Origin of the sequence: Streptomyces sp. SM10 (genome assembly GCF_002910915.1) — a bacterium.
In the GTDB taxonomy this organism is placed as follows: Bacteria; Actinomycetota; Actinomycetes; order Streptomycetales; family Streptomycetaceae; genus Streptomyces.
Map to the genome: position 1 here is coordinate 1 of NZ_NEUF01000057.1, position 55,732 is coordinate 55,732.

51 protein-coding genes, 2 tRNA genes and 1 pseudogene are annotated in these 55,732 nt (G+C 71.4%); 15 read left to right on the forward strand and 39 right to left on the reverse strand.

Features of this window, described 5'->3' with window-relative positions; translation table 11 throughout:
- The 15 genes and pseudogenes from B9S57_RS34860 to pgsA all read right to left on the reverse strand — a co-directional run.
- A pseudogene (locus tag B9S57_RS34860) lies at positions 1 to 186 on the reverse strand (hypothetical protein); the annotation flags it as partial.
- 168 nt (positions 187 to 354) lie between these two features.
- Positions 355 to 912 carry an adenine phosphoribosyltransferase gene (locus B9S57_RS07410; protein WP_103514728.1) on the reverse strand — a complete coding sequence of 186 codons (558 nt, stop codon included), beginning with the start codon at positions 910 to 912 and terminating at the stop codon, positions 355 to 357.
- Complete coding sequence (gene secF, locus B9S57_RS07415; protein ID WP_103514729.1) at positions 909 to 2,027, reverse strand: protein translocase subunit SecF; 1,119 nt, start codon at positions 2,025 to 2,027, stop codon at positions 909 to 911. Before secF ends, B9S57_RS07410 begins: the two co-directional genes overlap by 4 nt.
- A 1-nt stretch (position 2,028) precedes the next feature.
- Entirely contained in the window at positions 2,029 to 3,783 is a 1,755-nt protein-coding gene (secD, locus tag B9S57_RS07420; protein WP_103514730.1) for a protein translocase subunit SecD, read from the reverse strand.
- 147 nt (positions 3,784 to 3,930) lie between these two features.
- Complete coding sequence (gene yajC / locus B9S57_RS07425) at positions 3,931 to 4,407, reverse strand: preprotein translocase subunit YajC (RefSeq protein ID WP_103514731.1); 477 nt, start codon at positions 4,405 to 4,407, stop codon at positions 3,931 to 3,933.
- A gap of 169 nt (positions 4,408 to 4,576) precedes the next feature.
- On the reverse strand, positions 4,577 to 5,662 hold the full coding sequence (gene ruvB / locus B9S57_RS07430) for a Holliday junction branch migration DNA helicase RuvB (RefSeq protein WP_103514732.1): 1,086 nt from the start codon (positions 5,660 to 5,662) through the stop codon (positions 4,577 to 4,579).
- 80 nt (positions 5,663 to 5,742) lie between these two features.
- Entirely contained in the window at positions 5,743 to 6,369 is a 627-nt protein-coding gene (ruvA, locus tag B9S57_RS07435) for a Holliday junction branch migration protein RuvA (RefSeq protein ID WP_103514733.1), read from the reverse strand.
- The gene (gene ruvC, locus B9S57_RS07440; RefSeq protein WP_103514734.1) at positions 6,366 to 6,899 is read right to left on the reverse strand and encodes a crossover junction endodeoxyribonuclease RuvC; all 534 of its coding nucleotides are present in this window, start codon (positions 6,897 to 6,899) and stop codon (positions 6,366 to 6,368) included. Before ruvC ends, ruvA begins: the two co-directional genes overlap by 4 nt.
- Positions 6,900 to 7,018: 119 nt before the next feature.
- Positions 7,019 to 7,771: a YebC/PmpR family DNA-binding transcriptional regulator gene (locus tag B9S57_RS07445; protein ID WP_031097698.1), complete on the reverse strand. Its 753-nt coding sequence runs from the start codon at positions 7,769 to 7,771 to the stop codon at positions 7,019 to 7,021.
- 61 nt (positions 7,772 to 7,832) lie between these two features.
- Positions 7,833 to 8,426: a pyridoxal 5'-phosphate synthase glutaminase subunit PdxT gene (pdxT, locus tag B9S57_RS07450; protein WP_103514735.1), complete on the reverse strand. Its 594-nt coding sequence runs from the start codon at positions 8,424 to 8,426 to the stop codon at positions 7,833 to 7,835.
- Positions 8,427 to 8,431: 5 nt separating this feature from the next.
- Complete coding sequence (pdxS, locus tag B9S57_RS07455) at positions 8,432 to 9,352, reverse strand: pyridoxal 5'-phosphate synthase lyase subunit PdxS (protein ID WP_103514736.1); 921 nt, start codon at positions 9,350 to 9,352, stop codon at positions 8,432 to 8,434.
- 122 nt (positions 9,353 to 9,474) lie between these two features.
- Positions 9,475 to 10,020 (reverse strand): hypothetical protein, encoded by a 546-nt coding sequence (locus B9S57_RS07460; protein WP_103514737.1) that lies wholly within the window; start codon positions 10,018 to 10,020, stop codon positions 9,475 to 9,477.
- A gap of 77 nt (positions 10,021 to 10,097) precedes the next feature.
- Positions 10,098 to 11,258 carry a glycosyltransferase family 4 protein gene (locus tag B9S57_RS07465; RefSeq protein ID WP_103514738.1) on the reverse strand — a complete coding sequence of 387 codons (1,161 nt, stop codon included), beginning with the start codon at positions 11,256 to 11,258 and terminating at the stop codon, positions 10,098 to 10,100.
- Complete coding sequence (locus tag B9S57_RS07470) at positions 11,255 to 12,178, reverse strand: phosphatidylinositol mannoside acyltransferase (RefSeq protein ID WP_103514739.1); 924 nt, start codon at positions 12,176 to 12,178, stop codon at positions 11,255 to 11,257. The genes B9S57_RS07465 and B9S57_RS07470 overlap by 4 nt, the downstream gene beginning before the upstream one ends.
- Entirely contained in the window at positions 12,175 to 12,858 is a 684-nt protein-coding gene (pgsA, locus tag B9S57_RS07475; protein ID WP_103514770.1) for a phosphatidylinositol phosphate synthase, read from the reverse strand. Before pgsA ends, B9S57_RS07470 begins: the two co-directional genes overlap by 4 nt.
- Before the next feature lie 279 nt (positions 12,859 to 13,137).
- On the opposite strand from pgsA, the gene B9S57_RS07480 reads away from it, so the two are divergent.
- Positions 13,138 to 15,363 carry an elongation factor G-like protein EF-G2 gene (locus tag B9S57_RS07480; protein WP_103514740.1) on the forward strand — a complete coding sequence of 742 codons (2,226 nt, stop codon included), beginning with the start codon at positions 13,138 to 13,140 and terminating at the stop codon, positions 15,361 to 15,363.
- A 157-nt stretch (positions 15,364 to 15,520) separates the two neighbouring features.
- Positions 15,521 to 17,191, forward strand: a complete 1,671-nt coding sequence (locus B9S57_RS07485) for a hypothetical protein (RefSeq protein WP_103514741.1) — start codon at positions 15,521 to 15,523, stop codon at positions 17,189 to 17,191.
- 22 nt (positions 17,192 to 17,213) lie between these two features.
- On the opposite strand, the gene B9S57_RS07490 is transcribed toward B9S57_RS07485, so the two are convergent.
- Positions 17,214 to 18,827, reverse strand: a complete 1,614-nt coding sequence (locus B9S57_RS07490) for an acyl-CoA carboxylase subunit beta (protein WP_374935920.1) — start codon at positions 18,825 to 18,827, stop codon at positions 17,214 to 17,216.
- Positions 18,828 to 18,887: 60 nt separating this feature from the next.
- Positions 18,888 to 19,889, reverse strand: coding sequence for an acyltransferase domain-containing protein (locus B9S57_RS07495; RefSeq protein WP_103514742.1), 1,002 nt, complete (start codon positions 19,887 to 19,889; stop codon positions 18,888 to 18,890).
- Between the two features lie 176 nt (positions 19,890 to 20,065).
- On the opposite strand from B9S57_RS07495, the gene B9S57_RS07500 reads away from it, so the two are divergent.
- The gene (locus B9S57_RS07500; RefSeq protein ID WP_103514743.1) at positions 20,066 to 21,097 is read left to right on the forward strand and encodes a ketoacyl-ACP synthase III family protein; all 1,032 of its coding nucleotides are present in this window, start codon (positions 20,066 to 20,068) and stop codon (positions 21,095 to 21,097) included.
- A 69-nt stretch (positions 21,098 to 21,166) separates the two neighbouring features.
- On the opposite strand, the gene B9S57_RS07505 is transcribed toward B9S57_RS07500, so the two are convergent.
- The 8 genes from B9S57_RS07505 to B9S57_RS07540 form a co-directional block, all read right to left on the reverse strand.
- The gene (locus tag B9S57_RS07505; RefSeq protein ID WP_103514744.1) at positions 21,167 to 22,153 is read right to left on the reverse strand and encodes an aldo/keto reductase; all 987 of its coding nucleotides are present in this window, start codon (positions 22,151 to 22,153) and stop codon (positions 21,167 to 21,169) included.
- Positions 22,154 to 22,325: 172 nt separating this feature from the next.
- Positions 22,326 to 23,099 (reverse strand): cyclase family protein, encoded by a 774-nt coding sequence (locus tag B9S57_RS07510; RefSeq protein ID WP_103514745.1) that lies wholly within the window; start codon positions 23,097 to 23,099, stop codon positions 22,326 to 22,328.
- A complete protein-coding gene (locus B9S57_RS07515) occupies positions 23,096 to 24,349 on the reverse strand; it encodes an FAD-dependent monooxygenase (RefSeq protein WP_103514772.1) in 1,254 nt (417 codons plus the stop codon). The genes B9S57_RS07510 and B9S57_RS07515 overlap by 4 nt, the downstream gene beginning before the upstream one ends.
- Before the next feature lie 10 nt (positions 24,350 to 24,359).
- On the reverse strand, positions 24,360 to 25,139 hold the full coding sequence (locus B9S57_RS07520) for an SDR family oxidoreductase (RefSeq protein WP_103514746.1): 780 nt from the start codon (positions 25,137 to 25,139) through the stop codon (positions 24,360 to 24,362).
- Between the two features lie 23 nt (positions 25,140 to 25,162).
- Complete coding sequence (locus tag B9S57_RS07525; protein ID WP_103514747.1) at positions 25,163 to 25,903, reverse strand: SDR family NAD(P)-dependent oxidoreductase; 741 nt, start codon at positions 25,901 to 25,903, stop codon at positions 25,163 to 25,165.
- Positions 25,893 to 27,761 carry an AMP-binding protein gene (locus B9S57_RS07530; protein ID WP_258036275.1) on the reverse strand — a complete coding sequence of 623 codons (1,869 nt, stop codon included), beginning with the start codon at positions 27,759 to 27,761 and terminating at the stop codon, positions 25,893 to 25,895. The genes B9S57_RS07525 and B9S57_RS07530 overlap by 11 nt, the downstream gene beginning before the upstream one ends.
- Positions 27,754 to 28,797, reverse strand: a complete 1,044-nt coding sequence (locus B9S57_RS07535; protein WP_103514748.1) for an aromatase/cyclase — start codon at positions 28,795 to 28,797, stop codon at positions 27,754 to 27,756. The genes B9S57_RS07530 and B9S57_RS07535 overlap by 8 nt, the downstream gene beginning before the upstream one ends.
- A gap of 35 nt (positions 28,798 to 28,832) precedes the next feature.
- Positions 28,833 to 29,636, reverse strand: coding sequence for an SDR family NAD(P)-dependent oxidoreductase (locus B9S57_RS07540; protein ID WP_103514749.1), 804 nt, complete (start codon positions 29,634 to 29,636; stop codon positions 28,833 to 28,835).
- Between the two features lie 238 nt (positions 29,637 to 29,874).
- Between B9S57_RS07540 and B9S57_RS07545 the strand changes: the two genes are divergently transcribed.
- From B9S57_RS07545 to B9S57_RS07555, 3 genes are all read left to right on the forward strand, one after another.
- The gene (locus tag B9S57_RS07545) at positions 29,875 to 30,549 is read left to right on the forward strand and encodes an O-methyltransferase (RefSeq protein ID WP_103514750.1); all 675 of its coding nucleotides are present in this window, start codon (positions 29,875 to 29,877) and stop codon (positions 30,547 to 30,549) included.
- 145 nt (positions 30,550 to 30,694) lie between these two features.
- Entirely contained in the window at positions 30,695 to 32,251 is a 1,557-nt protein-coding gene (locus B9S57_RS07550; protein WP_103514751.1) for a GMC family oxidoreductase N-terminal domain-containing protein, read from the forward strand.
- A 327-nt stretch (positions 32,252 to 32,578) separates the two neighbouring features.
- Positions 32,579 to 33,331: an AfsR/SARP family transcriptional regulator gene (locus B9S57_RS07555; protein ID WP_258036276.1), complete on the forward strand. Its 753-nt coding sequence runs from the start codon at positions 32,579 to 32,581 to the stop codon at positions 33,329 to 33,331.
- 60 nt (positions 33,332 to 33,391) lie between these two features.
- Here the strand turns inward: B9S57_RS07555 and B9S57_RS07560 are convergent, their stop codons facing one another.
- A complete protein-coding gene (locus tag B9S57_RS07560) occupies positions 33,392 to 33,847 on the reverse strand; it encodes a nuclear transport factor 2 family protein (protein WP_103514753.1) in 456 nt (151 codons plus the stop codon).
- Between the two features lie 82 nt (positions 33,848 to 33,929).
- Entirely contained in the window at positions 33,930 to 34,385 is a 456-nt protein-coding gene (locus tag B9S57_RS07565; protein WP_103514754.1) for a MarR family winged helix-turn-helix transcriptional regulator, read from the reverse strand.
- Positions 34,386 to 34,740: 355 nt separating this feature from the next.
- Between B9S57_RS07565 and B9S57_RS07570 the strand changes: the two genes are divergently transcribed.
- From B9S57_RS07570 to B9S57_RS07590, 5 genes are all read left to right on the forward strand, one after another.
- Complete coding sequence (locus B9S57_RS07570; RefSeq protein WP_103514755.1) at positions 34,741 to 36,012, forward strand: beta-ketoacyl synthase; 1,272 nt, start codon at positions 34,741 to 34,743, stop codon at positions 36,010 to 36,012.
- Positions 36,009 to 37,292: a beta-ketoacyl synthase N-terminal-like domain-containing protein gene (locus tag B9S57_RS07575; RefSeq protein WP_103514756.1), complete on the forward strand. Its 1,284-nt coding sequence runs from the start codon at positions 36,009 to 36,011 to the stop codon at positions 37,290 to 37,292. The genes B9S57_RS07570 and B9S57_RS07575 overlap by 4 nt, the downstream gene beginning before the upstream one ends.
- Positions 37,293 to 37,329: 37 nt before the next feature.
- Positions 37,330 to 37,578 (forward strand): acyl carrier protein, encoded by a 249-nt coding sequence (locus B9S57_RS07580; protein WP_103514757.1) that lies wholly within the window; start codon positions 37,330 to 37,332, stop codon positions 37,576 to 37,578.
- A 72-nt stretch (positions 37,579 to 37,650) separates the two neighbouring features.
- The gene (locus B9S57_RS07585) at positions 37,651 to 38,553 is read left to right on the forward strand and encodes an NmrA/HSCARG family protein (protein ID WP_103514758.1); all 903 of its coding nucleotides are present in this window, start codon (positions 37,651 to 37,653) and stop codon (positions 38,551 to 38,553) included.
- A 37-nt stretch (positions 38,554 to 38,590) separates the two neighbouring features.
- Positions 38,591 to 38,818: a DUF6059 family protein gene (locus B9S57_RS07590; RefSeq protein ID WP_103514759.1), complete on the forward strand. Its 228-nt coding sequence runs from the start codon at positions 38,591 to 38,593 to the stop codon at positions 38,816 to 38,818.
- Between the two features lie 52 nt (positions 38,819 to 38,870).
- On the opposite strand, the gene B9S57_RS07595 is transcribed toward B9S57_RS07590, so the two are convergent.
- Positions 38,871 to 39,443: an HIT domain-containing protein gene (locus tag B9S57_RS07595; protein ID WP_103514760.1), complete on the reverse strand. Its 573-nt coding sequence runs from the start codon at positions 39,441 to 39,443 to the stop codon at positions 38,871 to 38,873.
- A 66-nt stretch (positions 39,444 to 39,509) separates the two neighbouring features.
- On the opposite strand from B9S57_RS07595, the gene B9S57_RS07600 reads away from it, so the two are divergent.
- A complete protein-coding gene (locus tag B9S57_RS07600; RefSeq protein ID WP_103514761.1) occupies positions 39,510 to 40,187 on the forward strand; it encodes a potassium channel family protein in 678 nt (225 codons plus the stop codon).
- A 27-nt stretch (positions 40,188 to 40,214) separates the two neighbouring features.
- On the opposite strand, the gene thrS is transcribed toward B9S57_RS07600, so the two are convergent.
- The 3 genes from thrS to B9S57_RS07615 form a co-directional block, all read right to left on the reverse strand.
- Complete coding sequence (gene thrS / locus B9S57_RS07605; protein ID WP_103514762.1) at positions 40,215 to 42,191, reverse strand: threonine--tRNA ligase; 1,977 nt, start codon at positions 42,189 to 42,191, stop codon at positions 40,215 to 40,217.
- 101 nt (positions 42,192 to 42,292) lie between these two features.
- Positions 42,293 to 43,534: a hypothetical protein gene (locus B9S57_RS07610; protein WP_103514763.1), complete on the reverse strand. Its 1,242-nt coding sequence runs from the start codon at positions 43,532 to 43,534 to the stop codon at positions 42,293 to 42,295.
- Positions 43,534 to 44,133 (reverse strand): DUF4365 domain-containing protein, encoded by a 600-nt coding sequence (locus B9S57_RS07615; protein WP_181011265.1) that lies wholly within the window; start codon positions 44,131 to 44,133, stop codon positions 43,534 to 43,536. The genes B9S57_RS07610 and B9S57_RS07615 overlap by 1 nt, the downstream gene beginning before the upstream one ends.
- A gap of 194 nt (positions 44,134 to 44,327) precedes the next feature.
- Between B9S57_RS07615 and B9S57_RS07620 the strand changes: the two genes are divergently transcribed.
- A complete protein-coding gene (locus tag B9S57_RS07620) occupies positions 44,328 to 45,053 on the forward strand; it encodes a 3'-5' exonuclease (protein WP_103514764.1) in 726 nt (241 codons plus the stop codon).
- A gap of 61 nt (positions 45,054 to 45,114) precedes the next feature.
- On the opposite strand, the gene B9S57_RS07625 is transcribed toward B9S57_RS07620, so the two are convergent.
- Positions 45,115 to 45,186, reverse strand: a tRNA-Val gene (locus tag B9S57_RS07625).
- Positions 45,187 to 45,301: 115 nt separating this feature from the next.
- On the opposite strand from B9S57_RS07625, the gene B9S57_RS07630 reads away from it, so the two are divergent.
- A complete protein-coding gene (locus B9S57_RS07630; protein WP_181011266.1) occupies positions 45,302 to 47,713 on the forward strand; it encodes an SCO7613 C-terminal domain-containing membrane protein in 2,412 nt (803 codons plus the stop codon).
- 41 nt (positions 47,714 to 47,754) lie between these two features.
- Here B9S57_RS07630 and B9S57_RS07635 read toward each other — a convergent pair whose 3' ends face one another.
- From B9S57_RS07635 to B9S57_RS07665, 7 genes are all read right to left on the reverse strand, one after another.
- Complete coding sequence (locus tag B9S57_RS07635) at positions 47,755 to 50,496, reverse strand: Tat pathway signal sequence domain protein (protein WP_103514766.1); 2,742 nt, start codon at positions 50,494 to 50,496, stop codon at positions 47,755 to 47,757.
- A gap of 55 nt (positions 50,497 to 50,551) precedes the next feature.
- Positions 50,552 to 51,100: a hypothetical protein gene (locus B9S57_RS07640; RefSeq protein WP_103514776.1), complete on the reverse strand. Its 549-nt coding sequence runs from the start codon at positions 51,098 to 51,100 to the stop codon at positions 50,552 to 50,554.
- Between the two features lie 48 nt (positions 51,101 to 51,148).
- Complete coding sequence (locus B9S57_RS07645; RefSeq protein WP_103514767.1) at positions 51,149 to 52,009, reverse strand: carbohydrate ABC transporter permease; 861 nt, start codon at positions 52,007 to 52,009, stop codon at positions 51,149 to 51,151.
- Positions 52,006 to 52,998 carry a carbohydrate ABC transporter permease gene (locus tag B9S57_RS07650; protein WP_103514775.1) on the reverse strand — a complete coding sequence of 331 codons (993 nt, stop codon included), beginning with the start codon at positions 52,996 to 52,998 and terminating at the stop codon, positions 52,006 to 52,008. The genes B9S57_RS07645 and B9S57_RS07650 overlap by 4 nt, the downstream gene beginning before the upstream one ends.
- Before the next feature lie 10 nt (positions 52,999 to 53,008).
- Positions 53,009 to 54,295 (reverse strand): ABC transporter substrate-binding protein, encoded by a 1,287-nt coding sequence (locus B9S57_RS07655; RefSeq protein WP_103514768.1) that lies wholly within the window; start codon positions 54,293 to 54,295, stop codon positions 53,009 to 53,011.
- A 235-nt stretch (positions 54,296 to 54,530) separates the two neighbouring features.
- Positions 54,531 to 54,602: transfer RNA gene (locus tag B9S57_RS07660), tRNA-Val, on the reverse strand.
- Between the two features lie 54 nt (positions 54,603 to 54,656).
- Complete coding sequence (locus B9S57_RS07665) at positions 54,657 to 55,112, reverse strand: TIGR02611 family protein (RefSeq protein WP_103514769.1); 456 nt, start codon at positions 55,110 to 55,112, stop codon at positions 54,657 to 54,659.
- 190 nt (positions 55,113 to 55,302) lie between these two features.
- Here B9S57_RS07665 and B9S57_RS07670 point away from each other — a divergent pair, with 190 nt between their 5' ends.
- Positions 55,303 to 55,716, forward strand: a complete 414-nt coding sequence (locus B9S57_RS07670; protein WP_003959770.1) for an SsgA family sporulation/cell division regulator — start codon at positions 55,303 to 55,305, stop codon at positions 55,714 to 55,716.
- The last annotated feature ends 16 nt before the right edge of the window (positions 55,717 to 55,732 follow it).

Below are 55,732 nucleotides of genomic sequence, written 5' to 3' on the forward strand. Positions count from 1 at the left end.
CGGCGGGGCAGGCTTCGCCCGGCTGGCGGGGGCCTGCGGGTCCTGAGCCTGGGCGGGGCCCTGCGTGTGCTCGCCTGCGCCCCCGGGCTCGCCGCCCGTGCCGGGCTGCGCCTTCCCGGGCGTGGCGGAGGCCGCCTCAGGCCTTTCGGGCTGCGGGGCGGCGACTGGCTGGGCCTCGTCTGGCAAGAGCGCTCCTCGTGCGGATCCGGGCTACCGGAAAGCCCATGGTATCGAGCCCTGGGCAGGTCCTCGCCCGGGGACTGCGGAACCCCTCACAACACGGGACGGGCACCCGGATGTTCCCGGGTACCCGTCCTGTACGTCCCTACGCGCGCCAGAGCCGCGCGGTGCAGGTCAGAGGGTGATCAGAGCCTCCAGCGGGGCATCCCGCAGCCCTGTCTCCAGGCGTCCGCGGCCGGCGAGGAAGCCGAGCTCCATGAGGACCGAGACCCCGGCGACCTGGGCACCGGCCCGCCGGATCAGCTCCAGCGAGGCCTCCGCGGTGCCACCGGTGGCGAGGACGTCGTCGATGACCATGACGCGGTCGTCGACGGACAGGTCCTCGGCGTGGATCTCGATCTCCGCGGTGCCGTACTCCAGCTCGTACGCCTGCCCGAGCGTGGCACCGGGCAGCTTCCCGGCCTTGCGCACGGGCACGAACCCGATCCCTGCCCGGACCGAGACCGGCGCGGCCAGGATGAAACCGCGGGCCTCCAGGCCGACGATCTTCGTGGCCCCGTGGCGTACGCACAGCTCCGCGAACCAGTCCGTGAGCGCGGAGAACGCCACCGGGTCGGCGAGCAGCGGGGTGATGTCCTTGAACAGCACCCCGGGCTTCGGATAGTCCGGTACGTCACGGATCCGGCTGAGCAGCAGCCCCCGGGTCGTGTCGTCGATGTCCGTGCTGGTCATCGGCGGTTCCTCGGAGTCCGGCCGTGACCCCCGGGCTGCCGGCGCTGACCGACGACGGCACCGCCGGCACCGGCGGTCTCGCCGTCCTGGTCAAGGTCGTCGGCACGGTCGTCACGCTCGTCCTCGGCGGACTCGCCCTTGGCCGCTGCCGCGGCGCGCTTGGCGAGGATCCGCTTCTTCAGTGCCTTTATCTGCGGCTCGCGTTCCTTGAGGTCGGCGACCAGCGGGGTGGCGATGAAGATCGAGGAGTACGCACCGGCGGCGAGACCGACGAAGAGAGACAGCGAGATGTCGTTCAGCATGCCGGCGCCGAGGACACCGCCACCGATGAACAGCAGACCGGCGACCGGCAGCAGCGCGACGACAGTGGTGTTGATGGAGCGCACCAGCGTGCCGTTGATGGAGCGGTTGGCGATCTCGCTGTAGGTCCAGCGGGTCTGCTTGGTGATCCCCTTCGTGCCCTCCTTGAGGCTGTCGAAGACGACGACCGTGTCGTAGAGGGAGTAACCGAGGATGGTCAGCAGACCGATCACGGTGCCCGGGGTGACCTCGAAGCCCACGAGGGCGTAGACACCGACGGTGATGGTGATGTCGTGGATCAGCGCGACGAGCGCGGCGATGGCCATCCGCCACTCGAAGGCGATGGCCAGGTAGATCACGACGAGGACCATGAAGATGCCGAGGCCCGCCCAGGCCTTGTTGGCGATCTGCTCGCCCCAGCTGGGGCCGACGAGGTCCGCGTTGATCTTCGCCTCGGGGATGCCGAGGTCCTCGGAGAGCTGGGTCTTGATCTGGTCGGCCTTGGCGGTGTCGACCTCGGTGATCTGGATCCGGAGCCCGCCGTTGCCGAGCTCCTGGACGATCGCCTCGTGGCCGGAGGCCTCGACCGCGTCCTCGTGGGCCTGGGAGACGGACACCTTCGCCTTGGTGTCGGTCGTGAAGACGGCACCGCCCTTGAACTCGATGCCCATGTTCAGGCCGCTGACCGCCAGGCCGAGGATGGCCGTGATGGTGATCAGGATCGAGACGCCGTACCAGATCTTGCGCTTGCCGATGAAGTCGTAACCGACCTCGCCACGGTAGAGCCGGGCGCCGAGATTGCCGAGTCGCGACATCTCACGCCTCCTTCGGGTGGTCGGTACGGGCGTTGACGCGGCGGGAGCGGCGCAGTGGAGGCTTGGCGCCGAGCCGCTCCGGGTCCAGGCCGGACCACGGGTGACCGCTGGCGAAGAACTTCGTGCGGGCCATCAGCGTCATGACGGGCTTGGTGAACAGGAAGACCACGACGACGTCGAGCAGGGTGGTGAGACCCAGCGTGAACGCGAAGCCCTGGACCTTGCCGACGGTGACGAGGAAGAGCACGGCCGCGGCGAGGAACGACACGAAGTCCGAGACGAGGATGGTGCGACGGGCCCTGGGCCAGGCGCGCTCGACGGCCGGACGGAGGGTGCGGCCCTCACGGATCTCGTCCCGGATGCGTTCGAAGTAGACGATGAACGAGTCCGCGGTGATACCGATCGCCACGATGGCACCGCAGACGGCCGGGAGGTTCAGCGCGAAGCCGATGGCCGGGCCGAGCAGGGCCATGATCGTGTACGTCAGGATGCCGGAGACCAGCAGGCTGAGGAGCGCGATGAGCGCCAGGCCGCGGTAGTAGGCCACCAGGTAGATGACGACCAGGGCGAGGCCGATGGCGCCGGCGATGAGACCGGCCTCCAGCTGCTCGCCGCCGAGGGCGGCGGTGACGGTGGTGACCGTGTCCTCGCTGAAGGACAGGGGGAGCGCACCGTAGGACAGGACGTTGGCCAGGTCCTCCGCGGACTGCTGGGTGAAGCTGCCGGAGATCTCGGCGCTGCCGCTGAGCGTCTGGTTCACCTGGGGTGCGGAGACGACCTCTCCGTCGAGGGAGATCGCGAACTGGTTCTGCGGCGACTGCTGCGCCGACAGCTTCTTGGTGATCGTCTGGAACTTCTTGGAGCCCTTGTCGGTGAACTCCATGGAGACGAGCCAGATGCCGCGCTGCTGGTCGAACTGGGCCTTCGCGTCGTCGACGTCCGTACCGGAGACCTCGGCCGGGCCGAGGAGGTACTTGGCGTCACCCTCGGAGCTGCACGCCACCGTGGGGTCCTCGGGCTTGACGCCGTCGCCGGCCTTGGCACGGGCGGCCTTGTCGGAACAGTCCAGCGAGGTGAACTTCTTCTCGAGCGCCGCGGTGGCGGGGTCGGGCGTCCCGGTCGCCGCCGGGGTCTTCGACGCGTCCGCGTCGCCCGAGGTGGTGGGCTTCGGCGTGGCGTCCTTCAGGGCGTCGGTGACGGCACGGCCCTGGGTGGTGGCACTCGCCGAAGGCGTCGTCTTCGGGTCCGAGGCGGTCTCCGGGTCGCTCGCCTTCGCACTGGGCGTGGCGCTCGGCTTCCCGGACCCGCTCGCGGACGGACTCGGAGACCCTTCGGGCGTCGGCCCGCCGTCGGTGACGGTGAGCACGGGCCGGAAGTAGAGCTGCGCGGTCGTGCCGACCTGCTCCCGGGCCTGCTTCGAATTCGTCCCCTTGGGGATGTTGACGATGATGTTCGATGCGCCCTGGGTCTGAACCTCGGCCTCGGAGACACCCAGACCATTGACACGGCGTTCGATGATGCTGACCGCGGTGTTCATGTTGGTCTCGTTGATCGCGTCAGGCTTGCCGGGCTGGCTCTTCGCCTTGAGCGTGATCGATGTGCCGCCGGCCAGGTCGATGCCGAGCCGGGGCGTGGTGTGACCGGACAGGAACATCCCGCCGGTCAGGGCGACCATGGCGATCAGGATCAGTGCCAGGGCACGGCCCGGCCTGCCCTGTCCACCGGCTGAGCCCCGGCCTTTCTTCGGTGCTGCCACCTTTTCGTTTCTCCCTGTCCAACCGCCCCGCGCCGGGTACGCGCCCGAGCGGCCACGAAGTGTTGTGGGGACCCGCCCCCGCAGAAGACCGCACGGCCCGTGAGACGCCGGACACCCACGGGTGTCCGGCGTCTCTGGGTCGTGGAACTACTTCGCGTCGCCCTCGCCGTCGGCCTTGGCGTCCTTGGCCTCGGAGGCCTTGACCTCGGAGCCCTCGGTCTCGACGTCGTCCTCGGCCTTCTTGCCCAGGTCGATCTTCGCGCCATCGTCGTCCGCCGAGTCACCCTCGGTGAGCGAGGAGGCGTCGTCGGGCACGACCGTGTCGTCGCCCACGAGCTCCTCGTCGCCGTGGACGATGCGGTTGTACTCCGCGTCGTCCAGGACCGCGCCGATGGAGTTCTTGGCGTAGACGGCGTGGACGCCGGGCGCGACCTCGAGGATGACCGTGTCGTCCTGGATCTCCTTGACGGTGGCGTACATGCCCCCGATCGTCCTGACGCCGGTGCCGGGCTGCATGTCGTTGCGCATCTGCGCAGCCGCCTGCTGCTTCTTCTTGGCGGACCGGGTCATCAGGAACATGGCCCCGATGAGCACGATGAAGGGGAGGAGGGTCACGAGACTCACGGGACGGAACTTCCTTCGCACGACCACGCGGGATTCACGAGGCCTGGTCTACGGGGGTGGGTACACCGACCCTGTAAGGGCGGCATCGGCGGAGTCTAAGCGAGTCCGCATCGTTGGAACAACGTCCAGCATGGCACCGACGTTCCCCTGCTGGCCAACCCGTCCTTCGTCACGCCCCGAAGAGGCCCTGTTGTCCCTTTACGCCGTGCTGCGGAGGCACCAGTCCGAGGTGCGCCCAGGCGGCGGGGGTGGCGACCCTGCCCCGCGGCGTCCTCGCGAGCAGGCCCTCCCGCACGAGGAAGGGCTCGGCGACCTCCTCGACCGTCTCGCGCTCCTCCCCCACGGCGACCGCGAGGGTGGAGAGGCCGACGGGGCCGCCGCCGAAGAGCTTCAGCAGGGCGCCGAGCACCGCGCGGTCCAGCCGGTCGAGCCCGCGGGCGTCGACCTCGTAGACGCGCAGGGCGGCGGCGGCGATGTCCCTGTCGATCCGGCCCTCGGCCTTGACCTGGGCGTAGTCACGGACACGGCGCAGCAGACGGTTGGCGATACGGGGCGTGCCCCGGGAGCGTCCGGCGATCTCGGCCGCCCCGGCTGTGTCTATGGCCACGTCGAGCAGGCCGGCGGAGCGGTGGATGACCCGCTCCAGCTCGGTGGGGGCGTAGAACTCCATGTGCCCGGTGAAGCCGAAGCGGTCGCGCAGCGGGGGCGGCAGCAGCCCGGCCCTGGTGGTGGCTCCGACCAGGGTGAACGGTGGGAGCTCCAGGGGGATGGCCGTGGCGCCGGGGCCCTTGCCGACGATGACGTCGACGCGGAAGTCCTCCATCGCCATGTAGAGCATCTCCTCGGCGGGCCGCGACATGCGGTGGATCTCGTCGAGGAAGAGGACTTCACCCTCCTGGAGGGACGAGAGGATCGCCGCGAGGTCTCCGGCGTGCTGGATCGCGGGGCCCGAGGTGATGCGGATCGGCGCTCCCATCTCCGCCGCGATGATCATGGAGAGGGTCGTCTTGCCGAGGCCGGGGGCGCCGGAGAGCAGGACGTGGTCGGCGGTGGCGCCCCGGGCGCGGGCGGCCTTGAGCACCAGGTCGAGCTGTTCGCGGACCTTCTCCTGGCCGACGAATTCATGCAGGTCCTTCGGGCGCAGGGCGGCCTCGACGGCGGTGTCCTCGCCGTCGGCGCCCGCGTCGACGAGGCGGTCGTCCAGCCGCTCGTCCTCGAGGTCGCCGGTGTCGGTCCCGGTCTCGTCCCAGTTCATCTCGTCAGTCCCGCCTCGGGTGTTTCGGTGCCGGTCCGTGCGGTGTTCCGGACGGCGTACGGGGGCGTGGGGCCCCGGGGTCAGCGTGCGCGGTTGAGTGTCTGCAGGGCCGCGCGCAGGAGCTGCGGCACGGGGGCCTGGCCGCCGTCGGCGATCGCGGCCTCGGCCTGCGGTGCCACGGCGCTCACCGCCTCGTCGGCCTCGCGGGTGGCATAGCCGAGGCCGATCAGGGCGGCCTGCAGCTGGTCCCGCCAGGAGGTGCTGACCGCGGTGCCGATGGCCTGCTGGCCGATGTGCGCGCCGACCGGTTCGCCGAGCCGGTCCTTGAGCTCGAGGAGGAGCTTCTGGGCGCCCTTCTTGCCGATGCCGGACACCGCGGTGAGCGCCTTCTCGTCGCCGGTGGCGACGGCGATGCGCAGGGCGTCCGGGCTGTGGGTGGCCAGCATGGCCTGGGCGAGCCGGGGGCCCACGCCGCTGGCGGTCTGGAGCAGCTCGAAGACCTGCCGCTCGTCGTCGTCGGCGAAGCCGTAGAGGGTGAGCGAGTCCTCACGGACGATCAGGGAGGTGGCGAGTCTGGCCTCCTTGCCGATCCGCAGACCGGCGAGGGTGTCCGGGGTGCACTGGACGGCCATGCCGATGCCGCCGACCTCGATCACGGCCGTGGCCGGGGCGAGGGCGGCCACCGGGCCGGAGACGAAGGCGATCATGCGGTACGGCCTTTCAGCGTGCGGTGGGCGGCGACGGCCTGCTGCAGTCGGTTCTGCGCGGGTGCGCGCCAGATGTGGCAGATGGCGAGGGCGAGGGCGTCTGCGGCGTCGGCGGGTTTCGGCGGCGCGTCGAGCCGCAGCAGCCGGGTCACCATCGCCCCGACCTGGGCCTTGTCCGCGCGCCCGGACCCGGTGACGGCGGCCTTGACCTCGCTGGGGGTGTGGAGGGCGACGGGGATGCCCCGGCGGGAGGCGCAGAGCATGGCGACGGCGCTGGCCTGCGCGGTGCCCATCACCGTGCGTACGTTGTGCTGGGCGAACACCCGCTCCACCGCGACGTATTCGGGCCGGTGCTCGTCGAGCCACCGCTCGATGCCCTGCTCGATGGCGAGGAGCCGGTGGCCGAGCTCCGCGTCGGAAGGGGTCCGCACGACGCCGACGCCGATCATGGTGAGCGGCCGGCCGGCGACTCCCTCGACGACTCCGACACCGCACCGGGTCAGCCCCGGGTCCACGCCCAGCACCCGCATGAGTGAGCCCCCTCCGCCGCTCGGTCATCTGTTCCCGCAGGCTATCGGCTACCGCTGACAATGCGACGGGCCGACGGGGTGTGTCCCGTCGGCCCGTCGGCGTACCGCGTGCCGTCGCCTCAGGCGTCGACCTTCTCCATGACCTCGTCGGAGACGTCGAAGTTGGCGAAGACGTTCTGCACGTCGTCGCTGTCCTCCAGCGCGTCGATCAGCTTGAAGATCTTCCGCGCGCCCTCTTCCTCCAGCTCGACCTGCATGGTCGGGACGAAGTTGGCCTCGGCCGAGTCGTAGTCGATACCGGCGTCCTGCAGCGCGGTGCGGACCGCGACCATGTCGGTGGCCTCGCTGAGCACCTCGAACGTGTCACCGAGGTCGTTGACCTCCTCGGCACCCGCGTCGAGCACCGCACCGAGGACGTCGTCCTCGGACAGCTCACCCTTGGGGACGATCACGACACCCTTGCGGTTGAACAGGTACGAGACCGAGCCCGGGTCCGCCATCGATCCGCCGTTGCGGGTCATGGCGACACGGACGTCGGAGGCGGCACGGTTGCGGTTGTCGGTCAGGCACTCGATGAGCACCGCGACGCCGTTCGGGCCGTAACCCTCGTACATGATCGTCTCGTAGTCGGCGCCACCGGCCTCGAGGCCGGCGCCGCGCTTGACCGCCGAGTCGATGTTCTTGTTCGGGACGGAGCTCTTCTTGGCCTTCTGGATGGCGTCGAAGAGGGTCGGGTTGCCGGACACGTCGGCGCCGCCCGTGCGGGCCGCGACCTCGATGTTCTTGATCATCTTCGCGAAGAGCTTGCCGCGCTTGGCGTCGATCACGGCCTTCTTGTGCTTCGTCGTAGCCCATTTAGAGTGGCCGGACATCTGCCTTCTCCTTCGCGTCACCAAAATCGATCCGAACCCGAGAGATCCTACCGGGATCGGATCAGCCCACGGCGCGCACCATGTCGGTGAAGAGCGCGTGCACCCGGTGGTCCCCGGTCAGCTCTGGGTGGAACGACGTGGCCAAGGCGTTTCCCTGGCGTACGGCCACGATATGGCCGCCGTGCACCGCGACGACCTCCGCGCTCGCGCCGACCGACTCGACCCAGGGGGCCCGGATGAAGACTCCCTCGACGGGTCCGCCGGGTACGCCCTCGACCTCGACGGCCGCCTCGAAGGACTCGTTCTGCCGCCCGAAGGCGTTTCGGCGCACGATCATGTCGATGCCTCCGACCGTCTCCTGGCCGGAGCGCGGGTCGAGGATCTTGTCGGCGAGCAGGATCATTCCGGCGCAGGTGCCGTAGACCGGCATCCCGGCGGCGATACGCTCGCGCAGCGGTTCGAGCATGCCGAAGAGCGCGGCCAGCTTGGACATCGTGGTGGACTCGCCACCGGGGATGACGAGCCCGTCGACCTCGGCGAGCTCCTCGGGCCGCCGGACCGGCCTGGCCACGGCGTCCGCCGAGGCCAGGGCGATCAGGTGTTCCCGTACGTCGCCCTGGAGAGCCAGGACTCCGATGACAGGCGTGTCGGTCATCGGGACTACCAGCCGCGGTTGGCGTAGCGCTCGCCCTCGGGGAGCGTGTCGCAGTTGATGCCGACCATGGCCTCGCCCAGGTTGCGCGAGGCGTCCGCGATGATCTTCGGGTCGTCGTAGAAGGTGGTGGCCTTCACGATGGCGGCGGCGCGCTTGGCCGGGTCGCCCGACTTGAAGATGCCGGAGCCGACGAAGACGCCCTCGGCGCCGAGCTGGCGCATCAGAGCCGCGTCCGCGGGGGTCGCGACGCCGCCGGCCGAGAACAGGACGACGGGCAGCCTGCCGAGTTCGGAGACCTCCTTGACCAGCTCGTAGGGGGCGCGGAGCTCCTTGGCGGCGGCGTACAGCTCGTTGTTGTCGTAGCCGCGCAGCCGGGCGATCTCGTTCTTGATCTGGCGCAGGTGACGGACGGCCTCGACGACGTTGCCCGTTCCGGCCTCGCCCTTCGAGCGGATCATCGCGGCGCCCTCGGCGATACGGCGCAGGGCCTCGCCCAGGTTGGTGGCGCCACAGACGAAGGGGGTGGTGAAGGCGAACTTGTCGCTGTGGTTGACCTCGTCGGCCGGGGTGAGGACCTCGGACTCGTCGATGTAGTCGACGCCGAGGGACTGGAGCACCTGGGCCTCGACGAAGTGGCCGATGCGGGACTTGGCCATGACGGGGATGGAGACGGCCTCGATGATCTCCTCGATCATGTTGGGGTCGGACATCCGGGCCACGCCGCCGTCCTTGCGGATGTCGGCCGGCACCCGCTCCAGGGCCATGACGGCCACGGCGCCCGCGTCCTCGGCGATCTTCGCCTGCTCGGCGTTGACGACGTCCATGATCACGCCGCCCTTGAGCTGCTCGGCCATGCCGCGCTTGACGCGGGCGGTGCCGGTGGCCGGGGCCTCGGTGGACTGCGGGGTGCTGGGAAGCGTGGACACGGATCGACCTCACTGGGGTGAAAAGACACTGGATGCTGCAGACCTGAGCAAACGCCCCGGGAGCGGTCCACAGCAAGGGCCAATGAACACCCCGTGGATCGTTCTGTGCCCCGCGCCCCTACTCAGCTGCCGGGCCGGTCCGCCAGAGCGACCGGCGGCGCGTCGTCCATCTCGAACGCCAGGGGGAACGGGGCGTGCCCCGCGAGCCGGAACAGCCGCACCGTCCGGTGCCGGCGCAGCGCGCGGGCGGCGCGCACCGTGTCGTTGTGGAAGCGCCGGGCCATCGGTACGCGGCGCACGGCGGCGGCCAGTTCCTTCGCCGCGTCCTCGCCGCCCGGGACCTCCTTCACCACCTCGACCTGCGCGGCCTCGCCGAACACGGCCCGCAGGGCAGTGCTCAGCTCGCTCTCGGCGACCTCACGCTGCTCCTCCTCCGACTGCCGCGCCGCGTGCGCGGCCTCGTAGAGCACGATCGAGGCGGCGGGGTCCAGGACACCGGAGGTGGCCAGTTCCTGGGTGACCGAGGCGCGGCGCAGCAACTGGGCGTCGAGCGCCGCGCGGGCCGCGTCGATACGGGCGTGGAGCCGGTCGAGCCGCCCGGCGGTCCAGCTGAGATACAGGCCGATCGCGAAGAGCGCGACGACGGTCCAGACGAGGATTTCGATCACGGGCGGCAAGGCTACCGTCGGTGGGAGCGCGCCGGGCCCGCCGGTACGCCCTTCGAACGGGCGTACCGCGGGGCGCCTCAGTCCCTGGCGAGTCCGAAGCGGGCGCGCAGACCCGTGCGTTCGTCGGTGTCCACGGCCGCGGCGCCGTCCGTGACCGTCTCGTACACGGCGAGGATGTCCGCGCCGACCGTCGTCCAGTCGAAGCGGCGTACGTGCGCGCTGCCCCGCTCGCTCAGCCCCTCACGCCGCTCCGGGTCGCCGAGGAGCCGGATCGCCGCCGCGGCGAGCGCGTCGGCGTCCTCGTTGGCGAAGAGGTCGCCCGCGGCCCCCTGGTCGAGTACCTGCGTGAACGCGTCCAGGTCGCTTGCGAGGACCGGTGCTCCCGCCGACAGCGCCTCGACCAGGATGATGCCGAAGCTCTCGCCGCCGGTGTTCGGCGCGACGTACACGTCGACGCTGCGCAGAAGCCGCGCCTTGTCCTCGTCGCTCACCATGCCGAGGAATTCGACGCGTGCGCGCATCTCCTCGGGCAGCGAGGCGACGGCCTCCTCCTCGTCGCCGCGCCCCGCGACCAGCAGTCTGGTCTCCGGGCGGGCGGCCAGGATCGCGGGCAGCGCCTTCATCAGGACGGGAAGCCCCTTGCGGGGCTCGTCGATGCGCCCTATGAAGCCGAGCGTCCCGCCCTGCCACTCGGCCCTGGGTTCGGCGCGGGCGAAGAAGTCGACGTCGACGCCGTTGGGGATGACCACGGCGTCCCCGCCGAGGTGCTCGACCAGGGTCCGGCGGGCGTACTCGCTCACCGCGATGCGCGCGCTGATCTTCTCCAGCGCCGGCTGGAGGATCGGGTAGGCCGCGATCATGGCACGGGAGCGGGGATTGGACGTGTGGAACGTGGCGACGATCGGTCCCTGCGCGGCCCAGCAGGTGAGCAGGCCCAGTGAGGGCGAGGTGGGCTCGTGGATGTGGATGACGTCGAAGGTGCCCTCGTTCAGCCAGCGCCGGACGCGTGCGGCGGAGAGGAACCCGAAGTTCAGCCGGGCGACCGATCCGTTGTACGGGACGGGCACGGCCCGGCCGGCGGACACGACGTACGGCGGGAGCGGTGTCTCGTCGTCGGCCGGTGCGAGCACGGAGACGTCGTGGCCGAGGCGGATCAGGTGTTCGGCCAGGTCGCGGATGTGGAACTGCACCCCGCCCGGAACGTCCCAGGAGTACGGGCAGACGATGCCGATCTTCACGGAGATTCCCCCTGGGGGTCCAGATCGGAGAGCCAGAGCCGCTGCAGCATGTGCCAGTCCTCCGGATGCTCGGCGATCCCGGTGGCGAAGGCGTCGGCCAGCGCCTGTGTCATGGAGGACGTCTTCTCGGTGCGGCTGCCCGTCTCCGGTACGGGGACGGGCGGATGGACCTGTGCCCCCATGACGGGCGTGCCGTCGTACCAGAGGGTGACGGGCAGCAGCAGGGCACCGGTCTGCTGGGCGAGCAGGGCCGGTCCTGCGGGCATGCGGGCGGTGTCGCCGAAGAAGTCCACCTCGACGCCGGAGGCCGACAGATCGCGGTCGGCGACGAGGCAGACCAGGCCGCCGGCGCGCAGCCGCCGGGCCAAGGTCCCGAACGCGGCGCCGCCGTTGTGCGGCAGGACCTCCATGCCCAGGCCCTGGCGGTAGGCCACGAAGCGGTCGTAGAGGGTCTCGGGCCTGAGCCGCTCGGCGACGGTCGTGAACGGCACCTTGAGGTCCGTGGTGACCCACGCGCCCGCGAGGTCCCAGTTCCCCAGGTGTGGCAGGGCGAGGATGACGCCCCGGCCGGTGTCCATGCCCTCCGTGAGCCGGTGGGCGTCACGGACGTCGATGGACGCCTTGATGCGCTCCGGGCTCCAGGTCGGCAGCCGGAAGGACTCCATCCAGTAGCGCATGTACGAGCGCATGCCGGCCTTCGAGAGCTCGGCGAGCCGGGCCGCGTCCGCGTGCGGCACCACCCGGGCGAGGTTCGACTCCAGGCGCAGGACGGACTTCCCGCGCCGCTTCCACACCTGGTCGGCCAGGGTGCGGAAGAGCGTGGCGGCCGCCCGCTCGGGAAGCTTCTTGACCGCTCCCCAGCCCAGGCCGTAGAGCCCGTCGGTCAACCGTCCCCTCAGGTCGGATCCGGTGCCGCTCACTGCGCGGCCTCGCTCCCCTGTTCCGCCGTCCCGCCCTGGGCCACCGCGGCGGCGTCGGCCTCGGCGGACTCCCTGCGTACGGTCACCACCCGCTGGACCAGCGTGACCAGGCTGCCCGCGGCGACGATCCAGAGCGCGATGGGCAGCAGGATCTGGATGCCCGGCACGCCGAAGCCGTGCAGCCCGGCGAGGCCCGCGGCGACCAGCGAGATCACGAGCCGCTCGGCGCGTTCCACGAGTCCGTTCACCGCGACGGGCAGGCCGATCGACTCGCCCCGCGCCTTCGTGTACGAGACCACCTGGCCGCTGGCCAGGCAGAAGATCGCGACCGCGCAGAGCACGTTGTCGTCACCGCTGCCCGCGTACCAGAGCGCGAAGCCGGCGAAGATCGCCCCGTCCGCCACCCGGTCGAGGGTCGAGTCGAGGAACGCGCCCCACCGGCTGGAGATCCCGGCCTGCCGGGCCATGTTGCCGTCGACCAGGTCCGAGAAGACGAAGACCGTGATCACGATCGTGCCCCAGAAGAACTCCCCCATCGGGAAGAAGACCAGCGCACCTGCCATCACTCCGGCCGTGCCGACGAGGGTGACCGCGTCGGGGCTGACCCCGAGGCGGAGCAGCAGAGCGGCGAACGGTGTGAGGACACGCGTAAAAAATGCACGCGCGTACTTGTTCAGCATGGCCTTCCCGAGGTTCGGTGGGCGCCGCGCGGCCCCTTCGGCCACCGGCTGGCCCATCGTAGTCACCAGCCGTGCCCGGCAACGGCGGGGCACCCCGTCCCACCGGATGTCCCGGGGAAGTCATGCCTGGCCGGGGGCGACGTATGGACGGCTCCCGGCACGAGTGGAAAGCTCGAATGACCGCGGGCGTCCGAGAAGCCGCCGCGACGGCTCCCCCGTGCCCGTGCATCCGCTCCCCAGTTCTTGCGGCACCGCGCCACCGATCGGGAGGCACGCATCATGGGCGACAGGACACATACGCACACCGGAGCCGCCGGCAGGGCGGTGACGGCCGACCGGCCCGCTTCCCTGCGGAACGTGGTGCTGGTGGGCCACAGCGGCTCGGGAAAGACCACCCTGGTCGAGGCGCTCGCGCTGACGGCCGGAGCGCTGAACCGGGCCGGCCGGGTCGAGGACGGCGCGACCGTCTCCGACCACGACGAGATCGAACAGCGCCGAGGGCGGTCCGTACAGCTCTCGGTCGTCCCCGTCGAGTGGGACGGCTTCAAGATCAACCTGCTGGACACCCCCGGTCACGCGGACTTCGTCGGGGAGCTCAGGGCCGGTCTGCGGGCAGCGGACGCGGCCCTCTTCGTCGTCTCGGCCGCCCAGGAGGCGGATACCGTGGCGGGGACCACCCGCTCCCTCTGGGAGGAGTGCGCGGCCGTCGGGATGCCGCGGGCCATCGTGGTCACCCACCTGGACACCGCACGTACGCCCTTCGAGGAGATGTCCCGGATCTGCGGCCGGATCTTCGGAAACGGCGACCCCGACGCCGTGCTTCCCCTCCACCTCCCGGTGCAGGGGCACGCAGGCCCGGACGGGCACGCCCCGCTCACCGGGCTCACCGCCCTGCTCAGCGGGCGGGTCTTCGACCACTCCTCGGGCGAACGGCGGGAGGCACCGCTCTCCGGCGGCCGTCGGGGGCCGCTCCAGGAGGCCCGTGCGCGGCTCATCGAGGGGATCATCGCCGAGAGCGAGGACGAGTCCCTCATGGACCGCTACCTCGCCGGCGACGAGATCGACGTCACCACGCTCGTCGGCGACCTGGAGAGGGCTGTGGCGCGTGGGTCCTTCCACCCCGTGCTCACCGCCGCCCCCGCCGCCGAGGGCGCACGGCAGGGCATCGGCACCGTGGAGCTCCTCGACCTGATCACCCGCGGCTTCCCCTCCCCCGGGGAACGCGCGCTGCCCGCCGTCACCACCCCGGACGGCGTCCCGCGCCCCGCTCCCGTCTGCGATCCGGCGGCGCCCCTGGTCGCCGAGGTCGTCAAGACCTCGTCCGACCCCTATGTCGGACGGGTCTCACTCGTCCGGGTCTTCTCGGGCACCCTGCGCCCCGACGACGCCGTACACGTGTGCGGCCACGGTCTCGCCGGGTCCGGCGGAGCGGATCGTCCCTGCCACGGGGCCGATGTGCGCGTCGGGGCCCTCTCCGCGCCCTTCGGCGGACAGCAGCGGCCCGTGGACCACTGTGTCGCGGGAGATCTGGCCTGTGTCTCCAGGCTGGGCGGGGCGGAGACCGGCGACACCCTCTCGGGCGACGGCGACCCCCTGCTGATGGAGCCGTGGACCATGCCCGACCCGCTGCTCCCCCTGGCGGTCCGCGCCCATGGCAAGGCCGACGAGGACAAGCTCTCGCAGGGCCTGGCACGCCTGGTCGCCGAGGATCCCACCATGCGTCAGGAGCAGAACCAGGACACCCGCCAGGTCGTCCTGTGGTGCATGGGCGAGGCGCACGCCGAGGTCGCGCTGGAGCATCTGCGCAGCAGGTACGGCGTCCGGGTCGACGCCGAGCCCCATCGCGTCCCGCTCCGTGAGACGTTCGCCGCGCGGAGCGTGGGGCGCGGCCGGCACGTCAAGCAGTCCGGCGGCCACGGCCAGTACGCCGTCTGCGAGATCGAGGTGGAGCCGCTGCCGGCCGGGGCGGGGATCGAGTTCGTCGACCAGGTGGTCGGCGGCTCGGTGCCACGGCAGTTCGTCGCGTCCGTGGAGAAGGGCGTGCGCGCCCAGGCGGCCCGCGGTGTCGCCTCCGGGAACCCGCTCGTGGACGTGCGCGTGACCTTGCTCGACGGGAAGTCGCACGCGGTGGACTCCTCCGACGCCGCCTTCCAGACCGCGGGCGCGCTGGCACTGCGCGAGGCCGCGGCGGACACCCGCGTCCAGCTCCTCGAACCCGTGGCCCGGATCGGTGTGCTGGTCCCCGACGCCTATGTGGGGGCGGTCATGAGCGACCTGGCGGGGCGGCGCGGGCGGATCGTCGGCACCGAACAGGCGAGTGGTGAACGCACGCTCGTACGCGCCGAGGTGCCGGAGACCGAGATCGGCAGGTACACGGTCGACCTCCGCTCCCTGACGCACGGCACCGGACGGTTCGACCGGGCGTACGCCCGGCACGAGCCGATGCCCCCACAACGCGCCGACCGCATCCGCGAAGCGCATGAAACCGGCACGAAGGGGAGCTAGCTGACCGGATCTGGTGCCTGCCGCCCGCGCCCCGGCCCGATCGGCGGGCGGGCGCCGTGCGCGGACGATACGCTGTGGGCCCAGCTCAGAAGGTGTGCGACGTACGGTAGTTGGGAACAGCCGCAGGAGCAGACCGTGCGGGCGAGTGGGGGCGACAGTGGCCAACGACGGATTCGATTTCTCTCCCGGAGCGCAGATCCCGCTCCAGGGCGCGGGAGCACAGGCGGTGGCGACCAACGCCCTCGCCTCCGCCGCGTACCGCGACAGCGACGTGACGGAGATCCTCAAGGCCAACAGCGAGTGGCACAAGTCCGAGGTGAAACCGGGCGAGTCCAAGCTGTTCAAGTCCGACTACTTCAAGCCGAATCTGGGTGAGGCGTTCGCCCGTGCCGTCCAGGAGCGCACGCTCGGCGGCGACCGCAAGGCGCTCATCCAGTCCTTCGGCACCGACCCGCAGACCGTCGTCGAGCACTGCCTGTCCGCGACCCGGCTGCGCAAGGCGCGTGACACGAAGCTGACCCTGGTCACCGTCGTCTTCGGCTTCGCGTTCCTGCCCGGCCTGATCCTCTGGGTCCTCGCCTTCCGACTGCGCGACGTCCTCAACCGGTCCAAGGACAAGTTCTTCCAGGCGCTGGGCGGCCTCCTGCTCGTCGTGCTCGGCGGAGCGGCGGCGTTCTTCCTGATCGCCATGCCGCTCACCGGTCTCCCGGCCCTCTACCTGCGCGCCGCCGCCGCCGCCCCGCTGATCGGCTGGCTGGTGGCCAAACGGATCGCGGAGACCTCGGTCAAGGACCTGCGCGCCCGGTGGGACGGGCTCCTCTCCGGCATCGGTGTCAGCGCGAAGATCCCCGAGGCCGCGCCGAAGAACCCCAACGAGACCGCCCGGGAGGCCCTGCGCCAGGGCCTGGAGAAACTCTCCGCCGAGCAGCAGTCCAACGCCGTCTTCTACGCGGGCCCCAAGGGCATCCTGGGCATGGGCACCCGCTGGGGAAGCTGGCAGCTCGCCGAGGACCTCACACCGGAGGACCCCGCCCGGGAGATCCACCAGTTCCGCAGCTGGGACGTCGTCCGGGCCATCCACGACCAGCTGAAGATGCTGGAGCGCGGCCCGCTGAACACCGGCGGCTTCCCCACGCCGTCCGTCAAGCACTGGATCGTCTCCCCCATCGGGGAGAACGCGGACTCCGTCTCCCGGCCCGAGGGCGAGGACGTCGCCACCTTCCAGATCAAGCCCCACGAGATACAGCGCATCTGCAACCACCAGCAGTTCGGCAGCGGCAACCGTCACTACCTGGGCGTCCAGTTCACCCTCTGGGACGGCCAGCTGGTGATCACGATGCTGATCACCGTCACCGTGCTCCACGAGACGCTGCGGATCGAGGTCACCGGACACGCGCTGGGCCCGGTCCACGGGCTCTTCCTCACCAAGCCGGAAGCCCCGACCAAGACGGTCAAGAAGGCCGTCAGGTTCTGGGAGACCCGCAAGGTCACGCTCCCCCTCATCAAGGCGACCGAGGTCGTCAGGCTGGCCCTGCGCGCCCCGTTCACCTGGTACCCGCCGCTGCTGGACTACCTGGGCGGCAAGATCGTCCTGCCCGAGCCCTTCGGCCTGCGGCACGCGTGGGCGGCCAAGCCCTGGGGCCACCGCTTCATGGCGGACGACGCGATGCGGACGGCCACCCCGGTCCTGCGCGTGGTCCACGCCGCGACGATGCGCGTCCTCAAGGAGCACGGCGTGGACACCGAGCGCTTCGACAACCGCTCCATGATCCTCAGCGGCCTGGTCCAGGACCCCGCCCCGAGGAAGGCCGACGTCTACGACGCGTGAGCCCTCCGGGCCGGGACGCGCCTCACAACGGCGGGTTGCCGTGCTTGCGCGGGGCCTGTTCGGCCGCCTTCGACCGCAGCACGGCGAGTCCCGAGGCAAGCGCCTGCCGGGTGCCCGCAGGATCGATGACGTCGTCCACCAGCCCCCGCTCGGCCGCGTAGTAGGGATGCATGAGTTCGGCCCGGTACTCCTTCACCAGTCGCGCCCGCGTGTCGTCGGGGTTCTCCGCCTCGGCTATCCGGCGCCGGAAGATGACGTTGGCCGCGCCCTCGGCGCCCATCACCGCGATCTCGTTGGTGGGCCACGCGAAGGTGAGATCGGCCCCGATGGACTGCGAGTTCATGACGATGTACGCGCCGCCGTAAGCCTTGCGGAGGATCACCGTGATCCTCGGAACGGTCGCGTCGCAGAAGGCGTACAGCAGCTTGGCACCGTGTCGGATGATGCCGTCGTGTTCCTGACCGACGCCCGGGAGGAACCCGGGGACGTCCACCAGGGTGACCAGGGGGATATTGAACGTGTCGCACATCTGGACGAACCGTGCCGCCTTCTCGGAGGCCTTGATGTCGAGCACTCCGGCCAGCGACAGCGGCTGGTTGGCGACGACGCCCACGACCTCACCGGCCAGGCGGATCAGGACACACAGGATGTTGGGGGCCCATCGCTCATGGACCTCCAGCATCTCCCCGTCGTCAGCCAGTTCGGCGACGACCTCGCGCATGTCGTAGGGCTTGCTGCCTTCCGCGGGCACCAGGTCCAGCAGCCGCGGAGAGCGCCGCCGGGCGGGGTCGCCGGTCTCGGCCCGGGGCGGGTGCTCACGGTTGTTCCCGGGCAGCAGACCGAGGAGGTAGCGGACCTCGGCGAGGCACGACTCCTCGTCGTCGTACGCGAAATGGCAGACCCCGGAGGTCTCCGCGTGGACATCCGCGCCTCCCAGACCGCTCAGGGTGACCTCCTCGCCGGTGACCGCCTTCACCACGTCCGGGCCCGTGATGAACATCTGCGAGGTGCCGCGCACCATGAAGACGAAGTCGGTCAGCGCGGGGCTGTAGGCCGCGCCTCCGGCGCAGGGGCCGAGCATGACGCTGATCTGCGGGATCACCCCGGAGGCCCGGGTGTTGCGGCGGAAGATTCCGCCGTAGCCCGCGAGCGCCGAGACGCCCTCCTGGATCCGGGCGCCGGCCCCGTCGTTCAGGGAGACGATCGGTGCGCCAGCCGCGAGGGCCATGTCCATGATCTTGTGGATCTTCGCCGCGTGAGCCTCGCCGAGCGCACCGCCGAAGATGCGGAAGTCGTGCGCGTAGACGAAGACGGTCCGGCCCTCCACCTCGCCCCAGCCGGTGATCACGCCGTCCGTGTACGGGCGTTTCGCCTCCAGCCCGAAACCGGTGGTCCGGTGCCGGCGGAACTGCTCCACCTCGTGGAAGGTGCCGGCGTCCAGCAGGAGACCGATCCGCTCCCGAGCGGTCAGTTTCCCCCGTGCGTGCTGGGTGCGGGTCGCCTTCTCGTCCGGGCCTGCGTGCACCTGGTCGCGCAGGGCGTCCAGTTCACCGACGCGTCGGCGCATGCCGGACGCGGGGTGCGGGGCGAGGGGCGGCGGCGCGCCGATCGGTGCCGGCCTGTCCACGGTCGTCATCAGGTTGCCTTTCTGCAGGGGCCGCTCCGGACAGCGGCGGCCGGCGGAGGACGGCGCCGCTCATGCGGCGTGTGTGGTCAGGAGGGCGCGCGCGGCGGCCAGGTCGTCCCGGATCCTGGCGGGGTCCGCCGGTCCGGCGGGCAGGAGCGGAAGCACCCTGCTGCGTCCGGTCAGAACCGCAGGGTGCCGCCGGGCGAGAGCGGTGAGTCCCCGGCCCGGCCCGCATTCGACGAGCTGCCGCCCGGCGCCGCCCAGCAGGTGCTCCAGCGCGGGCCAGAACCGCACCGTCGCCGCAGGCTGGGAGGACCACCAGGCGGGGTCCACGGCTTGGCCCGGGGTGAGGGGAGCGGCGGTGTATCCGGAGATCAGGGGAAGGGCGGGAGGCCGGGCCCCGACGGCGGCGAAGGCCGGCTCCGCGCGGGCCGAGAGGGCCGCGAGCACCGGGCTGTGGAAGGGCGTCGAGGACGGCACCGTCCGGCACACCAGCCCCTGCGCCCGCAGTGCCGCGGTGACCTGGCCGAGGTGGGGGTCGGGCCCGGCCAGAATCGTCTGACGCGGGGCGTTGTGGGCTCCGACCACCACGTCGTCGCGCAGGTAGGGCGTCAGCGTGTCGGGGGCTGCCGCCACCGCGACCATCCCCCCGGCCGGCCCGTCGGCGAGCCGGGTCACCCGGTCCCACATCAGACGGGCGGCGTCATGGACGGTGAACACCCCGGCCAGGACGGCTGCCGCCATCTCGCCGACGCTGTGGCCGAGCAGCACGGCCGGGCGCACGCCCCACGACTCGACGGTCCGCCCGAGGGCGTAGTCGACCGTGAACAGCAGGATCTGCGACCTGGTGACGTGGTCCATCGGTACGGCGGGCCGTTCGCCCAGCCAGTCGTCGCGTATGTGTGCGCCCGGGGCGCCGAGAGCCCGGAACACCTCGTCCGCGGCATCGGTGAAGGTGTCGTCGTGTCCGTAGAGGCCGGTGGCCATGCCGGAGTGCTGAGCTCCCTGGCCCGGTAGCAGGAGAGCTACGGGCAGTGGCTCCACAGCCGCGCCCGGCGTCGGGTTCGTCATCGTTCCCCCTCCCGCGCGACCGCGCCGAGCGGTCCGCGCCCGCCGATCCTCGCGGGGCCCGCTACAGGCGCGCTCGACCGCCGATCGAGGTCCTCCAGCAATCCTCGATCGGCGGTCGAGACGCGGGCCGGACGATCAGAGGGGCGCCCGTGGGTGCGGGCCCGGAGAGGATGTCCATGAGGTGCGATCAGCTCTACATCGCCGCGCTCGGCAGCTGGCTGCCGCCCGCCGTGCCGGTGGCCGAGGCGGTGGCCCGCGGAGAGTGGGAACCGGCCGCGGCGGCGCGGAGCGGCATGCGGTCGGTGACCGTCTGCCAGGACGGCACCCTGGCACCCGCGGAAATGGCTGTGCGGGCCGCGGGACTCGCTCTGGAGCGCGCGGGTACGGACGGCTCGGATGTGCGGATGCTGCTGCACGCGAGCCTGTACGACCAGGGCAACGCTCTGTGGGGCACCGCGTCGTACGTACAGCGGCGTGCCGTCCGCTCCGGCTGCCCCGCGCTGGAGATCCGCCAGGTCTCCAACGGCGGGATGGCGGGTCTGCTGCTGGCTTCGGCGGTCCTGGCCCAGGGTGACGGGCAGGTGCTGCTCACCACCGCCGACCGGTTCTGCCCCCCGGGGTTCGACCGGTGGCACAGCGACCCGGGCACGGTCTACGCCGACGGCGGCACGGCGATGCTGCTCTCGGCGAGGGAGGGGTTCGCCCGGGTCCGCTCGCTGGCCGTGGTCTCGGACCCGGAGCTGGAGGGGATGCACAGGGAGGGCGACCCCTTCGGGGAGGCCCACAACGCCGCAGAGGGTGTTCTCGACCTGGAGGCGCACAAAAGGCGGTACGTGGCCCGGGCCGGGATGTCGTTCAGCGTGGCGCGGGTGGCGGCCGGACAGCGCGACGCCCTCAAGGAGGCTCTGGCGGACGCCGGGGTGGACGCCTCGGAGATCTCCCGGTGGGTGCTTCCGCACTTCGGGCGCCGCCGGCTGGAGACCAACTGCCTGCGCCCGCTGGGGATCGAGGTGGAGCGGACCACGTGGGACTTCAGCAGCCGGGTGGGACATCTGGGCGCGGGAGACCAGACCGCCGGCCTGGAACACCTGGTCCGTTCCGGCGCCCTCGGCCCCGGCGACCGCTGCGTCCTCATGGGCGTGGGCGCCGGATTCACCTGGTCATGCTCGGTGGTGGAGGTGCTGCACACACCCGTCCGGGACGTGTGAGACCTCGTCGGACGGCGCAGCGGGGCGTCCCCGAAAGGGGGGCGCCCCGCTGCCGTGACGGCCGGAGAGTCAGCTCTGGTCGATCGTGCGCATGAAGTGCGCGGGGTAGCGCAGACCCGCGGTGGCACCGGTGGGGAAGAGACCGGAGAGCCGGGTGACCTCGTCGTCGGTCAGCCGCACGTCGACCGCCGAGACGTTCTGCTCCAGGTGGGAGGTGCGCCGGGTGCCGGGGATCGGCACGACGTCGCCGCCCTGGGCGAGCACCCAGGCCAGGGCGAGCTGGGTGAGGCTGATGCCCTTCTCCCGGGCCAGCTCCTCGACCGTACGCACCATACTGCGGTTGTGGTCGAAGTTCTCGCTCTGGAAGCGCGGGTGGTTGCGGCGCTGGTCGTCCGCGTCCAGGTCCTCCGCGCTGTCGAAGGCGCCGGTGAGGAAGCCGCGGCCGAGCGGGCTGTACGCCACGAAGCCGGTGCCGAGTTCACGGCAGGTGGGCAGGATCTCCGCCTCCACGTGCCGCTCCCAGAGCGAGTACTCGGTCTGCAGCGCCGCGATCGGGTGGACCGCGTTCGCCCGGCGCAGGGTGCGGGCGGAGACCTCGCAGAGTCCGATGTGCCGCACCTTGCCCTCGGCGACGAGCTCGCCCAGGGCTCCGACGGTCTCCTCGACGTCGACCTTCGGGTCGAGCCTGGCGAGGTAGTACAGGTCGATGTGATCCAGGCCCATGCGCTGGAGCGAGGCCTCGCATGCCTCGCGGACGTACGCCGGGCTGCCGTCGACGTAGGGCGGACCAGCCGCAGGACGCCGCATGCCGAACTTCGTGGCGACCACGGCCTCGTCCCGGCGGCCCTCGACCGCCTGGGCGACGATCTTCTCCGCGGTGCCCGGACCGTAGAAGTCAGCCGTGTCGATCAGACTGACCCCGAGGTCCAGCGCCCGGCGGATCGTGGCGACCGCCTCGTCCGTGTCCGCTGTGCCGTATGCACCGGCCATGCCCATGCAGCCGAGGCCGAGAGCCGAGACACCGAGGCCGGCGGCGCCGAGCTTCCTGTTCTCCATGAATGCCTTTCCATAGCCCGCCCGTCCGGGCGGTGCGGAGAGTTCCGGCGCCGAATGCGCCACGAGAGCCGCGAGTTCACGCTCGCGCCGTTCGAAATATAGCCGACTAACTAATGCCCTGACAGGCGATCGCGCGGTACGGCAGAGCGTTGCCCGGGACGTCAGCCCCTGTTCATTCGTCCAGCAGCGCCACCACCCTCGACCACCCCGCGCCGGCCCCGGCGATCTTGACCGGAAGACAGCTGACGGTGAATCCCGTCGACGCCGGGAGGTCCTGGAGGTTGGCCAGCCGTTCGAGCTGGCAGTACTCCTCCCGCCGCCCGGCGAAATGGGCGGGCCACAGCACATCCTCGTCCCCGGTCCGGTGGTACTCCTGGATGATGTGGGTGAAGGGCGCGTCGAGACTGAAGGCGTCGGTCCCGATGACCCGCACTCCGAGGTCGAGCAGCAACCGGGTGGCCGGCCCGTCCAGACCGGTGAACTCCGTGAAGTACTCGGGTTTGCCGAGGTGCTGGTCGGCGCCGGTGTGCAGCAGCACCACGTCCATCGGCCTGGGTCTGCGCCCGACCCGTTCGAACTCCCGCTCCAGGTGCTCGACTCCGGCCGCCCCCGTACCGACGCCCCGCAGGTCCAGGACCATGCCGGGCCGCACGAACCAGTCCAGCGGCATCAGGTCGATCGTCCGGGGCGTGTGGTCCCCCTCCGGGGGCCCGTAGTGCGCGGGGGCGTCCACGTGGGTACCGGTGTGGGCGGTGAGCGTGAGGTAGTCGTTGGTCAGAAAGGCACCGCCCGGGAAGACGGCGGGGTCCAGCTCCAGTCCGAAGTGCTGCTTCATCTCGTCCCGGACGTGGACGGCGGCCTCCTGTGCGTCGAGCACCCGGTGCACCACTTCGTCCGGTTCCCAGAACGACGCGTCGATGGGCGAGGACAGATCGATGATCCTCATGCTCCGGCAGCCTCTCCGTGGATGGGTTCCGCAGTGCCGAACAGGTCCGAGCGCACCGCGATCGGACGGGCGCCGAACGCGATGGCGCGCAGGATCTTCCCGTAGAGCGGGGTATGGGCGAGGGCGCGTGCCGCCAGGGGCCTGACCGCACCCGCCAGCCTGCTGCCACCGCCGAGCATCGCCTTGCTCTGCCTGGCCTGGAGTGTGAAGACCTTCTCGATGTCCTTCCTGCGCTCGGGCACCCACTGCGAGAGCCGCGCCTCGCCGAAGTCACCGCGGTCCAGGGCGCTCATCAGTACGGGATGCAGCAGAGCGGCGTCCTGCAGGGCGAGGTTGATGCCCTGCGCCCCGATCGGGCTGTGGGTGTGCGCGCTGTCCCCGAGCAGGACCAGCCCGTCCCCGGCCCACCGGGTGGCGTAGCCGGAGAAGACGTCGAGCAGTGTCAGGTCGCTGAGCTCCTTGACCTGTTCCAGCACCTGGTCGGCGTAGTCGGGCACCGCCCGGGCGATCCGCGACCGCAGCTTTTCCACGCCCTCCTCAGCGATCTGCCGGTAGCCGTTGTGCGGGAGGGTCCATCCGATCTGCACGCAGTCGGGGTACGAGTCGTAGATGAGCACCGGGGTGTCCCCGGTGCGGTGCACCCGCACCGAGCGGTCTGCCCGGCCTCCGGCCGCCACCCGGAACCACAGGATGTCGTGCGCGAAGGTGTCGAGCCGGTGCTGCTCGATCCCCGCCAGTCGGCGGGTCTTGGAGTAACGGCCATCCGCGGCGACGGTGACGGGCGCGGTGACCCGGCGCCGCCGCTCCCCCTGACCGCATACGACGCCGGTGACGGTGGTCCCCTCACGCACCAGCTCCCGGATGCCGCAACCCTCCAGGTAGGTGAAGCCCTGGTGCCGGGAACAGGAGTCGAACAGCTCGGTCAGCAGGTGTCGCTGCGGCAGGCTGAGCAGGAACCCGTAGGGCGGCGGCAGCGTGCCGTAGTCGATGTCCATCAACAGGCGTTCGTTCTCCACGAGCTGGAACCGGCCGAGCTCGTAGCCGCCGCGGGCTCGTGCCCCTGCGAGCACCCCGAGGTCGTCGAGCAGTGTCATCGCTCCGGGCTGGAGGATCTCGCCGCGGTACTCGCGATCGAAGGAGCGGTTGCGGTCCAGGACGGTGACCCGGGCTCCCGAACGCAGCATCAGCAGGGCCAGTGTCAGGCCGGCCGGGCCCGCGCCGACGACGCAGACGTCAGTGGTGATGTCCATGGCCATCCCCTCAGGCCCGCAGGCCCAGACCGCCATCGGCCACGATGACCTGCCCCTGGATCCAGGCGGCCTCCGGCGCGCACAGCAGGGCGATCACATCGGCGACGTCCTCGGGCCGGGTGAGACGCCCGTTGGGGGTACGGGCGGCGAGCAGCCCCGCGATGGCCGGGTTGGAGGTGTGCTCCCCCTTGTCGAGGAGATGGGTGGAGACCGCGTTGACGGTGATGCCGAACGGCGCGAGGTCGACGGCGAGGTAGCGCACCAGGTTCTCCAGGGCCGCCTTGGCGACACCGGTCGCCAGGTAGTGCGGGATCACCTCGAAGGCCCCGTTGCCGGAGACCGCGATGATCCGGCCGCCCTCCGGCATCAGCTTGGCGAGGCCGGCGGCTCCGTGCAGCAGAGGGTTCAGCGCGAGGGCGATCTCGTCGAAGAGCGGGGTCACCTCCGGGGCCACCGGCAGCATCGGATGCATGGTGGCGGCGTTGTGCACGAGGATGTCCAGCTGCCCGTGCTCGTCGCGTACACGGTCCAGGAGCCCTGTGAGGAACTCCTCGGACCGGATGTCCCCCTTGACCGGGGTGGTGCTGCCCGGGAGGTCCGACACCGCCTCGACCGCCTCGGCGGCGGCGTCGTCGTCGTGGGCGTAGTTGAGGTAGACGTGGCAGCCGCCGGCGCGCAGCCGCTGGGCGACTGCCCTGCCGAGGCCGCGGGAGGCGCCGGTGACCAGTGCGATCCGGCCGTCCGGGAACAGTCCGGGACGGGGGGTGTGGTGCGCGAGTGGTGCGTTCATGCTGGGTGACCGCCTTCGTGTGGTCAGGGCCGCCCGCCGTTGACCACCTGGAGGTGGCCGTTGACGGGGCTGGACAGTTCGGAGGCGAGCGCGACGACGCATCCCGCCACTTCGTCGGGCGTGTTCGGCATGACGCCGGGGCCCAGGGGGCCGGGGTGCGGGACGCCGGGCTCCTGCACCGGTCCGGGCGCGACGCAGTTGACCCGGACGCCCTGGCCTGCGAGGTCGTGGGCCAGGGCCAGCGTCAGCCCCGCGACTCCCGCCTTCGCCGCGCACAGGTGGGCGGCGGCCGGCCGGCCACGGACCCCGGCGAGTGAGGACAGGAGCACGACCCGGCCCCGGCCGGACGCCACGAGCAGGGGGAGCGCGGTGGTGACCAGGGTGTGCACGGCCACCAGATCGGTCTCCAGCACCGCGCGGAACTCCGAGGCCGTCAGTGCCGCGGCCGGCCTGGGTTGTCCGTCGTATCCGGTGACGCAGTTCACCAGGACGCCCAGCCGGTCCACGCCGGCGGCATCGAGTCCCGCGCGCAGCGCCTGCGGCCCGTCGGGCGAGGTCAGGTCGGCGGTGACCGGATGCGCGCGTACGCCGTGTGCGGCAGCGAGAGCCTCGGCCAGCGCGCCGGTGCTCTTGTCGTGCCGGCCGTGCACCACGAGCTCGGCGCCCCGCGCGGCGAAGGCGTGCGCCACTGCGCCGCCCACCCGGCCGGTCGCCCCGGCGACCAGGACCGGGACGCCCTCCAGGCCGAGCGGGTCAGTGCTCAACGTGCGACACCACGGTGTGCAGTTGGGGCGTCGCCCTGGCCACACCCGCGAGTTGCCGGATGTGATCCTGGAAGCCTTCGGACTGCACGACCTGGATGTGGGCCGCCGCGTCCTGCCAGCGCGCGATGTTGATGTAGGTGTTCGGGTTGGTCATGGAGCGGACCAGGGTGTGGTCGACGAAGCCGGGCTGCTCGCGCATGTACACCGAGCTGGCCTCGAAGACCTTCTCGAACTCCTCGGGTGCCGCGGTCAGGATGAATTCGTTGATCAGGATCACCATCGGGGAACCTCCGTCGAGTTGTGCGTGGAAGGAAGCCCGCAGCTCACGCCGCGGGATCTTGCCGTTGGGGGTACGGGGAATCCGCTCGACCACCTCGTGGCTGCGGACCTGCTTGTAATAGGGCAGCCGGGCGTTGAGGCGGGTGAGAGCCTCTTCCGCGTCGCCCCGGGAAGCCGGATCGGTGAGGACGAGGAGCGCGTGGGCGACCGCGCCGGACACCGGGTCGGGCCGGTCGAGCACCACACTGTCGGCGACGGCCGGGTCCTCGGCGAGGAGGGCCTCGATCTCGCTCGGCCCCACGAGCCAGTTGTCACACTTGAATACGTCCTTGATCCGGTCGGTGAGGCGGAGCCGGTCGCCCTCGTCGATGCGGCCGACGTCTCCGGTGGCCAGCCAGCCGTCGGCGTCGACGGCCGGGCCGTGAGCCGGGTCGAGGTAGCCGCGCATCACCTGTGCCCCTCTGACCTGGATCTCCCCGGTCCGCCCCGTCGGCAGCACCGTGCCGTCCTCCAGCGAGACCACCCGGTGCTCGGTTCCCTCGACGGGCCTGCCGACGGAACCGGTCCGGTGTTCGCCCGGCCGGTCGAAGTGGGTCAGGGGAGAGGCCTCGGCGAGGCCGTAGCCCTGGACCACGGGGACGCCGAAGTGGCGGGAAAGGGCCTCGGCGACAGCCGGTGGCAGGGCTGAACCCCCGGAGGCGATCATCCGGGCGTCCGGCAGGCTCAGTCCGGGCAGCCGGGGGTGGGCCGCGAGCTGGGCGAGCCGGGCGGGCAGTGAGTAGATGTGCCCGGCCCTGCACGCGCGGGCGCGCTCCATCGCGTGGACCGGGTCCGTCTCCGGCACCAGCACCTGGGTCGCGCCGGCGGCCAACGCCGAGTTCATGTGCATGGGGTGGTAGCTGGGGAAGTGCACGAGCGTGACGGAACCGGCCTCCAGTCCATGGGCCCGGGCTGTCTGCACCGCGTTGACCGTCACGTTGCGGTGACTGAGCACGACGGCCTTGGGCATCCCCGTGGTACCGCTGGTGAAGTGCAGTGCGGCAGGGTCCTGCGGGTCGGCGGGATGCTCGGGCACCACCCCCGGTGCGGCGGCGTCCAGAAGACCGGCGAGGCGTGGCACCACCGGCCCGGCCTCCCCCGCGTCCTCCCCGAGCACGGCGACCAGGTCGAGCGCGGGCAGCCCGTGGCGTATCCGGTGCAGCCGGCCGTGGAGCCCGGCCCCGAACAGGGCCGCCCGCGCGCCGGAAGCCTCCAGGACGTACTGGAGTTGCTGCTCGCGCAGCAGGGGGACGACCAGGAGCGCCGTGTTCCCGCTGCGCAGAGCACCGTGGTAGGCGATCACGACGTCGGGGTGCAGGTCGGCGCCGATCGCGATGACGGCGCCCCCGGCGCCGAACCGGTCGCGCAGTACGGCGGCGCACCGGTCCACCGCCGCGTCGAGCGACGCGTAGGTGACCGTACGGGTGCCGAGGACGAGTGCGGGGCGGTCGCCGTGGCGGCGGGCGGCGGAACGCAGCAGCAGGTCGGCGCGCGCGGGGAGCATCTCCGGCAGGTCCGGCCCGTCCAGGAGGTCACGCACCGGACGTCCCCTCCACGAAGGCCTTGGCCCGCCGCAGGGTGGCCGAGCTGTTGCGCCCCAGGGCTTCCCTGACGAACGTCCGGGCCTGCTGCACGGTGGCGTCGGGGCCCAGTACCCGGGTCACGGCCGCCGTCTCCAGGACGACGCTGTGCTCGGCGACGGCGGTGACGCCCCGGGCGTCCTCGGTCAGCAGCCAGCTGCCGGTGTGGACCCGGAGCAGAGCAGGAGTGATGAGCTGCTTGTAGTGGATGCTGCGGGGCGCCTGGCAGATCCGGACGGACCGCGTGGTGTGGGACGAGCCGTCCGAGGTCCGGGTGTCCATCTCCAGGACCTGTACACCGGGCGCGGGCTCGGTGAGCTCCACCCGAGCCACGTGCGGGAGGCGCTCGACCCAGTGCTCCGCGCGGTCCAGGAAGGCATGGGCCGCGGCGGCGGTGCCCTCGATGTGCAGGCTGTCGCGGAAGGTGAAGGACGTATCCATGCCGGCCTCCTTCTCCCGGGCCGCTTCGGCGAGGGAGGCCAGTTCGGCGCGGCTGTTGCCGTCGACCGCCTTCTCCAGCCAGCCGAGGGTGTCGGCGTCGTCACCGACCGCCGCGTAGCTGTGGGCGAGGACCACCTCGCTGCCGGCCCCGGCCGAGCGGACGGTCCACTCACCGCCCATGGCGGCGATCGGCGCCTTCGGCCGGTCCTGGCCGAAGGAGATGCGCCGGCGTGCGGGGTCGACCAGGCGACGGGAGGTCCAGGTGCGCACCCCGCCGTTGGCTGTCGCCCACAGCTGGAGCCGCTCGGGGCCGCCGCCGTCCGGCGCACGCTCCAGGAACCGGGCGTGCACGGTCGGCGGGAAGATCAGCGGCCATTTCTCGACATCGGCGAGCAGGTCGAAGACGACCGCCGGCGCGGCCGGGACGGCGACGGTGTGCTCGACGTCGACGCGCGTCGGGTCGCCGGCGCGTTCACCGGGCGTGCGGCGGGAAGGACGGTCGAAGACCTCCGGGGCGGCGGGCTGCTTGGCGGTTCGGGGCGTGGTCTCGGACACGGGTGTGCACCTTCCGAAGGGAGCGGCGGGGCCGGTCAGTAGTTGCCGAGGCCGCCGCAGACGTTGAGCGCCTGTGCGGTGACGGCGTCCGCGGCCGGCGAGACGAGGTAGCCGACCATGGCGGCGACCTCCTCGGGGGTGGTGTAGCGGCCGAGCGGGATCTTGGCCTCGAAGCGCTCACGGATCTGCTCCTCGCCGGTGTTCCACGCCTCGGCGTAGGCCCGGCGTACGCGCTCGGCCATGGGGGTCTCGACATACCCGGGACAGACCGCGTTGACGGTGGTGCCCGAGGAGGCGAGTTCCAGCCCGATGGCCTTGGTCATCCCGATCACACCGGCCTTGGAAGCGGAGTACGGGGCTGCCAGGACGACGCCCTGCTTGCCCCCGGTGGAGGCGATGTTGACGATCCGTCCGCGCGGCCGCCCGAGCATGCCTCCCGTCGACAGAACCTCGCGGGTCACCAGGAAGACGCTGTTGAGGTTGGTGTCCACGACGTCGTACCAGACGTCGTCGGAGAGTTCGGCGGTGACTCCGCCGCCGTTGCGGCCGGCGTTGTTGACCAGGACGTCGATCGGTCCGAACGCCGCGACGGCGGCGGTGACCACCTCGGCCACCTCCGCGCGGGAGCGCACGTCGCACGTCGCACCGTCCACCTCGTAGCCCTGGTCACGCAGTTCCTTGACGGTGGCGGCGACGTTCTCGGCGGAGCGTGCGCACAGGAAGACACGGAGTCCGCTGCCGGCCAGGGCGCGTGCGACGGCAAGACCGATTCCGCTGGTGGCGCCCGTGATCAGGGCCGTACGCGAGTCGGCGGGGGTGCGGGGGGTGCTGGCGGACATCTCACTCCTCGTTGCTGGCCGCGGTGCGGCGTCCTCGGGGCACGGGCCGGTGTGCGGGGCCCGTGCCGGGCGTCGACAGAGAGGCTTTCCGGGGACGGTCGAGTCCGGCTCGAACGCTGCTGGAGCGTGGCCGCCGGCGCGTGGACTGATCCTCAAGTGCTTCTCCAGCCGGCGCTCCTACGTTGGCCAGGTCTTGGCGACTGCCGGGGCCCGTGGGGGTCCTGAAAGAGGAGTGACGATGGAATTTCCTGCCGACCAGCCGATGCGGGTACAGGCGACCCAGGAGGTCGTCGACTACGTGGTCGCGAGTGGCATCGCACCGCTTCCCGCCCACCACGAGCTGGTGGAGCGCACCGAGAAGGAGACGGGTGACAAGGCCGGAATGCGGATAGCGCCCGAACAGGGCGCTCTCATCACGCTGCTGGCCCGGATGGCCGGGGCGCGCCAGGCGGTCGAGGTGGGAACGTTCACCGGCTACTCCTCGCTCTCCATCGCCCGCGCACTGCCAGCCGGCGGACATCTGCTGTGCTGCGACACCAGCGAGGAGTGGACGCGCATAGCCCGGGACGGGTGGGAGTCCGCAGGGCTGGCCGGGCTGATCGAGCTGCGTCTGGGCCCTGCCCTGGAGACCCTGCGGTCCCTGCCCCCGGAGGAGAGCATCGACTTCTCGTTCGTGGACGCCGACAAGACCGGGTACGCCGCTTACTTCGAGGAGCTCGTGGTCAGGACCCGGCCGGGCGGCCTGATCGTCTTCGACAACGTCCTGTACGGCGGCCGGGTGCTCGGTGACGAGCCGGTGACCGGGAACGCCGCCGCCCTGCGCGAGTTCAACCCCGCGCTGGCGGCCGACCCGCGGGTCGACGTGGTCATGCTGCCGCTCGCCGACGGTCTGACCATCGCCCGCAAACGCTGACCCCCGCCCGGCCCACGGGGTCCCCGCACACTGCGGGGCCCCGTGGGCCGGGACGGCATCCGTACCCGGGGAAGCCCCGCCGGCCGGACCACGCGGGCCCGCAGGAGCCCCCCTCAACCGTCGTTCGCTCAGTCAGAGGAGTGGTATGTCAGGCAGGAAGTCGCTCTCCCGTCGCCGGTTCCTCACCGGCGTCGCGGCAGGCACAGCACTCGGGGTCCTTCCGCTGCGGCCCGCCGTGGCCGCGGCGGCGGAGCCCGTCGAGATCCTCATCATCGGCAGTGGGTACGCCGGCAGCGTCGCCGCCCTCCGGTTCGCCCAGGCGGGTCTGAGCTCGGTGGTCCTCGAACGCGGCAGGCGCTGGCCGGTGACCGCGCAGGGCGGCACCTTCGCCACCCCCGCGGCACCGGACGGCCGGGCCTCCTGGCTCAGCTCCTGGAGTCCGTTCGTCCCCCAGCAGCTCGACGTGTACCCCGGCGTACTCGAAGCCTTCAGGGCCGACGGGGTCACCGCACTCGCCGGAGCGGGGGTCGGCGGCGGGTCCCTGGTCAACAACGCGGTGATGCTCAAGCCCTCCGAGGCTGCCTTCAACCGGGCGTTCGGCACGGACATCGAGTTCGACGAGATGAGCGAGCGCTGGTACGCGCGGGCCCGCGCCCTGATCGGCCCGGCCCCGATGCCGGACGACGTCTACGCCTCCACGCACTACACCGCCGCCCGCTCCTTCGCCGCCGAGACCACGGCGGCGGGCCTGGCACCGTTCCGGGCGGACATGGCGGTGGACTGGCAGGCAGTACGGGAGGAGCAGGCGGGCACCCGCGAGCCGTCCCTGATACTCGCCCGTTCCATCTGGGGGGCCAACAGCGGGGCCAAGCGCAGCGTCGACCGGACCATCCTGGCCGATGCCGAAGCCACCGGGCGGGTGTCGGTGGTGACCCTGACGCGCGTGGTGGACGTGGTCCCCGCGAACGGCCGCTACGTGGTGCGGTGCGAGCGCATCGACGACACGGGTGCCGTGGTCGCCCGGCCCGACTACAGCGCCAAGCACGTGTTCTTCGCGGCAGGTTCACTGGGGACCAGCAGGCTGCTGGTCGCAGCCCGGGGACGGGGCAGTCTGCCCGCACTCCGCGCCTCGGTCGGCAAGGGCTGGGGCACCAACAGCGACCGGCAGACGGTCCGGGTGGGCATGCCGTGGAACAACCCCACGCAGGGGGGCCCGTCGGGCATCGTCGCCCAGGACCTCGACAACCCGTACGAGCCCGTCACGATGATCAACTTCCCGTGGCCGGTGCCACCCGCGGACGGGACCGGGGCGCTCGGCGCGCTGGCCATGACCACATGTGCCGCGGACGGCTACTTCAGCTACGACGCGGCGACCGACGGGGTCTCCCTGACCTGGCCCGCCACCGGGGCCGCGGCCGTACGCGCCACCCAGGCGGTCACCGCCACCGTGGACCGGATCAACGCCGCCAATCCCGGCACCTCCACACTGCGGGTCAACGCCGACACCACGTCGCACACGCTGGGCGGCGCGGTCATCGGGAAGGCGTGCAGGCCGGACGGCCGGCTGCACGGCTACGAGAACCTGAACGTCATCGACAGCTCCCTCATCCCCGGCACGATGGCAACGGTGCCACCGGCCCTGACCGTCACCGCGCTCGCCGACCGCTGCGTCCACAAGGCGCTGAACCGCATGCTGAACTGATCACCGCCCTCGCGCCCTTCCCGGTCACCGGGCGGGGAGGGGCGCCAGGCTCACGGGAGCCCTTCCGGAGCCGGCCGCCACGTAGCAGTACCTCACGAACGGCACAAACAGCTTTCGGACAATCTGCGTTCAGTCTGGATACGTCCATTCGACAGTACCGGCGGCCCGTCTGGGTAGCGTTCCGGTGCATCACAGGCACTACACAAAGCGGCCAGGTCACACCGGTACTCGGGGGAGTCCGCCATGACACGGCAATGCAGACCTTGGGGGGAAATGATGGACATTTCCGTGGTCATACTGGGAATCCTGGACTTACGGTTCGGCGACATGTCCTGCGTTCCCAGCGCGCCCAAACCGAAGAAGGTGCTCGCGCTTCTCCTCATCTATTGCAACCAGATTGTCCCGGTCTCCGCGCTGGTGGAGGAGTTGTGGGGCTGTCGGCCACCCGCCAGCGCCAGGACCACCTTGCAGACGTACATACTGACGCTCCGCAAACTCCTGCAGGCCGCGGAACCCGCCGCCGGTGAGCTGCTGGTGACTGCGGGGCCGGGATACATGCTGAGGATTCCCGACACCGCCTTCGACCTGCACCGCTTCAGCCAGCTGGCCAAGCAGGGGCGTGAGGCCATCAGCCGGGGCGACGACGTGGCGGGGGTGGCGCTCCTGTCGCAGGCCCTGGAGCTGTACCACGGCCAGGTGCTGGCGGACGTGGACACCGGGCAGCGCGTCACCGCCCATGTCACACGGCTGGAGGAGCTGAGGCTGACCACTCTCGGGCTCTGCATCGACGCCGAGATGAGGCTCGGCCGGCACCAGGAACTCCTCGACGAGCTCGCCGCCCTCACCGCCCACCACCGCTTTCACGAGCATCTGCACGCCCAGTACATGCGGGCCCTGTGGCGGTCGGGGCGCCGCTCGTGCGCCCTGGACGTGTACCAGCGGTTGCGCCGCTCCCTGGCCGAGGAACTCGGCATGGAGCCCGCCTGGTTCCTCCAGCAGCTCCAGCGTGCCGTCCTCTCCTCGGCCTCGCCGCAGCATCAGATGCTGCCGGGCGGGATGCCGTACGAGCCGGCCGGCTGACCGCGGCCGCGCGGCCCGCCAGTCCGCGGGGGCCCGTTTCCGGGACCCCGCGGCGCGCCGTCAGACCAGGTCGTCCCTGGTGACCTGCCGGTGCTTCACCAGCCATGCGTCACCGTCGCTCACCAGGAGGTCCTGGCACACCGTGCTGCGGTGCACGGCGGGGGAACCACCGGTCTCGGTGGCGATCACCAGTGCGTAGCACCGGGCCGCGACAGTACCGTCCGGCCGGGGCTCCACCGTCAGCATGCCGAGCCAGTGCCGGTGCGTCACCCCCTGCTCCGCGAGTGCGGCACGGGCCTTGGCGCTGCTCGCGGCGAGTGCGGCACAGCCGTCCGCGCGGTCGCGGCCGCCGTGCAGGAGGAAGGCGCCGTCCTCGGTGAACGTCTGCGCCCAGTCGTCGGTCCGGCCCTCGTCGAGGGCCTGCATCTGGCGTGCGTAGAAGTGGGAGATCTCGCCGTGGAGCCGGGCGATGTCGGGCTGGGCCGATCCGAGCGGTGCGGTGCCGGTGTGCGGCATCGGACCTCCTTCGCGCTGTAGGGGCCACCAGCGTGCGCGGCGCGCCTGGAACGCGGCTGGAGTCCCGCTGGAACGCGGACGCTCAGTCGCCGGTTCCGTCCGCCGGGAGGGAGGTCTCGTACAGCCGCAGCAGGAGTGACATCAACTGCTCCCGCTCCTGCGGTGAGAACGGCGCCAGCAGTTCCTGCTCCAGCTCCGCGAGCGCGGCGGTCACCTGTGGCCAGGTGCTCCGGCCGAGCGGGGTCAGCCACACCCGGCTGCGGCGGGCGTCCTGCTCGTCCGGGGTGCGGTGCACCATCCCGGACGCTTCCATGCGCTTGACCGCCTGGGTCGCCGTGGGCGCCTCGACCCGGACCCGTCGGGCGAGGTCTCCCACGGTGCTCCCGTCCGCCTCCCAGAGGCAGCGCATGAAGAACTGCTGGCCGACATGGAGCCCGAAGTCGTTGAGCAGCCGTTCGGAACGAAGACGTGTGGAACGCCCGGCCAGAGCGAACAGAGTGCTGAAGTCCCCCAGGGACACGGCGGGCTGGGCGGCCATGCAGATGTGACCTTCGCGGGTTGTGTGGGGTGTACCGGGCGGGCCCACGGCACGACGGTCCGGACGCCCCGGGCCATGATACGCGGCCCTCCGCTCCACGGACCGGCCCCGGCTCCACCCGCTCCCAAGCAGCCCTCCAGCGCCACCGCCAAGGATCATCCACGTCCCCCGTTCCTCCACGGGTGATGCCTCACGCCACCGGCCGAGCACGGGAAAGGGTCGATTCGATGGACAGCGCACAGCGTGCGACGGGAGCCGCGCGGCACGCGGCAGAATCCTCACAGAACATACTGGAACGCCTCATCTCATCCATTTTCTCCAAGGATGGATCCGGCCAATTGCTGGACGGGGCCAGGTGAGCCGCCGGGTCGCCGTCACCGGCATCGGCGTGGTCGCGCCGGGGGGCAACGGAACGAAGGAGTTCTGGTCACTGATTACTTCCGGCCGGACCGCGACCAACCCCCTGACGGCCTTCGACGCGACGCCCTATCGTTCGCGGATCGCCGCGCAGTGCGTATTCGACCCACTCACCGTCGGCTTCTCCCCGCGCGAGGTCCGCAGACTGGACCGGGCGGCGCAGTTCGCCGTGGTCTGCACACGCGAGGCCCTGGCGGACGCCGGCTTCTCCTCCGGGCCTCCCCCGGTGCCCGAGCGGACCGGAGTCTCGCTGGGCACCGCCGTCGGCTGTACGACGAGCCTGGAGAACGAGTACGCCGTCGTCAGCGACGGCGGCCGGGACTGGCTCGTCGACCACCGGCACGCCGTACCGCACCTGGCCGACTACCTGGTGCCGAGCAGCCTGGCCCGCGAGGTCGCGTGGGCGGCGGACGCCCTCGGTCCCGCCGCGGTGATCTCGGCCGGCTGCACCTCCGGGCTGGACGCCGTGGGGCATGCCTGCGAGCTCATCCGGGAGGGCACGGCGGACGTCATGCTCACCGGCGGTACGGACGCACCGATATCGCCGATCACCGTGGCCTCCTTCGACGCCATCCGCGCGACCTCCGCGCGCAACGACGACCCGGCCACGGCCTCCCGGCCGTTCGACCGCACCCGGGACGGCTTCGTCCTGGGCGAGGGGGCCGCCGTACTGGTGCTGGAGGAGTGGTCGCACGCCAGGAAGCGGGGCGCGCACATCTACGCCGAGATCGGCGGCCACGCCGCCCGCAGCAATGCCTACCACATGACCGGACTGCGCCCGGACGGCCGGGAGATGGGCGAGGCCATCACCCGGGCACTCGACGAGGCCCGGCTGGACCCGACCGCCGTGGACTACGTCAACGCGCACGGCTCCGGCACCCTGCAGAACGACCGGCACGAGTCTGCCGCCTTCCTGCGCGCCCTCGGGGAGCACGCGCGGACCATTCCCGTCAGCTCCATCAAATCCATGATCGGCCACTCGCTCGGGGCGATCGGGGCCATAGAGATCGCCGCATGCGCCCTGGCCCTGGAGCACGGCGTCGTGCCCCCCACCGCCAACCTCCACGAGCCGGACCCCGAGTGCCCGCTGGACTACGTACCGGTCACCGCCAGGGAGCAGCCCCTGGACGCGGTCCTCACGGTGGGCAGCGGGTTCGGCGGCTTCCAGAGCGCCATGGTGCTCACCCGGCCCGAAGGGACAAGCAGATGACCGTCCACGCCCGCCCGGCAGGACCGCCGGACCACGGCGCCGCCGGACCACGGCGGGACACCGCCCTCGTCACCGGCCTCGATGTACGGGCGGCCAACGGCAGCGGCACCGAGGCGTTCTGGCAGAGTCTCCTCGAAGGCCGAGGCGGCATCGGCCCGATCACCCGCTTCGACGCCTCCGGATACCCGAGCCGACTGGCCGGGGAGATCGCCTGCGATCCCACCGCGACCCTGCCCGGCCGCCTGCTGCCGCAGACCGACCGCGTCACCCGGCTCGCCCTGACATCCGCCGCCCAGGCGCTCCTGGACTCGGGCCTGGATCCGGCCGGGGCACCGGAGTACGGGGTCGGGGTGGTCACCGCCAACGCCGCCGGCGGGTTCGAGTTCGGCCAGCGGGAGCTGGAGGCGCTGTGGGCGAAGGGGCCCCGGTACGTCAGCGCCTACCAGTCCTTCGCCTGGTTCTACGCGGTCAACACCGGACAGATCTCGATCCGGCACGGCCTGCGCGGTCCCAGTGGTGTCCTGGTCTCCGGCCAGGCCGGTGGGCTGGACGCGGTCGGCCACGCACGCCGCATGCTGCGCAAGGGGACCCCGGCGGTCCTCACCGGGGCGATGGAGTCGGCGCTGTGCCCCTGGGGGCACGTGGCGGAAATGACCGGGGGCCGGCTGAGCGCCTCCGACCGCGCCGAGGGCGCCTGCCTCCCGTTCGGGGAGCATGCCGCCGGGCATGTCGTCGCGGAAGGCGGTGCGCTGCTGATGCTGGAGAGCGCGGCCGCGGCGGACGCCCGGGGCGGCACGCGGCCCTACGGCGACATCGCGGGCTACGCGGCCACCTTCGACCCACCGCCCGGCTCCGGCCGGCCCGGCGGTCCGGCCGGAGCGGCCCGGGCCGCGCTGGCCGACGCGGGGATCGACCCGTCCGCGATCGGTGCGGTCTTCGCCGAGGGGGCGGCCGTCCCCGAACTGGACGCCCAGGAGGCCGCGGCGATCACAGAGGTGTTCGGGCCGGATGCCGTCCCGGTCACGGCGATCACCTCCCACACGGGGCGCCCGGGGGCCGGAGCATCCGCACTCGACCTCGCGGCGGCGCTGCTCGCCGTCCGCGACGGGCTGATCCCCCCGACCGCCGAGGTGGGCCGCGTGCAGGCCTCGTACCGGATCGACCTCGTGACCGGACGGCCGCGCTCCCTGGCCGGCGGCGCCGCACTCGTACTGGCCCGCGGGCACGGCGGCTTCAACAGCGCCGTGGTCGTGCGCCGGCACGACGAGAGACCACGCTGACCCACTGCTCCACCGACCTCGGTGAAAGGTGACCACCATGAACAGCTTCACCCTCGACGATCTGAAGCGCGTGATGCGGGAATGCGCCGGAGAGGACGAGAGCAGCATCGGCCTCGACGGCAACATCCTGGACGCACCGTTCGAGGATCTCGGCTACGACTCGCTCGCCCTGCTGGAGACGGCCACCCGGATCGAGCGGGAGCTCGGCGTGCGCATGCCGGAGGAGGTACTGAGCGGGGCCAGGACTCCCCGGCTCCTGCTGGAGGCCGTCGCCACCGCCCGCTGACCGCCGCCGTTGGCCGCCGCCGGCAACGGCGGCGGCCAACGGTCCGGTGAGCCGACCCGAAGGTGAAGAACCATGACCGACAGACCCCTCGTCCTCGTCACCGGAGCCACCGGGGCCCAGGGCGGCTCCGTCGCCCGCCACCTGCTGCGGACCGGTCGATGGGCGGTGCGGGCCCTGACCCGCGACCCCCGCTCGGAGCCGGCGGTCGCGCTGGCGGCCCTGGGCGCCGACGTCGTCGCCTGCGATCTGACCGACCCCGCTCAGGTACGCCGGTCGGTGACCGGCATCCGGGCCGCGTTCCTGGTGACCGACTACTGGTCCCTGAAGGAGCGCGAGTACGACGTGGCCCGCCGGACAGCCGAGGCAGTGCTCTCCGCGGGCGCCGAGACGCTGGTGCACAGCAGCCTGCCCGAGGCGCATCGCCGCAGCGGGGGCGCGCTGGCGCTCCCCCACCACGACGGCAAGGCACGGCTCGAGGAGGACCTGCGCGGAAGTGGTGCGCCCGTCGTCACCGTCCACCTGTCGACGTACTACGAGAACTGGCCCGCCCGGCGGCTGCGCATGCAGGAGGACGGTACGTTCGCGTTCGTGCTGCCGCACGGGGACGCCCCGCTGCCCGCCGTGTCGGTCGCCGACCTCGGACCGCTGGTCGCGGCAGTCCTCGGCACGGGGACCGCGCTCCACGGGGAAGTGGTCAAGGTCGTCGGTGATCTGCTGCCGCCGGCCGCCTACGCCGCGGCCCTCACCCGGTCCCTCGGTGTCCCGGTCTCCTACCAGGACGTGCCCTACGAGACCTACCGGCAGCTGCCGTTGCCGCACGCGCGCGCCATCGCGGACATGCTGGAGTTCACCCGACGGCACCCCGACGTCACGCCCGCCGACGTGGCCCGCGCCCGGACCCTGCACCCGGGACTGCGGACCTTCGGCGACTGGGCGGATTCCGCGCAGGACCAGTTCGCACACCTGCTGCGGTGAAGCGGAAGGGGAGGCACGGGACGGAACGGGTGCCGCGATGACACCGCCCCTCGTCCTTCGCGTGCTGCGGGCCCTCTACCGCTCGCTGGTGGCCTACGGAGCGTCGTACGCGGGAGTGGAGGACCCCGAGGGCGGGGGCAGGGGTGCGTCCGGGCCGCCCGTGACGGGGAGCGGGCCCGGAGCGGCCCATCCGGAGCGTGTGCGGCCCGACGTGCCGCTCACGCCGACGGAGCGGGCCCACGCGCGGGAACTCGGCCGCTCCTGAGCCGGAGGTGGCCCGGGAACAGCGGGCGAACACTACCCGGGACACGGAAGGCTCAGGCGGACGGAAGACCGGCCGGCCACACACCGGCCAGCATCGTCCGGGTGTCCCCCAACAGCTGCGGGAGCACCTTCGTGTGTCCGACGACCGGCATGAAGTTGGTGTCCCCGCCCCAGCGCGGCACCACGTGCTGGTGGAGGTGGGCGGCGATACCGGCGCCCGCCTCCGCCCCCTGGTTCATGCCGATGTTGAAGCCGTGCGCCCCGGAGGCGGCGCGCAGCGCGACCATGGCCCGCTTGGTGAAGTCGGCCAGCTCCGCGGTCTCCGGGCCGTCCAGCTCCGTGTAGTCGGCCACGTGCCGGTAGGGCACGACCATCAGGTGGCCGCCGTTGTACGGGTACAGGTTGAGCACGGCGTAGACCTGCTCGCCCCGGGCGACGATGAGCCCGTCCTCGTCCGACTTCGAGGGAATCTCGCAGAACGGGCAGCCGTCCCCGGCTCCCGGGCCGCTCGGCTTGCTCTCCCCCTGGATGTAGGCCATCCGGTGGGGCGTCCACAGGCGCTGGAACGCGTCGGGCGTCCCCACTCCGATCTGCTGTTCCGGCTCACTCGTCATGCCGGTCAGCATATTGCGTCGCTCCCACCGCGCGTGTCGCCGGGGCCGACCCCGTCCGCGCACCGCGATGCTGGCGCCATGAGCGACCGCCCCACAGCCCCCGCCCCCGACCGGCTCAAGGAATGGGAGCAGCGCACCGAGGTGCCGCTCTTCGCCGCGGGGCTGGTCTTCCTCGCCGGATACGCGACCCGCGTCCTCGTCCCGGTCGGCGTCCAGCCCTGGCGGGACATCGCCCTCGCCCTCGTCGCGGCCACCTGGCTGCTGTTCGTCGTCGACTACGGCGTACGCCTCCGGCTCAGCGGCCTCGGCGCGCGGTTCGTCCACAGCCACTGGCTGGACACCCTGGTCGTCATCCTGCCGCTGCTGCGCCCGCTGCGGATGGTCCAGGTCTACATGGCGGTCCAGAAGCGCACCGACAGGCCGCGGCTGAGCCTGTACGCACGGGTGATGGCGTACGCGAGCCTGACCGCCGGGCTGCTGGGCTTCTCCTGCGCGCTCGCGGTGTACTACCAGGAGAGAGAGGCTCCGGGGGCCTCGATCCGTACGTTCGGTGACGCGGTGTGGTGGGCGTGCGCGACGCTCACGACGGTGGGATACGGCGACGCCGTGCCGGTGACGCCGTGGGGCCGGGTGATCGCGGCGTTCCTGATGGCCTGCGGGCTGGCGCTGCTCGGGGCGGTGACGGGTTCGTTCTCCTCGTGGCTGGTGGAGGTGTTCCAGCGGGAGGACGAGAAGAGGCCCCCGGGGAGCGCGTAGCTTCCCGGGCGCCTCTTCCCGTACGGATCAGACCTGCACGCGGCGCTCCACCACGTCGACGAGCTTGGCGATCGCCTCGTCGCGGGGGATGCCGTTCTCCTGCGAACCGTCGCGGTGACGGAAGGAGACGGTGCCGGCGTTCATGTCGTCGTCACCGACGATGATCATGAACGGGACCTTGGCCTTCTGGTGGTTCCTGATCTTCTTCTGCATCCGGTCGGAGGAGGCGTCCACCTCGACCCGCAGCCCCTTCCTGCGCGCCTCGGCGGCGAACTCCTGGAGGTAGGGGATGTGGGTGTCGCCGATCGGGATGCCCACCGCCTGGACGGGGGCCAGCCAGACCGGGAAGGCGCCCGCGTAGTGCTCGAGGAGCACTGCGAAGAAACGCTCGATGGAGCCGAACAGCGCGCGGTGGATCATGACCGGGCGCTGCTTGGTGCCGTCCGGGCCGGTGTACTCCAGGTCGAAGCGCTCCGGGAGGTTGAAGTCGAGCTGCACGGTCGACATCTGCCAGGTGCGGCCGATGGCGTCCTTGCACTGCACCGAGATCTTCGGGCCGTAGAACGCGGCGCCGCCGGGGTCCGGCACCAGCGGCAGGTTCTGCTTCTCGGCGACCTGGCGCAGCGTCTCGGTGGCCTCTTCCCAGACCTCGTCCGAGCCGACGAACTTCTCCGGGTCCTTGGTGGAGAGCTCCAGGTAGAAGTCGGTCAGGCCGTAGTCGCGGAGCAGGTTGAGGACGAAGGTGAGCGTCCTGTCGAGCTCCTCCGCCATCTGCTCCTTGGTGCAGTAGATGTGCGCGTCGTCCTGGGTGAATCCGCGCGAGCGGGTCAGGCCGTGGACGACACCCGACTTCTCGTACCGGTAGACCGTGCCGAACTCGAAGAGGCGCAGCGGGAGTTCACGGTAGGAGCGGCCGCGCGCGTCGAAGATCAGGTTGTGCATCGGGCAGTTCATCGGCTTGAGGTAGTAGTCCACCCCGTCGTCGAGCTGCATGGGGGGGTACATGCCGTCGGCGTACCAGTCGAGGTGGCCGGACTTCTCGAAGAGCTTGCCCTTGGTGGCGTGCGGGCTGTAGACGAACTCGTAGCCCTCCTCCTCGTGGCGGCGCCGCGAGTAGTCCTCCATGGCCCGGCGGACGACGCCGCCCTTGGGGTGGAAGACCGCGAGTCCGGGGCCGATCTCGTCGGGGAAGGAGAAGAGGTCCAGCTCGTTGCCCAGGCGGCGGTGGTCGCGCTTGGCGGCCTCCTCCAGGAACTCCAGGTGCGCCTTGAGCTCGTCCTTGGTGGGCCAGGCGGTGCCGTAGATGCGCTGGAGCATGGGGTTCTTCTCGCTGCCCCGCCAGTACGCCGCCGCGTTCCGCATCAGCTTGAACGCGGGGATGAACCGGGTGGTGGGCAGGTGCGGACCCCGGCAGAGGTCCTTCCAGCACAGGTCGCCGGTCTTGGGGTCGAGGTTGTCGTAGATGGTCAGCTCGCCGCCGCCCACCTCGACGTCCGCGCCGTCGTCCGTGGAGGCGGAGCCCTTGATGCCGATGAGCTCCAGCTTGTACGGCTCGTCGGCGAGCTCCTCGCGGGCGGCCTCGTCGGTGACGACCCGGCGCGAGAACTTCTGGCCCCGCTTCTGGATCTCCTGCATCTTCTTCTCGACGGCCTTGAGGTCCTCCGGCGTGAAGGGCTTCTCGACGTCGAAGTCGTAGTAGAAGCCGTCCTTGACCGGCGGACCGATGCCCAGCTTGGCCTCGGGGAAGAGCTCCTGGACCGCCTGCGCCATCACGTGGGCGGTGGAGTGCCGCAGGATGTTCAGGCCGTCCTCGGAGGAGATCTCGACGGGCTCGACGACCTCGCCGTCCTTGAGCTCGTACGCGAGGTCCTTGAGCTCACCGGCGATCCGCGCGGCCACGACGGTGCGCTGCCCGGGGAAGAGCTCGGCGGCCGTCGTGCCCGTCGTCACCACGTGCTCTTCCCGCTCGGAATCGCGTTGGATGATCACACGGACGTCTGACACCGGTCTCTCCTGACTGAGGGGGTGCGTCGCATTCCTCCTGCGCGCGCAAGAGGAATCGTACCGAGCCGGGGGGCCTCGACGCGAAAGGGATACCGGGCCGGCTACTCCTCGTCCCCCGCGCACGCCTCCTCGAAGAAGTCGACGTTCTCCTGGAGCGACTTCATCAGCCGGTCCCGCTCCGCCTCGTCGACCTGGACGGGTGCGACCCCCGAGGCGCCGGTGAGCCGCCGGAACCCGCCCCGGTTCTCCAGCCTGCCCTCCACCCGCAGCGGAAGTCCGACCAGGTGGGCGTGGCCGGCGATCCGGTAGGCCTCCTCGTCGAGCTCGATCCGTACGTGCGCGATCTCGGCCCCCGCCAGCACCCTCAGCCGCACCACTCCGGAGCCGCGGGGCCCCGAGCGGCGCAGCCGTACGACCGCCCCCGTGATCCGCACGGCGACGGCGGGTTCGTCCCGCAGGTAGCGCGCCCCCGCCAGGCGGAGGGCCGGCAGGTCACCGGGCGAGAACTCGACGGGTTCCGGTCCGGCCGGGCACCCCGCGGGTGTGCCCGCGGCGGGAGCCCAGGCGAGGGTGATCCTGGTGCTCTCGGCCCCGCGCACGAGGGCGACGACCGCCTCGGTCAGTTCCCGGCTGACGCCGGCGGCGACCGCGGCGTCGAAGGCCTCCATGCCCCCGGTGGCGCGCTGGTAGTCCACCGCCTCCCGGGCCGCGTGGAGCGCCGCGTACAGCTGTACGGCGACGGCCCGGCCCGAGGTGACGGGGACGAACGCGGTGAGCTCCCGGCCGTCGGCCGCCGGTCCGACGAGGGTGCCGTCCAGGGCCCTCCGGGCCTTCCTTCGGTGGCGTGCGCCGTGGTATCCGGCCCGGCCGCGCACGGCGAGGGATCCGGCGAGCAGGATCTGCCCGGCCGCCGCACGCAGCTGGTCCGTCCCCGTCCAGTCGGAGGCTCCCGCGGCCCCCTCGGGGATGTCGCGCCACCAGCGGATCTCGTCGCTGGGCACGGTGAGCGCGAGGAGGATGTCGCGGGCGGAGGGGGCCGCGCTGCGGGTGAGCGCGAGGAGGGCTTCGGCGAGGAGGTCCTCGCTGTCGGGGAAGGCGGTGGTGTCGGGCACGAGCAGGCTGGTGCCCGTGGTGGCGGGGCCGGGCGGGACCCAGCGGCTGTAGCGCCCCCGCGCCCCTCCGCTCCGGTGCCATCCGTGCCGCCGCAGCAGGGCTCCGAGGACGGCGGGGTCGACGCGGGCGGGGTCCGGCACCCGGCCGGGGTCCGGACCGTCGGCGTACGGATGGGCGCGGCTGCCCGCCGGGACCGTCCCTCCGGTGGGCTCGTCCATCGACCGGTGCATCAGGGTCTCCCTCCCGCCCCGACCCGGGCCATGATGTCGCAGAGTGCGCGGTCGTCGAAGATGCGCGAGGTCGGGATCCGTACGGTGGTCCGGTTGCGGCCCGTCACCGGGTGGCCGGCCAGGTTCGTCCAGTAGCAGCAGTGCCGCAGGTCGAGGCGCTCGTGCCCGGCACTGAGCCAGTCGTCCTGGCTGCGGGGCACGAGCATCACGACCAGGATCTTGTGCACCGACACGGGGGTGCGCGCGAGCTTCCCCAGATGGGCGTTGTCGAGGGTGAAGGAGAACGCGGCGCCGGGTGGGTGCGGGGGGATCTGGTAGGTGCACTTGAGCTGCACCTTGATGGTCACCTCGTCGTCGACGGTGTGGTCCGGGGCACCGTGGCTGACATGCCAGTCGATGCCGTTGTCGGGAAAGGGCTGCGAGAGTGAGCAGCCCGCCGCGGCCGCGACCGCGTGGAGGTAGCCCACCTGGAGGGTCTCCATGCAGGCGGTGGTGGCGAGTGTGCCGCGCAGCGGTGGTGCGCTCCGCTGCTGCGGCGGCTTTCCCCCGTGGTCCTCGGTGCGGGCGGGACTCCCTGGGTTCGGCTGCGCGAGCGCCATGGCTCCGTGCCTTCCGGGCTGTGCCGACCGGTTTCCCGGTCTCCGCTGACGGACTGGTCAACTTCCGTGTCCGTCCCTTCTGTTGTCGCCGCAGGAGGCGGGCCGTAAACGGCGTATCAGGCATAGGGTGCGGGTATCACCGAACCGGGCAGAGGAATCCCGCCATCTGCCGCGCAGGCGCGAGGAGTTCGGGGATGACGCATTGGTTCGAGGGGCCGCTGGCGGCTTTTGACACCGAGACGACAGGCGTGGACGTCGAGGAGGACCGGATCGTTTCGGCCGCTCTCGTCGTCCAGGACTCGGCGGGCGGGCGACTCCGCGTCACCCGCTGGCTGGTCAATCCGGGGATTCCGGTGCCTCCCGGCGCCACGGAGATCCACGGTCTGACCGATGACCATCTGCAGCGCAACGGCCGGTGGCCCGCACCGGTCGTCGAGGAGATAGCCCGGGCGCTGGCGGAGCAGTGCGCGACAGGACGGCCGCTGGTCGTGATGAACGCGCCGTTCGATCTGACCCTGCTGGACCGGGAGCTGAGGCGGCACCGGGCGTCGTCACTGGCCGGCTATCTGCGGAACAAGCCGCTGTGCGTGCTGGATCCGCGGGTCCTGGACAAGCACCTGGACCGCTACCGCAAGGGCCGCCGCACACTGACGGACCTGTGCGAGCTGTACGGGGTGCCCCTGGACGGGGCGCACGACGCGGCGGCCGACGCGGCGGCGTCGCTCGAACTGGTGCGGGCCGTGGGCCGGCGGTTCTCCGCCCGGCTGGAGCGGCTGTCCCCGGCGGAGGTGCACTCCCTGCAGGCGGTGTGGCACGCCGCTCAGGCGCGCGGGCTGCAGGCGTGGTTCGAGAAGAACGGTGCGCCGGAGGCGGTGGATCCGGCGTGGCCGTTGCGTCCGGAGCTGCCCGCGGCGGCCTGATCCGGACCGGGTAAGCGAAAGCCGGTCCGTCGTTGGTGCTGACGGACCGGCTTTTCCCAGGTGGGCGATACTGGGTTCGAACCAGTGACCCCTTCGGTGTGAACGAAGTGCTCTCCCACTGAGCTAATCGCCCGGGAACGGGTTGAACCATACAGGGCGCGGCGCCCCCGGTTCAAACTCCTACTCAGTGGCGGAACTGAGTATCCGAACGCATGCCACCGGGTGTGGCCGCCGCCACACTCCCGTACATGAGACATGTGCCGCCGCCTGCCGAGGAATTGGCCCTCCTCGATCAAGAGCTGACCCGGTTGGACGCCCGCCGGCTTCAGCTGCTGAACCGCCGCGCGTGGCTGCTGAGCGTGCTGCGCGCACCGGTGGCTCCGCAGCCGTTCCCGGTGCCCGCCGCTCCCCGGCCGTTCCAGGGTCCGGTCACCCGTCCCTCCGCCCCGGCGCACGGCACCCAGAACGTGCTGCTGGTCCTGGGCGGTCTGCTGCTGACGGTCGCCGCGATCGCGTTCACCCTGTTCAGCTGGGGCGAGATGGGCATCGCCGGCCGTTCCGCGGTGCTGGCCGCGGTGACGGCGGGGGCGCTGGTGGCGCCGGCGCCGCTGCTGAACCGCTCGCTGCCCTCGACAGCGGAGGCGGTGGCCGTCCTGGCCCTGGTGCTGACGGTGCTGGACGCGATCGCGCTGCACGCGGTGGCGGCACCGGACGCGGACGGCCTCGTCTTCTCGGCGGTCGCCTCGGCCGTGCTGGCGGCGGTGTGGACCCTCTACGGGCTGCTGCTCGGCCGGCTGCGGACGCCGTTGCCCGCGGCGGTGGTGGCGGGCCAGCTGCCGCTGCTGTTCACCGCCTGGGCGGCCGACGCGTCGGCGACGGGCTTCGGCTGGGCGCTGCTGGTGACGGCCGCGGCGGATGTCGCCGTGGCGTTGTGGGGCCGGGGGCTCGGCGTGCGGGTCACGGCCTGCGTCGGGGCATTGCTGACGCTGCTGATCTCGCTGGCGCTGGCCCTGGGGCTGTCCGTGTCGGCGGACGGGGTGCCGGGGGCCGTGGGTCCGGGGGCGCTGCTGCTGGCGGGCGCGGCGGTGGCGCTGTCCGGGGCGTGGCGCGCGCCGAAGGGGTTCGCGGTGCTCGGGGGTGTCGTGGCGGGCCTCTCGGGGGTCGCCGCCGTGGGTGGTGCGGCGAGTGCGGCGCTGCCGTGGCACTGGAGGGTCCTGGTCTACCTGCTGTGCGGCGCGGCCCTGTCGGTGGTGCTGCGGCTGCGGGTTCCGCGGCCCGTCATGTGGGGTGTCCTGGCGGCGTCGGCCTCGGTGACGGCCGCCTCCGTGCTGTGGGCCGCGCCCCTGGTCGCCGCGGTTCTGCTGGGCCCGGTCTCCCTGACGGGCGAGGTGTGGGCCGGGGCGCCGGACGGGTTCCGCGCCGCGCTGGGGTACGCGGTCCCGTGGCCGGAGTCGGCCTCCTCCCCGGTGGTGCTCGCGGTGGCGGCGGGTCTGTCGGGCGTGCTCCACGTCAGGTGGCCGCGCGCGCTCCCGGAGAAGGGGTGGCGCGTCGCTGCGGCGGCCGGCGCGGCGGTCCTGGGCTGGGGTGCGCTCCTGGTGCTGCTCGCGGTGGCGGACGTGCCGTACGCGGTGGCGGTGGGCGTGGAACTGCTCCTGGTCGGGGCGGTCCTGGCCCTCGCGGTGCGGCGCGCGGCCGGTGCGGTCGCGATGGCCTGCCTGGCGTGCGCGATGGCGGGGGCCGTGAGCGTGGGACTGCTCGGCCTGGCCGCCGAGCCGGCGACGTACGCGGTGTCGGCGGTACTCGTGGTCCTGTTCGCCGCCTCGGCGGAGCGGTCCGCGGTGCCCGCGGTGAGGTCGGTGCTCTCCTGCGCCTCGGTGCTGTGTGCGGTCGCGCTGCCCTGCGCCGCCGGGGCGTCGCTGGGATGGAGCGCCCCGCACACGGCCCCGCTGGTGCTGGCGGTGCCGGCGGTGACGGTGCTGCTCGGGGCACGGCTGCGGGTGCCCGTGGTGGCGGTCCCGGTCGAACTCACGGGGGCCTTCGCCGCCGTGGTGGCCGTGTGCCTCGCGGTGACGGACGCGCCGTTCCTGGCGCTGGTGCTGGGGCTGTGCGGGGTGCTGGCAGCGGCGACGGCCCTGCGGCCCGAGCGCCGGCGGGTGGCGGGGTATCCGGCGGCGGGGCTGTTCGTGGCGGCGGCGTGGGTACGGCTGGCGGCCTCGGGGGTGGCGGACCCGGAGGCGTACACGCTGCCCGTGTCCCTGGCCGCGTTCGCGGTGGGGTATCTGCGTCGCCGCAGGGATCCGGCCGCGTCCTCGTGGGTGGCGTACGGTCCCGCCCTGTCCGTGACGATGGTGCCGAGCCTGGTGGCGGCGTGGGGCGATCCCCACTGGCTGCGACCGCTGCTGCTCGGGATCGCGGCGCTGGTGGTCACGCTGGTGGGTTCCCGCCTGCGGCTGCGGGCGCCCCTGGTACTGGGCGGTTCGGTGCTGGCGCTGGACGGGCTGCACGAACTGGCCCCCCATGTGGTCCAGGTCTTCGACGCGCTCCCCCGCTGGGCGCCCCCGGCGCTCGCCGGGCTGCTGCTGCTCGCGGTCGGTGCGACGTACGAACAGCGGCTGCGCGACGCGCGCCGGGTGCGGGAGAGCTTCGGCCGGATGCGGTGAGGTCCTGCGGGGCCCGGCGTCAGGGCGCCGGGCCCCAGGGGTCAGGCCGGCATCCGGTCACCGATGAGTGCGAGGTTCTCGATGGCGGCGAGACCGTACAGTGCGGTGTCGTTGGTGTAGACCCAGTTCGCCTCGGAGCCGGGCACGGTGGTGACGGGACCCGTCACCTTCTCGGTCTTCCAGGGGGCGGATTCCTTGTACCCGTCGCTGTTGTAGAACTTCTCCCAGGCGCGGGCGGCGAGCTTCTCGTCGCCCGTCCGGACCGCGGCGTAGGCGTCGAGCCGTGAGTGGCCCTGGAAGAGGATGAGGCTGCCGAAGTCGGAGCCGTAGCGCTCCGCCTGCTCGGCCTTGGTCGCGTTGAAGTAGCGGCAGTAGTCGAGGTAGGCCTCACTGAACTTCGGCATGTCGACCAGGTCGATGAGTTCGGCGCACAGCTCGCCCAGGCCGAACACCGCCGAGAGGTGCGAGACGCTGACGACGGGCTCGTCGGCGACCGCGAACTTCCCGGTGTCGAGGTCGTACAGGCCACTGCCCTGGACGAAGCCGTTGGGCTGGGCGGCGATGGTCTCCATCGTGCCGAGCACGCGGGCCTTCGCCTTCGCGGCCTGTGGTCCGCCGCGCTCCCATTCGGTGAGCCATGCGGAGACCAGTCCGCTCCAGTCGGTGCCGAAGCCGACGGAGAGGGCGTGGCGGTCGGGTGTGTAGGGCTCGGTGCGGATCTTGCGGAGCGGGTCGAGGGCGAGGAACGTCTCGTCGGAGTCGACGTTGGCACGCATCAGGTCGCCGACGCGTTCGTCCGCGGTGAGGAAGTAGTAGAAGCGCCGGTAGGTGGTGTTGGCGATGCGCTGCTGCTTGGCGCTGTCGGCGTAGTGCTGGACGCCGTGCCGGGTGCCCAGGCCCGCCCACTCGCCGAGGTGGTAGACGTCGACCTCGCCGGTGTGCCGGGTCATGGCCTCGGCGAAGCGGAAGATGTCGGCGCGGCCGGAGCGCAGGTAGGCGTACCAGAGCCAGAGGTCGGGCGAGAGCTCGGAGTTGTCCCAGGCGTAGCCGCCGACGTCGTAGCGCCACTGGTGCCGGGCGGGGTCGTAGGAGTGCATGATGTCGCCGTAGTCCCAGAAGCCGTACCAGCGGCGCATCTCGACCTGGTCCTTGTAGTACGTGAACAGGAAGTCCAGGTGGTCCTCGATCTTCGCCTTGGCGGGCGTGGAGCGGTCGACCGGGGAGAAGAGCCCGCCGAAGACGCCCGCGCCGACCATCTGGGACGGCGGCGCCACGAGCTGCGGGAGGGTGCGCACGGTGCGGGTCTGCCGGGCGAGGGCCTCGGCGCCGGGGGTGGAGTCGTTGGCCCAGAAGACGAGTTCGCTGGTGCGCGCGATGCCGTAGGGGGTGCCGAAGCCGGGCTCGTAGTCCTCGTAGGTGATCTCGAGGCCGTCGAGCTGGTCGGCGTAGGTGTCCTGGCCCATGCCGTCGTGGTAGAAGCGCAGGTCCATCGGCTCCGCCTCCGGCGACCAGAGCCAGACGGTGACCTCGGCGGCGTCGGTGTCGGCGCCGCGGATGTCGAGCTGCGCGGGGAACTTCTCCCAGAAGTCGCGGAGTCCGAAGGAGAGTCCGCCGCTCGCCCCGCCCACGTATCCGAAGCCGGAGGCGCGCCGGCCGCCGCCCGCGGCGATCCAGCCGTGGCCCTTCCCGGTGCGCTTGCGCAGCGAGAAGCCGTCGGCGGAGAGCTGGCTGAGGGTGTAGTCGCCCCAGGTGGGAATGCGTCCGAGGCGGCTGGTGACACGCTGGTCCCAGGTGGCGGGGTCGGGGAGCTTCGTGCCCTCGAACTGGGCCGCCTGGACGGCGGCGCCGGGGTCGCGGCGCAGGCCGGTGATGCCCTTGACCGCCTCGCGGAGCATGCCGGTGTCCTCGCCGCCGATGCGGATGTGCCGGTCGTAGGCCTCGTCCCGCAGGGGGACGGTGAAGCGGACGCCGAGGCCCCGGATGAAGTCGCCGCTCGCCTTTCCGGGCTCCTGGGTGCCGTCGAAGGTGATGGTGTGCACCATCCGGAACGACTCGGCGCCGGCGTAGAAGTAGAGCCGGACGGAGAAGGGCAGCCAGGAGCGCCTGCCCCGGCGGTGCTTGCCCTCGATGCGGACGACGGCGCGGACGGGGCCGCTCTGTTCCACCTCGGCGGTGGTGACGGCACTCTCGAACCGCTCGTACGTCTCGCGTCCCTGGTCGCCGTCCTCGATCTCGCCCTGGCGGATCAGGACGAGCCGGCCGTCCTTGGCGATCTCGGTGGAGCCGCGGGTGAGGGAGGTGATCAGCGAGGTACCGGACCTGCCGATCTTCGCGGTGACGACTCCGGTGGAGACGCTGATATTCCCGCCGGAGTGCTTCACGGTGACCTTGCGGGCGGGTGCGGCGGGCGTGCCCGGGGCCAGGACGAACTTCTCGGCGCCCGCCGCTTCCGGGCCGACGGCGTGCGCGGTCCACTTGGCGGAACCGTCCGGCCAGGTGGCGGTGGTCCACGACTGCACGGGGACGTCCTTGCCGTCCTCGGTGGACAGCGTGAACGTCTGGTCCTTGGCGTGCTGCCCCTTGGGCCAGGGCACGCCGAGGGTGGAGCCGGGGGCCGCGCCGAGGCCGCCGGACTCGAGCCAGGTCAGGGAGACCGGTTCTGCAGTCTTCCCCTCTCCCTGGGCGGCCGAGGCGGGAGCGGTGCCGAGGGACCAGCTGAACTGTGCGGCCGCGCCGGCCGCTGCCGCGGCCTTCAGGAGCGTCCTGCGGGGCATCCTGGACATGGGTGTGCCTCTCTCCGTGCGGATTTCGGAACAGGGGACGAGCGGGGGGTGCGGGTCAGCGGGAGAGCTCGCGCTGCCGTACGGCGGTGGCCGCGGCGGCGACGGACCCGAGGACGGGGACGGCCAGCGGCAGGACCAGGGCGCCGGACAGCACGACGACGGCCATCCCGCAGACGAGGAGCAGGGATCCGGCGGGGTCGGTGACCGTGGTCCGGCCCGCCTCCGCGAGGAGGCCGGGCCAGCGGGCGCCGGGCTCCCAGCACGAGGCGGCGCGTACCACTGCGACCAGGAACCCGATCATGGCGACGATGCCGACGGCTCCCACGAGCGGACCGCCGGGCAGCCCCGCCCGGACGGCGGCCAGGTCGAGCAGAAGCAGGGCCGCGGCGGCCCAGACGGCCGCGCCGACGAGCCATCCGCCGCGGGCGGCGGCCCGGGCGTCGTACGCGAACTCGCGCAGGCCGCCGCGCTCACCGGCGAGGTAGCGCCGCAGGTGCCGGGTTCCCGCGGCGAAGGCCGCGGGGAAGGTGAGCACCGGCAGGGCGGCGACGGCGATCCAGACACCGACGAGCAGGCATTCGGAGAACAGGGCGAAGCGTCCCATGAGGCGCGAACGCCTGCCCGAGGTACGGGTCTTGGTCGCCACGGCGCGTCAGCCCTTCAGGCCGGAGGTGGCCATGCCGTCGATCAGGTAGCGCTGGAAGGCCACGAAGAAGGCCAGCACCGGCAGCAGGGCCACCAGGGACATGGCGATCATGCCGCCGTAGTCGGCCACCGCGTCCTGGTCGATGAACATCTTCAGCCCCATGGAGACGGTGTACTTGCCGGGCTCGTTGAGATACAGCAGCGGGCCCATGAAGTCGTTCCAGGCGTTGATGAAGGTGAAGATCGCGCTGGTGACGAGGGCCGGCCTGCAGAGCGGCATGACGATGGACCAGTAGGTCCTCAGATGCCCGCAGCCGTCCAGCCTGGCCGCCTCGTCGAGTTCCTTGGGCAGGCCGCGCATGAACTGCACCATCAGGAAGACGAAGAAGGCGTCCGTGGCCAGGTACTTGCCGATCAGCAGCGGGGTGAAGGTGTTGATCAGCTCCAGCTTCTGGAAGAGCACGTACTGCGGAATGATCAGTACGTGGTACGGCAGCAGGAGGGTGCCGATCATGATGGTGAACATGATGGTGCGGCCGGCGAACCGGACCTTCGCGAAGGCGTAGGCGGTGAGCGAGCACGACAGCACCACGCCGACCACCGAACCGAGCGCGATATACGTCGAGTTCAGGAAGAACGTCGAGATCGGGATGTCCGCGATGCCCTCGGTGAGCCGCGTGTAGTTGTCACCGATGGGATCGGCCGGAAACAGGTCCAGGGCACCGATGATCTCGGTGCTGGGCTTGAACGAGGCGCCGATCGTCCACACCACCGGGTACAGGACCACGGCGAGGACGACGAGCGCGCCGAGGTGCCAGGCGAGCGCCCCGGGTCCCCGGCGGCGTAGGGCTGCTGACAGGAGGCTCATCGGCCGCCCTCCTCGTAGTGCACCCAGCGCTTCTGGGACCAGAACAGCACGGCGGTGACCAGGCCGACGGCGAGCAGCAGCAGCCATCCCATGGCGGAGGCGAAGCCCATGCGGCTGTTCACGAAGCCCTGTTCGTACAGGTAGCAGGTGTAGACGAGCGTGGCGTCGGCCGGTCCGCAGCTGCCGTTGCTGACGATGTAGGCCGAGCCGAAGATCTGGAAGGAGTGGATGGTCTCCAGCAGGACGTTGAAGAACAGCACCGGCGAGATCATCGGCAGGGTGATGTGGAAGAACCTGCGCCAGGGACCGGCGCCGTCGACCTCAGCCGCCTCGTACAGCTCCCGCGGGACCTGCTTGAGTCCGGCGAGGAAGATGACCATCGGCGCACCGAACTGCCAGACCGTGAGGGCGATCAGCGCGTAGATGATCATGCCGGGGTCGCCGATCCAGCCGCCGGCCTCGACGCCGAACACCTTCTGCGTACGGTCCACCAGTGCGTCGTCGGAGAACAGCGCGCGCCAGACGATGGCCGCCGAGACGCTCGCGCCGATCAGGGACGGGGCGTAGAAGGCCGCCCGGTAGAACGACTGCCCCCACCGCTTCTGGGCGAGCAGCATGGCGACGGCGAGGGCAGCGGCCAGCTTGATCGGGGTGCCGATCAGGACGTACCAGGAGGTGACCTTGACGGACTGGCGCCACCGGGGGTCGGCGAACATGTCGGTGAAGTTCCGCAGGCCGATCCAGCGGGGCGCTTCGAACAGGTTGTACTCGGTGAACGACAGGTACAGCGAGAACACCATGGGCCCGGCGATCAGGAACAGGAAGCCGGCGATCCAGGGCGACATGAACAGATAGCCGGCCAGGTTCTCCCGCCGGTCCCGCCGCTTGACGTCGGCGGGCGGCGCGTCTCCTGCGGGACCGTTACGCCCGGCGGCGGAGCGGTCGTCCCCGGGGGTGAGTACGCCCGGGGAGGTGTGGATGTGGGTCACCACGGTCCTCTCAGTTCGAGGCGAGGGCGGTCTTCGCCTCGGAGAAGAACTGCTTGACTGCGTCCTTCGGCGAGGCCTTGCCCAGGGACAGGTCGGCGCCGATGCGCAGGAAGGCCGCCTCGACCACGTCCGCACCGGCCGGGTGCGGGGTGATGGGCTCCAGGAGGTCCGCGTCGGCGATCTTGGTCTCGAAGTCGGCGACGGCCCTGTTCGGCGCGTCGGTGGGCTCGTACGCCTCGAACTGCGAGGTGGTGGCGGGCACTCCGCGGTCGTAGCCCATGATCCTGGCGACCTCGGGGTCGTGGGTCATGAAGCTGATGAAGGTCGCCACCTCGGCGGGGTGCTTGGTGCGCGCCGTACCGCTCAGCATCAGCGAGCCCAGGTACTGGCCGGTCCTCTTGCCGTCGGTGCTGGGGATGGGGGCGAGGCCGTACTTCCCCTTGCCCTCAGCGCTGTAGCGGACCGAGAAGTTGTCCCAGTTGAACTCGCCTCCGGATATCCCCCGCGCGACGGGGAGGGCGGGCTTGATCTGCTCGATCTTCTTCTGGTCGGCGTAGACGCCGGACTCGACCCGCGCGAGCGCCTCGGTCCAGTAGGGCAGCAGCTCGGCCTCGCCGAAACCCATGCCGTCGTCGGTGAAGAACGCCTTGCCGTTCTGGCGGAGGATCAGGTCGTAGAGGTACATCACGCCGTGCGGGCCGGAGTCACCGGCGATGCCCTGGCTGCTCTTGATCTTCTGCAGGCCGGCGTACCAGTCGTCCCAGGTCCAGCCGATCTCCGGGGTGACACCGGCATTCTCGTAGACCTGCTCGTCGATGACGAGGGCCATCGAGTTGCTGCCCACCGGCACACCCAGCAGCTTGCCGTCGATCTCGGCGAACTTCTCGAGGCCGGAGCGGAAGCCGGTGAGGTCGAGGTTGCCCTTCTCGGCCTGGGGCTTCAGGTCGAGGAGGACGTTCTTCGCCTCGTACTTGCGCAGGAAGGTCACGGCGTTCTGGATGACGTCCGGGGGGTTGCCGCCGGCCGCCTGGGTGTTGAACTTCTTCCAGAAGTCCGGGTACTGCTGGAAGTCCGTCTTCACCTTGATCTTCGGGTGCTTCTTCTCGAAGAGGGCGACGCAGCTCTGGACCTTCTTGGCCCGGTCGTCCGCGCCCCACCACGAGTGCCGGATGGTGACCGGCCCGCCCGAACCGCTGCCGCCCGAGCCGCAGCCCGCCGCGGTCAGTCCGAGACCGGCCGCCGAGAGGCCGGCCAGCTTCAGCAGCTGCCGCCTGTCCATGCCGTCGTTCCGAGACATAGCTCGCCCCCACCAGTTCGCATTGAATCGTTTTAGAAAGCGCTTGCCGGGCCAAAGTAGGGAGCGGCACCGGGGACGTCAACGGTTAGGGAGAAATTTCGGCGGTGTGACGACGGGCCGAACAAGCGGAGGCACTGGACGGCCGGACAGGAGCAGGCGCGGACAGCGACGGGCGCACAGGGAAACGCCGATGGCCCGGAAGCTTCTCGGAAGCTTCCGGGCCATCGGACCGGGGTGGGCGATACTGGGTTCGAACCAGTGACCCCTTCGGTGTGAACGAAGTGCTCTCCCACTGAGCTAATCGCCCCGGCGCACCGCAAACATTACCCCATGTCAGCGGCGCCTTCGGACCACCGTCCGGTCACTGCTCGATCTTCCACGGCATCACGATGCCGAACTTCCAGACGTAGACCCCGACCAGCACGGCGATGATCACGAGCCCCACCGCGGTGAGGGCGATGTTGCGCCGCCGGACCTCGGGGTCGAGAGCGCGCTGGGCGGCCTCCGTGACCTTGCGACGGGTCCAGCGCAGGACGAGCTGCGCCCAGACGAATTCGGTCGCCCAGATCGCCATGCCACCGAAGATCACCAGCCACCCCGGGCCGGGCAGCGGCAGCATCACGATGCCCGCCCCGACCACGGCGAGACCGACGAGGAAGATCCCGACCTGCCAGCTCAGATGAAGCACCCTCGACGCCCGGATGAATCCGGGCGCCCGCGAGCCCAGCTCGCGCTCCGCCGTGATCTCGTCCCCCGCAGCGGAATCGGACGCCACCGCTGCGGCGACCTCGCTCCGCTCGTCACTCTCCGCGTTCATGATTCCCAACCTACCGGAATCGCGATCGTCACCGGAATGGACGCATGACCCAAAGTTACACACCCCTGGACGAGGGACCTGAAGCATCACAAATAGGTCAGAGGGGTTTACAACGCCACCGTAGGTGGCATGTCGACTTCGCCGACGTGCGAATCCCCGAGCGCACACTGAGCGAAAGGCCCTGGCGCTTATGAACACCACGGTCAGCTGCGAGCTGCACCTGCGCCTCGTTGTGTCGAGCGAGTCCTCACTGCCTGTACCCGCGGGCCTGCGGTATGACACGGCCGACCCCTATGCCGTGCACGCCACCTTCCACACCGGAGCGGAGGAGACGGTCGAATGGGTTTTCGCCCGTGACCTCCTCGCCGAGGGGCTGCACCGGCCCACCGGCACCGGAGACGTCCGCGTCTGGCCATCACGAAGTCACGGTCAAGGCGTCGTCTGCATCGCACTGAGCTCCCCGGAGGGCGAAGCCCTGCTGGAAGCCCCGGCAAGGGCCCTGGAGTCGTTCCTGAAGAGGACCGACGCCGCGGTACCGCCCGGCACCGAGCATCGTCACTTCGACCTCGATACGGAGCTCTCGCACATCCTGGCCGAGAGCTGAGCCAGGCAGAGAGCTG

Bases quoted from the DNA above. Each gene is read 5' to 3' on its own strand.
- B9S57_RS07600 (WP_103514761.1), top strand. From the start codon at position 39,510: ATGAGCGACCGCCCCACAGCCCCCGCCCCCGACCGGCTCAAGGAATGG.
- B9S57_RS07560 (WP_103514753.1), bottom strand. From the start codon at position 33,847: ATGCCGCACACCGGCACCGCACCGCTCGGATCGGCCCAGCCCGACATC.
- B9S57_RS07590 (WP_103514759.1), top strand. From the start codon at position 38,591: ATGACACCGCCCCTCGTCCTTCGCGTGCTGCGGGCCCTCTACCGCTCG.
- pgsA (WP_103514770.1), bottom strand. From the start codon at position 12,858: ATGCTGAACAAGTACGCGCGTGCATTTTTTACGCGTGTCCTCACACCG.
- B9S57_RS07620 (WP_103514764.1), top strand. From the start codon at position 44,328: ATGACGCATTGGTTCGAGGGGCCGCTGGCGGCTTTTGACACCGAGACG.
- B9S57_RS07410 (WP_103514728.1), bottom strand. From the start codon at position 912: ATGACCAGCACGGACATCGACGACACGACCCGGGGGCTGCTGCTCAGC.
- B9S57_RS07490 (WP_374935920.1), bottom strand. From the start codon at position 18,827: ATGACGACCGTGGACAGGCCGGCACCGATCGGCGCGCCGCCGCCCCTC.
- B9S57_RS07645 (WP_103514767.1), bottom strand. From the start codon at position 52,009: ATGAGCCTCCTGTCAGCAGCCCTACGCCGCCGGGGACCCGGGGCGCTC.
- B9S57_RS07665 (WP_103514769.1), bottom strand. From the start codon at position 55,112: ATGAACGCGGAGAGTGACGAGCGGAGCGAGGTCGCCGCAGCGGTGGCG.
- B9S57_RS07580 (WP_103514757.1), top strand. From the start codon at position 37,330: ATGAACAGCTTCACCCTCGACGATCTGAAGCGCGTGATGCGGGAATGC.
- B9S57_RS07670 (WP_003959770.1), top strand. From the start codon at position 55,303: ATGAACACCACGGTCAGCTGCGAGCTGCACCTGCGCCTCGTTGTGTCG.
- B9S57_RS07445 (WP_031097698.1), bottom strand. From the start codon at position 7,771: ATGTCCGGCCACTCTAAATGGGCTACGACGAAGCACAAGAAGGCCGTG.
- B9S57_RS07585 (WP_103514758.1), top strand. From the start codon at position 37,651: ATGACCGACAGACCCCTCGTCCTCGTCACCGGAGCCACCGGGGCCCAG.
- secF (WP_103514729.1), bottom strand. From the start codon at position 2,027: ATGTCGCGACTCGGCAATCTCGGCGCCCGGCTCTACCGTGGCGAGGTC.
- ruvC (WP_103514734.1), bottom strand. From the start codon at position 6,899: ATGCGGGTGCTGGGCGTGGACCCGGGGCTGACCCGGTGCGGTGTCGGA.
- B9S57_RS07520 (WP_103514746.1), bottom strand. From the start codon at position 25,139: ATGAACGCACCACTCGCGCACCACACCCCCCGTCCCGGACTGTTCCCG.
- B9S57_RS07595 (WP_103514760.1), bottom strand. From the start codon at position 39,443: ATGCTGACCGGCATGACGAGTGAGCCGGAACAGCAGATCGGAGTGGGG.
- B9S57_RS07540 (WP_103514749.1), bottom strand. From the start codon at position 29,636: ATGTCCGCCAGCACCCCCCGCACCCCCGCCGACTCGCGTACGGCCCTG.
- B9S57_RS07655 (WP_103514768.1), bottom strand. From the start codon at position 54,295: ATGTCTCGGAACGACGGCATGGACAGGCGGCAGCTGCTGAAGCTGGCC.
- B9S57_RS07505 (WP_103514744.1), bottom strand. From the start codon at position 22,153: ATGGAGAACAGGAAGCTCGGCGCCGCCGGCCTCGGTGTCTCGGCTCTC.
- ruvA (WP_103514733.1), bottom strand. From the start codon at position 6,369: ATGATCGCCTTCGTCTCCGGCCCGGTGGCCGCCCTCGCCCCGGCCACG.
- B9S57_RS07610 (WP_103514763.1), bottom strand. From the start codon at position 43,534: ATGCACCGGTCGATGGACGAGCCCACCGGAGGGACGGTCCCGGCGGGC.
- B9S57_RS07575 (WP_103514756.1), top strand. From the start codon at position 36,009: ATGACCGTCCACGCCCGCCCGGCAGGACCGCCGGACCACGGCGCCGCC.
- pdxT (WP_103514735.1), bottom strand. From the start codon at position 8,426: ATGACCGACACGCCTGTCATCGGAGTCCTGGCTCTCCAGGGCGACGTA.
- B9S57_RS07550 (WP_103514751.1), top strand. From the start codon at position 30,695: ATGTCAGGCAGGAAGTCGCTCTCCCGTCGCCGGTTCCTCACCGGCGTC.
- ruvB (WP_103514732.1), bottom strand. From the start codon at position 5,662: ATGAACTGGGACGAGACCGGGACCGACACCGGCGACCTCGAGGACGAG.
- B9S57_RS07635 (WP_103514766.1), bottom strand. From the start codon at position 50,496: ATGTCCAGGATGCCCCGCAGGACGCTCCTGAAGGCCGCGGCAGCGGCC.
- B9S57_RS07640 (WP_103514776.1), bottom strand. From the start codon at position 51,100: ATGGGACGCTTCGCCCTGTTCTCCGAATGCCTGCTCGTCGGTGTCTGG.
- B9S57_RS07500 (WP_103514743.1), top strand. From the start codon at position 20,066: ATGAGGTGCGATCAGCTCTACATCGCCGCGCTCGGCAGCTGGCTGCCG.
- B9S57_RS07565 (WP_103514754.1), bottom strand. From the start codon at position 34,385: ATGGCCGCCCAGCCCGCCGTGTCCCTGGGGGACTTCAGCACTCTGTTC.
- B9S57_RS07480 (WP_103514740.1), top strand. From the start codon at position 13,138: ATGGGCGACAGGACACATACGCACACCGGAGCCGCCGGCAGGGCGGTG.
- B9S57_RS07615 (WP_181011265.1), bottom strand. From the start codon at position 44,133: ATGGCGCTCGCGCAGCCGAACCCAGGGAGTCCCGCCCGCACCGAGGAC.
- B9S57_RS07515 (WP_103514772.1), bottom strand. From the start codon at position 24,349: ATGGACATCACCACTGACGTCTGCGTCGTCGGCGCGGGCCCGGCCGGC.
- B9S57_RS07630 (WP_181011266.1), top strand. From the start codon at position 45,302: ATGAGACATGTGCCGCCGCCTGCCGAGGAATTGGCCCTCCTCGATCAA.
- B9S57_RS07495 (WP_103514742.1), bottom strand. From the start codon at position 19,889: ATGACGAACCCGACGCCGGGCGCGGCTGTGGAGCCACTGCCCGTAGCT.
- B9S57_RS07555 (WP_258036276.1), top strand. From the start codon at position 32,579: ATGTCCTGCGTTCCCAGCGCGCCCAAACCGAAGAAGGTGCTCGCGCTT.
- B9S57_RS07510 (WP_103514745.1), bottom strand. From the start codon at position 23,099: ATGAGGATCATCGATCTGTCCTCGCCCATCGACGCGTCGTTCTGGGAA.
- B9S57_RS07545 (WP_103514750.1), top strand. From the start codon at position 29,875: ATGGAATTTCCTGCCGACCAGCCGATGCGGGTACAGGCGACCCAGGAG.